Source organism: Streptomyces sp. CB02400 (assembly GCF_001905725.1).
GTDB lineage: Bacteria > Actinomycetota > Actinomycetes > Streptomycetales > Streptomycetaceae > Streptomyces > Streptomyces atrovirens.
Genome location: NZ_LIWB01000012.1, coordinates 1 through 57,671, shown reverse-complemented (window position 1 = coordinate 57,671; position 57,671 = coordinate 1). Strand labels below are relative to the sequence as shown.

The window sequence follows — 57,671 nt, the reverse complement described above, 5'->3', positions numbered from 1 at the left end:
GTGACCGGCCTCATCTTCGTCCTGCAGGAAGGTCCCGAACGCGGCTGGACCGCGCCCGCGACGCTGATCGGCCTGACCGTCGGTCTCGTCGCTGCCATCGGCTTCGTGGCCTGGGAGTTGCACCGCCGCGACGCCTCCCTGCTGGACGTGCGGCTGTTCCGGGAGCGTGGACTGTCGGGCGGCTCGATCACGCTGCTGGTGGTCTTCGGTGTCCAGGCGGGCATCGGCGTGGTCCTCTTCCCGTTCTTCCAGGCCGTACTCGGCTGGTCGGGTCTGCTGTCCACGGTCGCGATGATGCCCATGGCCCTCGCGATGATGACGGCCTCCGGCCTGGCCCCCGGGCTGGCCGCAGGGATCGGCGCCCGCTCGACCATGGTCGTGGGTATCGCCCTGGCCGGGGCCGGCATGGCGCTCATGGCACTATTCGTCTCGGTCGGCGGCGGCTACCTCTCTGTCCTGCCCGGCCTGCTCGCCATGGGCGTCGGCATGGGCCTGTCGATGACCCCGTCCACGGAGGCCATCACCGCCTCCCTGCCGCGTGAGAAGCAGGGCGTCGCCTCCGCCCTCAACGACGTCACCCGCGAGTTCGGCACCGCACTCGGCGTCGCCCTGCTCGGCGCGCTCGTGTCCGCCGGCTACCGCAGCGCCATCGACGACAGGCTGCACGGCATCCCCCGAGATGCCGCGGACACCGCCCGGGACGGCGTCGCCAACGCCGTCGAGGCGGCGGGCAGCACCGGACCGCACGCATCAGACCTGCTCCACGCCGCCCGGCAGTCCTTCGTCGACGGCTGGCAGCAGGCCATGTGGGCAGGCGCCGCCATCATGTGCGCCCTACTCGTCCACATCGCCCTCCGCGGCCCCAGGAACACCACCTCCGCGGTCGCGGACGAGACAGACCCCGCCGAAACCGTCGCCGCCGGCTGACCGCACACGAACCGGGCGCACAGCAAGCAGACCGCTCCGCGGACACCGCGTCCGCCAGCCACTCGCCGGGGACCAGGAAGCCGCTGAACGCATCGAACTGCCCCTGCCCGAGACCGGAAGTGTGCCACGGCGCCGGCATTCGCCAGCCCACACCCGGCACAAAGCAGGAACTCGCCCAGCTCACCACTACACGGCTTGTGGTCGCTCCGGACCCTCCAAGACCGGAGCCGAGCCCACACCGCTGAGCGAGGGTCCCCGTCAGCTACGGCTAGTGAAGACGTACGTGATCCCGCAGACGGGGATACCGCAGGATCACATGCGCGGGGTAGCGCCCAGGGCTCTCATCGAAGTGCTCACTGCGTAGGACTTCCCAGGCATGGCTCGGCCGTCTGGACAGGGAGTGAGGTAACCGCCCTGGCTCTGGTGCCGTACGGCACCGGATTCCGACAGGCTCAGACCGGCAGGTACGGACTGGGCCTGTCGTGCCGGCTGACGGTCAGGGCGTCGCGAGCCCGGGTGGCAGCAACGAACAGCAAGGAGCGAACCCTGCGTTGCTCACGTTCGTAGCGGGCCGGGTCCTCGGTGCGACAGCGCTCGATGGCAGTGGTGCGCGGGATGATGCCGTCAGTGGCGCCGACGATCGCAAGGCGCTGGTGTTCGAGGCCCTTGAAACGGTGCATGGTGCCGACATGAACTCCGCCGTTGCTCTTGGATCCTTCCTTGGTGAGCTCCGCGCAGGTGATGCCCCCCTTGGTCTCCAGGTGACACATGGTCTGGCTGACCATGTTCCGGTCGACGACGCAGACGGCGATGCGGCCGCTGGGTCGCGGGAAGCACCGGTGTCGTCGGTGGAGAGCTCTTCGCGCCAGGTGCTGAAGCTTTGGTGGACCCGCGCCTTCTCGACAGTGCCGCCGGCGTGCTCGACGACCTGGTCCAGCAGAGCGAGGCCCGCGGCGTTGTCATGTGTGTTCGCAAATATGGCCTGGCCGAGGACGTCCACGGCCAGGCCATATTTGCGACCCGGTATCCGCTTGGCCGGATCCGGCCGGTCGGGGAAGCGGGGACCCCGGCGGCCGCGTGAACCCTCCGGGGCCGACACCACCAGGGTCGGGTCCCCTGATCGACGAGCCCTCTCCCTCGCCTGGCAGCGCAGAAGTTCATGGATCGCCTGGTCGGGTCCGTCGCCCCAGCGTGCGGCGAAGTGGTAGTACGTCGCGCCCTTCGGCGGCAGGTCGTGCGAGAGGTGGACCCACTGGCAGATGCGCCGGCCCTGGTAGGGGGTCGCGTCCACGATCTCCCGCATCGAGTACCTGCCCTGGTGACCGCTGACCGAACGATGCCGGTTCTTCCGCGCGGTGATCACTGGCTCGATCAGAGCCCACGGGTCACCCGACACCCACCCGGATACGGCATGCGTTCACTCACCTGGTCACATCATCACGTCCGCGACTACGGACCAGTAGATTCCGCCCCGTCGGCACACCAGGAGGCGACAGCAAAACCACTCAACGAGTCACGAACCACCCTTCCAGCGGTAGCCCGCACGAGGAGTCAGCGGCCGTTTGCATTACCCGGGTAGGGCAGGAGAGCCATCTCTCGGGCGTTCTTGATGGCGGCGGCGATCTGGCGCTGCTGCTGGGCGGTGACGCGGGTGACGCGGCGGCTGCGGATCTTGCCGCGGTCGGAGATGAACCTGCGCAGCAGGTCGGTGTCCTTGTAGTCGATGTAAGTGATCTCGGCGGCGTCGAGCGGGTTGGGACGGGACTTGACGGGCTTACGGGATTCCTGGCGGCGGGCCATGGGCGTTGCTCCTTGAGTATGGAGAGTCGTCGGAGGGGTCAGGCGGGGTCGAGGAGGGTGTCGAAGGCGGCGGGCAGGTGTTTCCACGTCTCGCGCCCGGCGGCGTACTCGGCGTCCGTCAGCAGGCAGGAGTCGAGGAGCCGTTCGAGTCCTTCCCGGTCCAGGCCCGGGGAGGTGAAGACGAGGTGCTGGCAGCAGTCGCCGTGTTCGGGGTGCCAGTCCAGTGACGCGGCGGCCCGCCGCACGGGCGGAACCATCTCCCACGCGGCGTCGGGCAGAGAGGCCAGCCACGGGCCGGCGTTCTCCACGCACAGTGCGCCGCCCGCGGCGTCCCAGGAGAGCAGGGTGTCAGGGCGGTCGGCGAGCCAGAACCGGCCGCGGCTGCGTGCGGCCGCGCAACACAGGTCCTCCAGCGCCTCGTAGAGACGCCCCGGGTGGAAGGGGCGACGGCGACGCCATACGAGCGTGGCCACGCCGGCCTCGTCCGCGTTCTGGGGCAGCAGTGCGCACGCCGGATGCTGGGCGGCGGCCGCCGACTCGACGTCGAAGCCGGCGAAGGCGACCTCGGCGAGTTCCCCGGAGCCCGCCGCCACCTGACGGGCGGTGGGGTGCAGCTGCGTGAGGAGTGCACGGTCCTCGCTGTCCGCCTCCTCGTTGTCGACCAGGGCGAGGACGGGCGCGTACTCCAGCTGGCGGGCCCAGGTGTCGCCGACGGTGCGCTGGTCGGTGGGGGCGGCCTCCAGGCCGACTTCGGACAGGTCGTCGCCGTTGGCCAGGTAGGGGAGCACGAGTGCGGGGTCCACAGCGGTGATCACGTTGGTGAGGACCAGGTCGCCCTCCTCGTGCGCCGCGACGACCTCCGCCATCGCCTTCGGTTCGACCGAGTCCCACAGTTCGACGACGGCGAGCCGGGTCAGGCCGCTGCCGGCCAGCCGCTCAAGCTCGGGGACGAGGTCCTCGCGCAATGCGCAGCACGCACAGTCGTTGATCAGCGGGGTCTCCCCCCGGGACAGGTCACCGGAGGCGTCGCGGATCAGGCGGCGCACGGTCCCGCTGCCCGCGCCGGTCAGGTCGTGGTGCAGGGCGACACTGCCGGGTACGGCCCTCAGAAGCCGGTCGACGACTTCCCTGCGGGCGTCCGCATGGAGCCCGGCGACAAGAACGACGGGCAGTCGGGAGTTCTGCCCCATCACCGGGCCCCGTAGCGGCGCTCGAAGCGTTCGACCCGGCCGGCGGTGTCCAGGACGCGGGCGGTGCCTGTGTAGAAGGGGTGGCTCACCGAAGAGATCTCGACGTCGACGAGCGGGTAGGTGTGGCCGTCCTCCCACTCGATCGTCTTGTCGCTGGTCATCGTGGAGCGGGTGAGGAAAGCGTGGTTCGAGGCGGTGTCACGGAAGACGACAGGGCCGTAGGCGGGGTGGATGCCGGGCTTCATGGCCGAGGAGAACCTTTCGAAGGGTGAGACGGAGGGGGATTTCAGCGTTCTTCGCGGAAGTCGACGTGGCGGCCGACGACGGGGTCGTACTTGCGCAGCACCATCCGGTCGGGGTTGTTGCGCCGGTTCTTGCGGGTGACGTAGGTGAAGCCGGTGCCCGCGGTGGAGCGCAGCTTGATGACCGGGCGAAGTTCGTTGCGTGCCATGAGGCTAGTATATGAGAATGATTTCCATTACCAATAGCCAGTGGCTACAGAGAGGCAGGTAACACCCATGTCCGCCCACTGCCAACTGACCGGCGCCAAGCCGGGCTTCGGCAACAAGATCTCCCACTCGCACCGGCGCACCTCGCGCCGCTTCGACCCGAACATCCAGCACAAGCGCTACTGGCTCCCCAGCGAGGGCCGCCATGTCCGCCTGACGCTGAGCGCCAAGGCGATCAAGACGGTGGATGCCATCGGCATCGAGGCGGCCGTGGCGCGGATCCGGGCGCGCGGGGGGAAGGTCTGATGGCGAAGAAGAGCAAGATCGCACAGAACGAGAAGCGCAGGGAGACCGTCGAGCGGTACGCCGCCCGGCGGGCCGAACTCAAGGAGATCATCCGCCGCCCCTCGTCGACCGAGGACGAGCGTCGGAGCGCGCTGGCGGAGCTGCGTCGGCAACCACGCAATGCCAGCGCCACTCGGGTGCGCAACCGCGACAGCGTGGACGGCCGCCCCCGCGGCCACCTTCGCAAGTTCGGTCTGTCCCGGGTCCGCACCCGGGAACAGGCACACGCCGGTTTCCTGCCCGGAGTGACCAAGTCTTCCTGGTGACCGGACTCCGCTGACGCCAAGGCCGCATCCGTACCCTGCCGCCGCGGACGCCGGCCGGTGTCCACGCCGCCCGTCGGCCCGCCGTACCCGGCGGGCCGACGAGACGCGCCGAGGGTGTATGCCCTTACCCCGGACCGCCCGGCTGGTCATCAGCAGTATCGCGCCTCACGAGGACCGCACCGCCGACGATGTCTTCGGCCCGGCCGTCCCGGCGAACCGCGCCCACCACCCGCCGGCTCCCAGGCCGTCGTCAACCGACCCGAGGAACAGGACCCCCACATCCCCTCCACCACACCTGCGAAGTCGTCCCGGCACAGGTATGCGCCCGGGCTCGGAGGCACCCGCCCTCCGGCCGGCAGCTCTGTCCTGATGTGCCGGCACGGACTCGCCTCCTCGCCCACCAATGCATACCTGCAGCGCCGTTCGCAGCGCTCCTTCTGCGCCGGCGCCACCGGTGGCAGGTGAAGGAGGTGGTGTGCAGTCACTGGAGCGTGGGCCCGCCGCCGGTGGGGCCGTAGGACGCCGAGGTGACCGGAAAGGTCAGGGCTCCCTGTGGTCGCCGGTGACTCACGCCGGCCACCTGACGATGTGGAGGCCGACGGTGCGAGGTGACATCCGCTTCGACGGAGCCGATCCGCCGCGGACGGCAGACGGCGGCGATCGGCAGCCCGACGGACGGGCGTATCTTCCGGTACCTCGGGTCGGCCACCGCCACCCACCCAATAACGGCGCGGACCGCTGGACGAGGCATTGTTCCGCGGAGCGTCCACGCGCCGAAGCCGTACTGCCGTCCCTCGACGCAGGCGACGTGCACCGCGTGCCCGGCCTGACCAGCGATCGTTTCCCCGATCCTCCTTCTGGCACTGGACACCACGGGCATGCGCTTCCCCAACGCCCAGGAGCAGCACGACCCCCTCAGCAAAACCGAGGCACGCATGCGGTCGACGTGCGCGGACGTGACCGACACCGCGGTTTGGCGCCCTGGACCCAGATGCTCACCGTCGGTACGCAACCGTTTGCCCGCCTGCTGCTGCGCCATACCGTCCGACGACAACTATCGGATATGAAAACCGTTATCGTATGCTATCAATGTCTCTCCGGTGCGGTGTCGTGGTTGAAGCTCTCCGCACCGATCGAGGCGATCCCCCTTCCTGACCGAGAGGAACCACCATGGCCGTGCCCAAGCGCAAGATGTCCCGCAGCAACACCCGCCACCGACGCGCCCAGTGGAAGGCGGCGACGCCGAATCTGGTGCCGGTCACGGTGGACGGTGTGACCCACCGGGTGCCGCAGCACCTCGTGCCCGCCTACCGGCGCGGCCTGCTGCGCCCGGAGGACTGACGCCGATGTCCTCACAGCGCCTGCCCGTCACCGTGCTGTCGGGCTTCCTCGGCGCCGGCAAGACAACCCTCCTCAACCACGTCCTCACCAACCGCGAGGGCCTGCGCGTGGCGGTGATCGTCAACGACATGAGCGAGGTCAACGTCGACGCCGCCCTCGTGCGCGGGGGCGAGGCGGCGCTCTCCCGCACCGAGGAGCGCCTGGTGGAGATGACCAACGGCTGCATCTGCTGCACGCTGCGGGACGACCTGCTGGAGGAGGTCGACCGCCTCGCCCAAGAAGGCCGCTTCGACTACCTGCTCATCGAGTCGAGCGGCATCTCCGAGCCGATGCCCGTGGCCGCCACCTTCGCCTTCGCCCGCGACGACGGAGCCGTGCTGGGGGACGTGGCCCGGCTGGACACCATGATCACCGTCGTCGACGCCGCCAACTTCCTCGCCGAACTGGACACCGGGGACGACCTCGCCGAACGGGGCCTGGCCCCCTACGAGGACGACGAACGCACCGTGAGCGACCTGCTGGTCGACCAGGTGGAGTTCGCCGACGTACTCGTGCTCAACAAGCTGGACTTGGTCGACGACGCCGACGCCGACCGGCTGCGCGGGGTGCTCGCGCGGTTGAATCCGAGGGCCCGGTTGATCAACTCGGTGCACGGCCGCATCGACGCCCGCGAGATCCTGGCAACCGGACGCTTCGACCTGGAACGCGCCCAGCAGGCACCGGGCTGGGTGCAGGAGCTGAACGGCGACCACGTCCCGGAGACCGAGGAGTACGGCATCTCCTCCCTCGTCTTCCGGTCGGCGGCGCCCTTCCATCCGGCACGGCTCTGGGACTTCGTCACCCGGGACATGGACAGCGGCACGTACGGCCGGGTCCTGCGGTCCAAGGGCTTCTTCACCCTCGCCGGCCGGAACGGCGTGACCGGCTTGTGGTCCCAGGCCGGTTCCGTCGCCCGTTTCGAACCCTCCGGGGTCCGCGATGCCGACGCACCGCACGCCCAGGAGCTGGTCTTCATCGGTATCGGCCTGCAGGCCGATCGTCTTCGTGCCGCTCTGGCCGGCTGCCTCATGGTCGTGGGAGAGCCGGCACCCACGACCGACCCCTTCCCCGGCTGGGAAACCGGAGAAGTCTGCGCGCACGAAGACGAACATGGATCCTCGTCCCTGACAGCGGCCGTGTAACCGGACCCGGGGCGGTCGGACGCATTCGGCCGTCCCGGCCGTCCCCACCGCTACGGAGGCACACACATGCACGGAACGACCCTCGGCGAGTGGCGACCCACCCCGCAACGGGCCGCGGTTCTGCAGGCGTTGACCGCCTGCGACGGCTTCACCTCCGCCCAGACCCTGCACGCGGCGCTCACGGCGGACGGTGTCGTGGTCGGCCTGACCACCGTCTACCGCACGCTCCGCCTGCTGGAGGCGTCGGGCCAGGTGGACATGGTGCGCGACAGCGACGGTGAACGCCTCTACCGTCACCGGCCCGCCGACGGCCACCGGCACTACCTTCTGTGCCGGCGCTGCGGCCTCAGTCTCGCCGTGGACTCCGAGGAAGTCGAGCGGTGGGCGGTCGAGGTGGCGCGCGTCACCGGGTTCCACGACGTGGACCACACACTCGAACTGACCGGGGTGTGCGACAACTGTCACGCCGGACGCGACGGCGGCCGAACGGACGCCTGACACGCATGTGCTGCGCCCGATCCTCGCGCCGGGCGGGCGAGGAGAGCCGTCCGGGGACAGGTGGCGACAGCCGCCGACGGCTCGGCGGCAGCACCGCACCGGCCCTCACCACATCGATACGGGCCGTCAACGCGACTGTCACGTCACCCAGTTCGCTCCGGGATCCACCCACCTCGACCTGGTGGTCGATGCGGCCGTGACAATCCGGGTGCGGGGCCGCGAAATCGACACGAGAGGCATCTCGCCACGTCACGCGCACAACGTCTTGTCCAGTAAGGCCGGGCAATCACAAGGCTCTTGGCAGTTCGCCCGAGTCTGTCGATCGCGAGGTGCGCAGACAGGGGCCTATGCGGCCGTCCAGCGGGCCGGTGAGGTGGCCACGGGCTTGCCGACACCCCCGACCGCGGGCACACGATCGCACCGTTCGACAGCGGGTGCCGTGACAAGCTTTTCCACGTGACAGCATTCGAAGTCGCCACCCCCACGTTCACCCAGTTCACTCGGTCGCCCGAGCTCCCCGGCGTCCTCAGGCGGGAACTCGCCGTCTGTTGGGCCACGGTGGTCAACTCCGGCGGGGCGGTCGTTCCAGCGGGCTGTCCGCTGCCGCCCCTGACACCGGCGGACCTCGAAGCCGCCGTCGACCGTATCGCGGAGCATCTGGCGCCCGAGCGCGGCAGGCTGCTGGCGGCCACGCTCGACGGCGACCTCGCGGGCTGGCTGCTCCTCCGCCGCGAGGCGCACCCGCTCGAAGCGCACTGCGGTGTGGTGAACCACGTGCAGACGCAGGTGCACCTCAGGGGGCTGGGTATCGGGGCCGCACTGATGCGTCGCGTCCACCACGTCGCACGGGAGGAGATGGGCTTGGAGCGACTCAGACTGACGGTGCGGGCCGGTCTGGGGCTCGAGCACTTCTACCGCAAGGCCGGCTGGACCGAGGTCGGCCGGTGGCCGGGAGCGCTGCGTCTGGCGCCTGGTGACTACCGCGACGAGATCCTCATGAGCCTCGCACTGTGACGACGGCGTCGGCACACCCCGGCGACAACGCCTCCCGACGGAGCGCCGAGGCGGGGGCCGACGCAGACCCGAGAGCCCGTCAGTCCTTCAACGCCACGAGCACACGGCTGTCCCCCACCTGCCACACCGGTGTGACGCGGCTGAATCCCGCCTGGTGCAGCAGTTCGGCGTGGCGGCCCACGGAGAGGTGCCGGTTGCCGCCGCCGGACGACGGACGGCTTCGCTCCCGCTGCTCGAACAGGTCGGCCAGCTCGGGGTCCAGGGCCGCAGCCCGCCACCAGGCCTCCCAGTCCTCGCTGCCGTGATCGCCCGCCCGCTCGGCCCGACGGCGCCCCACATGAGCGGTCAGGTCCGAGCAGGACCGCACGTCCGGAGGGAAGTGGTCCCCGTTGACCAGCGCCCCGCCAGGGCGGAGCAGGGCCGCGAGGGAGCGGTAGGTCTCCAGCAGGACGCGGGCGGGGAGGTAGTGCAGGGCCGTCGTCGAGACGGCGACGTCCAGGCTGCGGGGCAGTTCCAGGGCATCGACCCAGCCGTGCTCACCGATCACCGCGTGCGCATAGCGGGCGGCGTCCGCGTGGTGGGTGCGCCCCAGCTCCAGCAGTACGGGGTCCATGTCGACCGCGACGATCTCCGCGTCCGGCAGGCGGCGGGCGAGCCTGGAGGACAGGGAACCGGGCCCGCAGCCCAGGTCCAGCAGGAGGGGCCGGGCACGGCCGGCGCAGACGTGCTCCACGACGTCCGAGATCACCGTGAAGCGTTCCTCTCGGTCCACCGCGTACCGCTGCTGCTGCCGCTCCCAGCGCTCCACCCACGTCCTGGCCGCATCCATGCTCACGCCCATCCGGTCGCGCCCCTCTTCCGTCTCTCTCCTGTCAGCACCTACCGTGCAATCTACAGGTGGAAACGATTATCAATAGCCGTTCACGCCATGGAGTCGAGAACGGTCAGCAGGCGGTCGATCTCCTCGTCCGTGTTGTAGACGTGCAGGCTCACCCGCACGGATCCGGCCTTGTCGTCCGCGCCCGCCTGGCAGAGACTGTCGGCCCGGACCATGAAGCCGTGGCTGAAGAGGATGAACCCGAGGTCGTCGGACGGGATGTCACGGTGCCGCAAGGTGACGATGCCGTGCCGTCGCTGGGCCGCGGGCAGCGTGGAGTCGGCGGCCAGACTGGCGGGGCAGCCGAGGACCTCGTAGGCGTCCAGGTGGCGCAGCCGGTCGGTCAGGCGGGTGGCCAGACGGGTGACGTGGGCTGCGATGCGGTCGACGCCGACCGCGTCCAGCCAGTCGAGGGCGGCCAGCAACGAGACGATGCCCACGGTGTTGGGGGTGCCCTGCCAGCCGGGGGGCACCAGGACGGGTCCGCGGGTGTTGCGCGCCCACACCGCGCCGGTGCCGGGCAGGGCCAGTGCCTTGTGCCCTGAGAAGACGACGAAATCCACGTCGAGCGCCGGATCGCCGACCCGGAGGGGAAGATGGCCGACGCTCTGCGCGGCGTCCAGGCAGATGGGCACGTCGGGGCCCACGGCGGCGCGCAGGCGGTGGACGTTCATGTCCCCGCCGTAGACATGATGGACATGGGTGGCGGCGACGAAGCGGGTGCGGGGGCCGACGGCGTCGGCGAGGGCACGGTGATCGTAGTCGCCGGAGGCCTCCTGACACGGCAGGGCGCGGACGCGCACCTCGATGCCGCGCTCCGCGAGCAGGCGCCGGGCTTCGAGCCAGGGTTCGAGGTTGGCCCGGTGGTCGGAGAACGGGACCAGGATCTCGTCGCCGTCGGTGAGGTGCTCAACGAGCCAGTCACGGGCGACGGTGCGCAGGCCCTCGGTCGTTCCGCTGGTGAAGTGGACGGTGGAGCGGTCCGGTTCCCGGTCGCCGAGGAACTCCTTGAGCCGCTCGCGAGCGCGTTCGATCACACCCGTGGTCCGGTTGGCCCAGGGATAGGTGCCGCGGCCCGCGTTGGCGTTCGACGTGGTCAGGTAGGCCTGTACAGCGTCCAGGACGGTCTGGGGCTTCTGCGAGGTCGCCGCACTGTCCAGGTACGCCAGCTCCGGATGCGCCGTGATGATCGGAAACTGTGCCCTCACCTTCTGCTGCCAGAGCCCGTCCCCGTCGTGTGTCCCGCCGCGCATCAGGTCACTCCCTCACCAGCGGTGCGCCCGCGTCCCGCCAGGCGACGATGCCATCCGCCAGGCTGCGGACGTCCGGATGCCCCATGCGGGTCAGCAACGCGGCGTAACGCAGCGACTTCTCCCCCACGGGACAGGCCAGCAGCACCGGTGTCCGCTTACTGAACGGCAGCCCGGTCCGCACCAGTTCCTCGAACACCTCGTCGACGATGTTGATCGAGCCCTCGATGTGCAGGGCGGCGTACGCGTGCGGGCCGCGCAGGTCGACCACCAGAGGACGGGGATCCCCCTCCGCCATCCAGCGCTGGGCGTCCTCGACTCCGATGACCCGGGCCCGGGCGCGTATCTCGCTGTCGGTGAGCGACGACACCGCGTGCCCGCGCCGTGTTCCGCCCAGCAACTCCGGACGGCGCCGGCGCACATAGCTCAGGTAGCTCTCGGCCCGATCGCACACGATGAAGACGGCGCTCTGGCGAAGACCGGCGCCCGCCAACTCGGCGTCGACGGACGCCAGGCGCCGGACGGCTCCCTGATAGGCGGCACCGCCGGTCGGCCCTGACAGCAGCCCGCAGCGGCGGATGAGGGTGACCATCCCGTCGATGGCCTCCTGGGAGGTGACCGACACGATGGAGTCGTACGTGGCCGGGTCGAACAGACCGACCTGGTGCACCTCGTCGATCGTGCGGATGCCGGGGATGAAGTCGGACTTGTCGGCGACCAGCCCGAGCACACGGACCTGCGGATCGTGCTCGCGCAGCACTTGGGCGACACCGGTCGAGGAGCCGGCCGTGCCGACACAGGCGATGAACCAGTCCGGCGCCCGTCCGTCCAGATCCTTGACGATCTCCGGTCCGGTCCCGGCCGCGTGTGCCTCGACGTTGCGCGGGTTGAAGTACTGGTCGGTGTGCAGATACGTGTTCCCGGGCTCCGAGAGGGCCTGGTGGAAGCGGGTGAGCGGATCGTCGGTGTCCGTCGGGTCGAGGCACTCGCTCTGCCCGGGGAGTTCTTCGATCTCCGCCCCGAGGAGCAGCAGCAGTTCCCTGATCTCGGGTACGCGCATCCGGTTGGTCACACTCTTGAACTTCAGCCCGTGCAGGCCGGCCAGCAGGGCCAGGGCCTTGGCCGTGTTGCCGCTGGAGAGTTCCACGACCGTGCCGTGACCGCCGGCCTCCTCCTCCAGGTGCGGGCGGGCCATGTGCCAGGCGGGCCGGTCCTTGACGGACCCGAACGGGTTGAGCATCTCCAGTTTGGCGTACAGGTCGATGTTGCTCAGTCCGTGCACGGCCGGATCGATGCGGACCAGCGGTGTGTTGCCGATGGCCTCGGTGATGCTGTCGTATCTCATGACGGCACTCCCTGCGGGTGTGTGAGCGGCCAGTAGTCCTCGTCCAGACACCAACGCCGGGCACCGCCCTCTTCCGTGACCGCCACTGTCCGCGCGACAGGCTGTCGCTGCGCGTGATGGGCGTGGAAGTCCATGACGTAACCGGCGGTGTTGACGAAGGCCAGCAGATCCCCGGCACGTGGCAGGCGGGGCAGGAAGACCAGCCGACGGGTGATCAGGTCGGCCTCCAGGCAGAGATTGCCGACGAGGTGGACGCCGACCGGTCCGTCGTCCGCCGCCTCGTCCCGAAGGTCACCGCGGGGCAGCAGCACGGGGTCGACGAGAACCCCGTGCTCCTCCAGACTCACGTCCCCGGCGTTCATGCCGAGGCGCACCAGGTGACGGGTGTGGCCGACACCCACGGGTCGTACGTCCAGCACTCGGGCCAGTGACAGTCCGCACTGGTCGACGAGGGCGCGCCCCGGTTCGACGTACAGGTCGTTCAGGTGCTCCAGCAGGAGCGTGGCGGGCGGCCGGCCCAGGACCGGGGCGGGAAGCGAGAGCAGTTGGTCGAGATAGCCCGGCCCGGCGACGGGTCGGTGGGCAGGGTACAGGGCCGCCGCGCCACGTACCGTGCCGCCCTCGTTGCGCAACCCGTAGCCGTGACCGCGCCAGGTCAGGGGCGGCCGCACGCCGAGCACCGCCTCGCTCAGCGCGGTGGTCCACCGCTCCCACTCGCCGGCCTCGGCGACGTAACCGACCCCGAACCCCCCACCGACGTCGACGACGCGCGGCGCCAGGCCCCGCGCCCGGCACTCGTCCATCGCCAGCACGCAACGCTCCAGCGCCCGGACCTTCTCCTCCAGCCCGGTGGTGTCCAGGTGGTATGCCAGACCGGTCAGTATGACGGCGTCCTGATGCCGCTCCAGCGCCGCCCACAGCTCGTCGATCTCGGCGACCGGCGTACCGAAGCGGCTGCGGCGCGACAGCACCCGCGTGCCGACACCGCCGTGCCCGGTGTCCGACTCGAACCCCGACAAGCGCGCCAGCACGTCCACCCGGCCCAGTCCGTACGTCCGGACGAGCTCCGCCAGTTGCTCCAGCTCGCCGGCCGAGTCCAGGTTGACCGTCGCTCCCACCCTGGCCGCCAGCCACAGGAACTCCCGGTCCTTGGGACCGGTGGCCATCACCCGGTTGCCCGTGAATCCGCAGCTCAATGCATGCCGTAACTCCTCCAGAGAGGCCACGTCGATCCCGACGGCGGCCGGATCACAGGCGGCCAGCCTCCTCACCAGGGCGCTGGAACGATTCGCCTTGTGTGCGAAGTACACCCGGCCGGCGAGGCGGTGGCGGCGGTAGACGGACCGGAAACGTTCGGCGTTGTCGGCGACGACCTCCGGGAGCAGCACGTTGAGCGGCGAGCCGAGTACGTCGACCAGCGAGTGCAGGAACGGCACATCCCCCAGCAGCGAGGCCAGCGGTGGATCCACCCGCGGCCTCAGATACAAGGGCGCGTCCTTCACGAAGTACCCTCCCCACGTCGGCCGGTCGTCGATTCGTCGTCACGACGACCGTTTCGGAGTAGTCGTTTCCATCTACACGTGCTGCTAAGCCCCAGGCTGTTGCTTCACGGGCCCGCGGGTCGAGGTCGTTGGACGGGGACGGTTCGGCCGCCGGCGAGGGCGGGTCGGGCCGAGTGCGGTCTTCGGCCCGTTCGAGCGGGCGGTCGGGCACCTTGCGGTCACCCATGAAGCAGATCCGGTGCGGGTCTGGGCCCAGCCGTCGGGCCGGACAGCGGCGGGCATCGAGCAGGATCGAGCAGGTTGGTCACCAGCCGGTGGTCCGCGGCCGCCGCCGGTGCATCTGAGTCGGCGGGTGGTCGGGCGGCAGGGCCCGCGGAGGAGCCGCGTCGGGAAGGGGGGCGGCCTGGTTCAGCGAGTACTTGTTCCTCGGGGGAACGTGACCGTTCGGGGCCGGTGGGGGGAAGATTTCCACCGGCCCCAGGTCGCGACACGTACCGTGCCCCGGCGCTGCGGCGTGTCCTACCCGCCCAGCGGTTGAGAGCGGCTGCGACGAGATCGGCGACGGTGCGGTTCCCGCGGGCCGTGCGACGGCTGTGAGCCGGGGACGACGGCCGCGTCACTCACGGGTTCCGTGGCGTCCGGCATGGTGCGGGCGGCGAGACTCCCGCGGCGCTCCGGAGCGTGGGCTCTCGGCCACCGGTTGCGGCGCGACGAGCGGGGAGGAGCCTCAGCCGTCCGCCCGGCGGACGAGGAGGACGTGGTCGGTGACCGTGGCGACCTGTCCGCCTGGCCCGGTTGCCTCGCGTCGCGGCGTGTCGGCTCGTTCGACGGCCCAGCCGGAGGACGGCAGGGCGAGTCCGGCGTACACCTCGTCCGAAGTGGGGAAGTGCGTGTCCTGGTCCTGGTTCCATGACCAGGGAGCGATGGATCCGTGGTCGACGACGAGAAGCCTTCCACCCGGGCGCAGAGCCCGTGCTGCGGCGCGGAGAATGGAGTCGCGGGGCAGTTCGTACGGCGTGTGGAAGTACTGGGCCGAAATCAGGTCGAACTTTCCGGCCGGGAACGTCCGAGCCAGATCGTGGCGCTGGGTCGTGACCGGCTCGCCGAGGCCCTGGGCCCTGGCATGGTCGGCGACCCGTTCCACGGCGGTGGGCGAGATGTCCACCGCCGTGACCCGCCAACCGCGGCGGGCGAGCCACAAGGTGTCGCCACCTGTCCCACACCCGAGGTCGAGCGCGGCTCCGGGCGCCAGCGTGACGGCCGTCTCCGCCAGCACCGGGTTGACGCGGGCTCCCCAGGCCACGGTGTCGTCCGCACGTCGGTGATAGAGCTTCTCCCAGAACTCTTCGGGCTTCTGCGCGGCGAGGTCGGCTGCTGTGGGGCCTTGGGGCTGCTGCGCCATGGGGCTCCCCTTCCACCACGACCGCCTTCGGCGCTCCGCGAGGCGGAATCGCTCGTCGCTGTCGTCGCAGGCACCACCCGCGCGCCAGTTCCCTTGCCGTTTCGGCAACGGACCGTCCCACCGTGCTCACACCGCCGCACGTTACGCCGTGACGGTCTCCGCCTCTCCTTCCGAGCCGAGCCGGGCACCCGGCTCGGACGGGCCGGCGTTCCACGTCCTCGTAGCCGCCCGTAACCGCGGCCGGGCCGATCACCGGGTCGCCTCCGCCGTGCCGGCCGGTACCAGGCGCCAGCCGCGGCTGCGGCGGCGCCGCTCCCAGAAGCGGGCGTAGAGGCCGTCGACGGCGAGCAGTTCCTCGTGGGTGCCGCGCTCGCTGATCCGGCCCTCGTCCAGGACGAGGATCTGGTCGGCGGCCACGACGGTGGACAGCTGGTGGGCGATCACCAGCAGGGTGGAGTCACGCATCAGGGTCCGCAGGGCCTGCTGCACGTACTTCTCGTTCTCCGGGTCGAGGGCGGCGGTGGCCTCGTCGAGCAGGACGACGGGCGCGCGCTTGAGGACGGCGCGGGCGACGGAGACACGTTGCCGTTCGCCGCCGGACAGGGAGGTTCCGCCCTCGCCGACGCGAGTGGCCAGGCCGTCCGGCAGCCGCTCGACGATCTCGTCTACGCCGGCGATCCGGGCCGCCTCGCGTACCTCCTCGCCGGTGGCGTCGGGCCGGCCGACGCGGATGTTGCCCTCCAGGGTGTCGTCGAAGAGGTACACGTCCTGCTGGACCACGGAGATCTGGGCCATCAACCGTTCCACGGGCATCTCGCGCACGTCGGTGCCGCCGACGCGGACCGATCCGGCGTCCACGTCGAAGAAGCGGGCGATGAGCCGGACCAGGGTGGTCTTGCCGGCACCGGACGCGCCGACCACCGCGGTCATGGTGCGCGGCGGGACACGCAGGGAGACGTCCCGCAACACCGGGTTCCCGTCGCCGTAGCCGAAGGCGACGTTCTCGAAGGCGATCTCGCCGGGGCGGTCGAGGACGGCGCTGCTGCCCGTGTCGGGCAGGGGCGGCTCGTCCAGCAGGGCGGCGATCCTGCCGAGGTCGTTGTCGGCCACGCGCAGCATGCCGCTCATGCCGGCCGCCTCCGACAGCGGGCCGACGAACCGGGCGGCGAGCGCGAGGAGCGCGACCAGGGCGGCGGGCTCCACGGCGTCGTGCAGGGCCAGGGTCACGCCGGTGGCCACCAGGGCGGCGAAGCACAGCTGGACGGCGAGGCCGCCTGCGAGCAGCCGGGGCATGGTCTCGGCGAGCATCCGGCCGCCCGCCTTGCTGCGTTCCTCCACCGCGGCCTCCAGCGGGGCGTAACCCTCGCGATCGCGGCCGAAGGCCCGCAGGGTCTTCTGCGCCCGCGCGAACTCCACCACCCGGTTGCCGGCGAGGGCGTCGGCGGCGTCCCGCTGCCGTTCGCTGCGGCCGACCCAGGCGGCGGACCAGCGGTGGGTGGCGTACAGCAGCGGGGCGCAGGCCACCAGGACCAGACCGAGGCGCCAGTCCAGGACGAGCATGACGAGGGCGACGGTGGCGGGGGTGACGATGCCGCTGACGAGGGGGGTGAGCTGGTGGGCGAAGACGTTGGTGACGGTGAGGGTGCCGGTGGTGGCGCTGCGCGCGACGCGGCCCACCTTCTCGGAGGTGAACCAGCCCAGCGGCAGCCGGACCAGGTGGTCGCCCAGCCGGTCGTGCAAGGTGGTGAGGGTGACGACGGCCAGCCCGAAACCCCGCATGGCCTGCTGGTAGCGGGCGACGCAGGTGACCACGACGAGGACCGTGAGCACCGCCAGGTGCCGCAGGGCTCCGGCGGTGTCGCCGTCGAAGACCGAGCGCAGCACGGGCACCAGGAAGGCCATGGCGACGCCTTCCAGGACCGCGTAGGCGACCAGCCAGGCGAAGTAGCGGCGTAGGGCACCCCGGTGGTCGGGCCCCAGGACGGTGGCCAGGTGGCGGATCATCGGGCGGTCTCCTCGGTCTCCTCGGTGCCCTCGTTCGGCTCGGCGCCGGGCGCGTCGGCGGGGCGGTGGGCCGCCCACATGCGGGCATAGCGGCCCTCAGCGGCGAGCAGTTCGGTGTGCGTGCCCTGCTCGACGACCCGGCCCGCGTCCAGGACGACGATGCGGTCGGCGCCGGTGATGGTGGACAGGCGGTGGGCGACCACCAGGACGGTGCGGCCCCGCACCAGGGTGGACAGGGCGTCCTGGATCTCCGCCTCGGACTCCGGGTCGGCGTAGGCGGTGGCCTCGTCGAGGACGAGGACGGGCGCGTCGGCGAGCAGGGCGCGGGCGATGGTGAGGCGCTGCGCCTCACCGCCGGAGAAGCGGGCGTCCTCGCCGACGACCGAGTCGTAGCCGCGCGGCAGCCTCGTGACGCGCTCGTGGATGCGGGCGGCGGTCGCGGCGGCGACGAGGTCGTCGTCGGTGGCGTCGGGACGGCCCAGGCGCAGGTTGTCGGCGACCGTGCCGTGCAGCAGCTGCACGTCCTGCAGGACGAACCCGACGTGCCGGTACAACTCCTCGGACGCGATGTCGCGGACGTCGGTGCCGCCGATGCGGACCGCGCCGGCGTCCACGTCGTGGAACCTGGGAACGAGGGCCGCGAGGGTGGACTTGCCCGCGCCGGAGCCGCCGACCAGGGCGGTGACGGTACCGGCCCGGCAGGTCAGGTCGATGCCGTGGAGCACGGGCCGGCCGGGGGCGTAACCGAAGACGACCCCGTCGAGCACGACGTCGTTGCCGTTCGGCTTCTGCGGCCGGTCGGTGACGGGGAGTTCGGGGATGTCCAGCAGCGCGGTGATGCGTCCGGCGGCGGCCACGGCCTTGCGCTGCGCGGTCAAGCCATGGTTGAGGGTGAGCAGGGTGGTGGGCAGGACGGCGGCGACGAGCACCTCGGCGAGGACGTCGGCGGGGGTGACCCAGCCCTCGTGCGTGAACCAGATGCCGCCGGCCAGTCCGACGACGGAGATCACCGGCACGGACAGGGCCATGGAGGTGTACGCGTCCAGTCTCAGCACCGGCCGGACCCAGCCCGCGTACTGGTCGCCGTAGGCGTGCACGGCCTCCCGGTACCCGGCGTGGACGCGACGGGTGCCGCCGAACACCTTGACGACGCCGATGCCGTGCACGAACTCCACGACGGCGGCGCCGACCCGGCCGAAGGCGGTGTCCACCGCGGTCATCTTCTCGGCGAAGCCGCGCATCATGAAGGCGTACGCGGTGAAGTAGACCGGCAGGGTGGCGAGTGCCAGCAGGGCGAGCCGCCAGTCGACCCACACCAGGTAGCCGAGTCCGGCGAGCGGCAGCGCGATCGCGCCGGCCAGTTCGACGTCGTGGTGGGCGGTCAGATGGTGCAGGTCGTCGATGTCCTCCTGGGCGGCCTTGCGGACCTGTCCGGAGGTGGTGGACGAGTACCAGCCCAGCGGTACCCGGCCGAGCTTGGCCACCATACGGCGCCGCAGGTCGGCCTGGAGCCGGCCGTCCGCCAGGTGGGTGATCCACAGGGCGGCGCCGGTGCAGCTCCAGCCGACGACCAGGGCCACGGTGACGACGACGGCCGCGGTGGCCACCCGGTCGCGGTCCAGGGGGCCCTCGGCGAGCAGGACCCGGCCGATCTCGGCGATGCCGACGAAGGGCACCAGGGTGGTGACGGCGCCGATCGCGCCCAGCGCGATGCCGAACCGGGTCATCCGGACGACGGGTCGGCGCAGTTCACGCAGGGCGTCGGCGGTGCGCCGCCGTTCGTCGCGGTCGGCGGTGGCCGACGGGGGTCCGGACTGCTGCTCGGGGGCGGTCGCGGGTTCGGTGGTGGTGGTCGTGGTCATCGGGGTGTCTTCTCCCTTGCTGTCCCCGGCCCGGCCGCGGCGGTGCTCGGCGGCCGTGTGGACGTGTGGCGGTCCGATGACGCCGAAGTGGTCGGTGGGCACATCGGTCACGGTGGACCGGCCCGGGCAGCCGCCGCCGTCGCGGGCCTTCCCCGGGTTGTCGGCGTGGATCGGGCGGCGCTTCCGCAGGACATGCGTGCCGCGGTGCGGCGTCGCGCGGACGGTGCCGCAGTCACCGGAACCTCCGGCGGCGCCGGAGCGGACAACCGTACGGACGATGCCGGTGTGGTCGGGCGCCTGCACGGCCTCGTCGGTGACAACGGCGCCCCGGCATGCTCGGCGAAGGCGGACCCCGCCGGGGCATGACGGACGGCGCCGACGTGGCCCCGGCCTGTTCCGGCGATCACCATGCGCGAAGGCGCCCGGCCCGGCTCAGGTAGCCGTCACGGAGGTGGTCACGGGTGCCGGGATGCTGTCGCCCGCGCCCGTTACCGGGGTGGAGGGCACCAGATGACCACTGACCGCCCGGAGCTTCTCCCTGGTCTCCTCCAGCTCCCGTTCCGGGTTGGAGCCCGCCACGATGCCGGCCCCGGCGCGCAGCCAGGTCCGGTCGCCGCGGCGCAGGACGGTGCGCAGCACCAACGCCGCGTCCAAGGTGCCGTCGGCCTCCAGCCGCACGACCGCGCCGCTGTACAGTCCGCGCTCCTGTTCCTCGGCACGGCTGATCGCCGCGAGCGCGGGCCCCTTGGGTATGCCGGAAGCGGTCACCGCGGGGAACAGCGCGGCGAGCGCGTCCCACCGGTCGTGGCCGGGCGTGAGCCGGCCCCGCAGCCGGGAGGCGAGGTGCTGCACGCTGCCCCGTTCCTCCACGGCCATGAACTCCTCGGTGCGCACCGACTCCGGCAGGCACACCGTGTTCAGCTCCTCCTGCACCAAGCGTACGGAGACGGCGTGCTCGTACACCTCCTTGGCGTCGCGGTGGAGTTCGGCGCGGCGGGCGGCGTCCGCGTCGGAGTCGCCGGTCAGCGCGCGGGTGCCGGCCAGCGGCTGGGCCGTGACGAGGCCGTCGGCGTCGATCCGGGCCACGATCTCGGGGCTGAAGCCGGCGGCCTCCCACCCGCCGTGCCGCAACAGGAAGGAACGGGCCGGCAGGTGGCTGCGCCGTCCCGCCACATAGGTGGCCGGAAGGTCGATGTCGTCCGGCACGGACACGGTGCGGGAGACGATGGCCTTGTCCAGCTCCCCCGCGCGGATGGCGCGTACGACGTCGGCGACGGCGGTGCGGTACCGGTCGGCTCGCTCCTCCAGGTCGACGGCGACGCGCGCGGCGGCGGGCTCACCGGCCGAGGCCGCGGCGGTGTGCAGCCGTCTTTCCAGAGCGTCGAGTGCGTCCGGTCCGTCGGCCCGCAGTACGGCTGCGGTGGGCGTCAGTTCGATCTCGCGCTCCGGGACGACGAACCGGGCGAGGGCCCGATCGCCGGTCGTGCCGCCCCCGTGGTAGGCGTGGGCGAGTTCGAAGGAGATCCAGCCGTGCGCCGATCCGACGCCGTCGGTCCGTGTCCGGAGGAGTTCCCCGGCGGTGGCCAACGGGTGAGCTCCCGCGGGTAGTTCCGTGGTCTCGAGGTCCGTGCCGTGCAGCCTGACGGAGGTCTCGTCCACCTCGATCACGACGGACTCGCCCTCACTCCATGTGACGGAGCCGCCCTGCTCGTAAAGGAGGTGGGGTGCGTCGGTGCTCGCGGACAGAGCGGCGGCGACGGCGACGGGATCGCCGGTGAAGGTGAGTTTGCGCTCGGGGAAGGATTCCCGGTGGGTCACGGGAGGTTCTCGCTTTCCGGTTGGCAGCGGGCGCCGACGGCTGTGACGGTGCGGCCGACGCCCCATGAGGGGGCGCGGCACCGTCTCGCGGCGGTGGTGAGGGAAGTGGGCGGCCGGGGGATGTCCGGGCGGCCGGGCTCCGCGCGGTCCCGCGGGCGACGATGACGCCGTGACCACGCCCCGAGGAGCCCGTCTCCGGGTGAGCCCGGCGCCCGGGCCGCGTACCGGCCTGTCGTGCTGACGGCGGTCGGCCGGCGGACCTTTCGCGCGGCGGGGCGGGACCGGCGGCACGTTCGGCGGCGTATCGCTGCCTCCGTCACGTGCGGTCACTCCCTTCGACGGAACGTACCCGGCGGGGGAAAGGCCGGCCCGTCACCGCACCCGCAGGAGGACGGCCCCACAAGGCGGGTCGAGCGCCACCCATACAAGCGCTATTGAAAACGATTGTCAATACGATTGGTTGGGTGTCGACCCTTCGGGAGCCCATGGGCCGTCCTCGCGCGAGGGCGGCGGTCCGCCCGTGACACGGCAACAGCGGAGGGCGCCCTGGTCGCCGCCCCGTCACCGGATCAGCTTGCCGATCTCCGGCGAGCCCGGAACACCCGCGGCGCTCACCAGGCTGCTGCTCATTCCGGCCTCCCGCGCGAGCTGCTCGAGGCTGAGGTTCTCCCAGTCGTAGGCGTCGGAGCTGGTGCGCACCAACTCGCCCCGGCGGAAGACCTTCCAGGACGTCCGCCAGCGCATCACTTCACCCTCGAGGGGTTCGGCCTCCGTCCACCACTCGTAGGTCTGCTCGCCGATCGTCTCGCGCAGCATCCTGAACGGCGGCACACGACGGGCGGTACCGACTCCCATCAGCTCCACGATGACCGGTCCGCCCTCGGGCAGTCTGCCGCGCAGGTTCCGCCACAGGTCGACGCGTTCGGCCTTGGTGAGGTGGCCGACCACACCGAAGATCACCACCGCGCTGACGGTGTCGGGCAGAGTGAGCTCCTGAGCGGGTTCCGCCACGACCGTCACCCGCTTCCGCAGGTCCTCGTCCCCGAACACCCGGCTCGTGAGCATCGCCCGCATCGGAACGGATGGCTCCGCAGCGATGATCGGGACGCCCAGCAGGGCCTGGGCGATGACTGCGGTGATCCGCCCCGTGCCCGCACCGATCTCGACGACGGGGCCGCGCGTGGTGTCGACTCCCGCCAGGGCGGCGGTGAGAGGCCCGGCACTCGTCTGCACGTGGCGCGCGGCCACCATCTCGTAGAACTCCGCGGAGGCGGTGTAGTAGTCCGCGACCATGACAGTGACGTCCTTTCAGGTCTCACAGCTCTCAGGGGGTACTGGGCCACGTATGCGCGGGGCGGCGGAAGTCGAGACCCAGGTCCCGGCCGATGGCCTCGACCAGCAGGGCGCGCCGGGGGACGAGGAAGAAGTGGCCGCCGTCGAAGGCCGTGACGGTCAGGGGGTGCCGTGTGGTGCTCGACCACGTCTCGGCGTCCCGCGCTCCGCACTCGGAGTCCCGGGAGCCGAAGAAGACGCTGACCGGACAGTCCAACGGCTCGGCGGAGGACGGCCGGTACGTCTCGATCAGCCGGTAGTCGCCGCGGACGTATCCCAGGATGGCGGCACGCAGCTCCGGGTCCGCGAGCACCTCCTGAGGCGTCCCGCCGTAACGCGCCAGTTCGTCGATCAGCGCGCTGTCGTCCTGGTGGTGGATGTCGCCCACCACCGCGTGATGGGGTGACGCCCGGCCGGCGGCCAGCAACCGGACCGGCGCCCGAAGGCCCCGGCGCCGCAGCTCCAGAGCCACCTCGTAGGCGACCGCGCTGCCCATGCTGTGGCCGAAGAGGGCACAGGGCCGGTCGAGCAGCGGCTGGAGGGCGTCGACGACCTCGCGGACCAGGACGTCCATCGAGTCGACCGGACCGTCGGCGAACCGGTCCTCCCTGCCCGGGTACTGCACGGTCACGTGCTCGATCTCGTCCGGCAGCAGGCGCTGCCAGGGGCGGAACGAGGAGGCCGCGCCGCCCGCGTGCGGGAAGCACACGAGGCGCAGACGCGCTTCGGGCCGAACCACCGGCCTGCGCAGCCAAGGTCCGAGAACCGACTGATTCACCATTTTCTCCCACCGCGATCCGCAGCTTGTACCGCGAGTTGCACAAGGCAGTCCCACTGTCACCGCCCCAGCCACTTCATCATCAATCTCCGGTTCCGTCCAGCCCTGCTCGAACTTCGCCCGAGTAAATGCATTGCTTTTCTGTAGCAACCGAAGGTGGCGATGGTTAGGATACCGATGTCGCCGTACAAAGGATTTGACAGCCATGACTGAAACCGACGCGGCCGGCGCCGCTTCCCACTCCTTTCCGATGGTCCGCGGATGCCCGTTCGCCCCACCGGAGGAGTACGCGGAACTCCGCAGGCAGGGCCCGGTGTCCCGGGTGGCCCTGCCCACCGGCCGTCAGGCCTGGATCGTGACGGGCTACCAGGAGGTCCGTGCGGTACTGGCCGACCCCCGGGTCAGCGCGGACATCCGCCATCCGAACTTCCCGGCGCTCGTCGACGGCGAGCAGGAGGTGGGCGCCAGGACGAGGCCGTTCATCAGGATGGACCCGCCCGAGCACACGCGGTTCCGGCGGATGCTGCTCGCCGAGATGACCGTCCGCAAGGCGCGCCGCATGCGCAGGGACATCCAGCGCATCGTCGACGAGCGCATCGACGAACTGCTCGCCGGCGGCCCCCCGGTCGACCTGGTCACCCACTTCGCCCACACCGTGTCCAGCACGGTCATGTGCGAGCTCATCGGAGTACGACGCACCGATCCGTGGTTCCGGCGCGTCACGGGGACCCTGGGCTCCCAGGTCTTCGGTGGCGGCGCCAGCACCGCGGAAGGCGCGGCGGAGGGCATCGGCGCCCTGTCCGCCGTGGTGGACGGGATCATCGCGGAACGCGAGACCGACCTCGGCGACGACCTGCTCAGCAGACTGACAGCCGAGCGGCTGCACACCGGCGAGGTGAGCCGTGAGGAGCTGATCACGACCATCGCGATCCTCGTCGTGGCCGGCTGGGAGACCACGACGAACCAGATCGCCCTGAGCGTGCTGGCACTGCTGGAGAACCCGGACCTGATCGCGGAGCTGCGCGCGGACCACACCAGGTTCCCGGCCGCCGTCGAAGAACTCCTTCGCGTTCTTTCGGTCGGCGACTCCATCGCCCTGCGTACCGCCACCGAGGACATTCAGTTCGGGGAGCACGTAATCCGCAAGGGCGATGGAGTCATCCCTCTATTGGCGGCAGCAAATCACGATGAGAATGCCTTCGAAGCGCCCGAGAAAATTAATCTCGAGCGGAAAGGAAAACAGCACGTCGCATTCAGCTACGGCATTCACCAATGTGTCGGCCAGAACATTGCCCGCCTGGAACTGGTGACCGCGATCAGCACCCTCCTGGACCGTATTCCCACGCTCCGCGCGGCGGCCCCCCTGCACGCGGTCCGGTTCCGGCACGAAGGCATCGCCTTCGGACCGGAACAGGTACTCGTCACCTGGTGACCGTCGGCCGTTCCGCACCGCGCAGCACGCCCAGGTGCGGAACGGCCGCTCCATGGGGCGGTGGCGGTGTCTCGAGCGTCAGTCCCGCCTCCTCCGCGATCCGGTCCAGGGTCACCGTGTGCCAGTGGTACGCGTCCCGCACCTCCCGCACCAACCGTGTCCCGTCGAACACGCGCCAGGTCGTCTCCAGACGCATCAGCTCCTCACCGGCGGGCTCACCGGCCATCCACCACTCGTAGCGCAAGCCGCCGAGAGTGGCCTGGCGCAACCGGGTCGCGGGCATCGACACCGGGGTGTACAGCCCCATGAGCTCGACGACGAGCGGCGCGCCCGGCGTGAGACGGTCGGCCAGGTCCCGCAGCAGCGCACGGCGCCGGTCCGGGTCCAGGTGTCCGAGCACCCCGCAGGCGACCGCGCCGCAGATCCGGTCGGGCAGGACGAGGTCGTTCGCGGCGTCGGGCAGCACCGTCACCCGCTCCCCGATTCCGGGGTCCTCCGCGAGCCGGCTGGTGAGGATGGCGCGCATACCCGGCGAGGGCTCGGCCGCGACGATCCGGCAGTCCGGATAGGCGGCGGCTATCTGACGGGTCACCAGGCCGCTTCCCGCGCCGATGTCCAGCAGCGGACCGGTTTTCGGGTCGATGCCCGCGAGCGAGGCGACCACCGCGGGGCCGGTCCGGTCCGTGTGCTCCCGGGCCCCGAGGTCGAAGAACTCGGCCGGCTGGGTGTACCCGGCGCCGGGGGCGTCGCCCTCGGCGCCGGACGGCTCCTGCACGGCCGGCGTCGGCTCGGCCGACGTGGGTGACGCGCCCTCCCGGACCGGCCCGCGGCCACGACGCTCCCCCGAACCACCGGTGCCGGAAACGATCAGGTCTGTCACGGCCAGCGGAGCGGGCGCGGGCGGGCGGATCAGTTCGGGAGGACCGAGGCGGGCCATCAGATCCCGCCAGACGTGGAAGACGGCCAGGTCGTGCTGCGCGGTACGCAGGACGTCCGTGCCCTCCCCTATCGCATCGCGCAACGCGCTGAGCGCATCGGTCACCGCCGACGGCCACAGGTCGGAGAAGACCCCGTCGAAGCTGTGCGGATCCTGCGCGGGATCACCGACGACGGAATGCGTCGGCAGCTTCAGCCACTCCGCGCCGGGACCGGACCGGAAGACGAGCCGGTGCCCGTCGTCGCGCGGCGAGTGCATCCGGGGGTGCCAGAGCACCGGTCCGTGGGTGTCCGCGAGCGTCAGCACGCCGCCCTCGGTGGCGATGGCCACGCGGTGCCAGAAGAGCGCGTGGTTGTCCCGGTCCCCCGGATGGATCTGGTTCTGCACGCGCAGCGTCAGAGGTGCTCCGGCCAGGGCGCCGTGCAGCGTCCGCACCGGCGCCCGTCCGTCGGACGCGGCGAGCACCTCGTCCCCGACGGCCGCGACGTCCCCGAGGTGCCACGGGCGCAGGCCGCCGAGCGCCCTGCCCAGGATGTCGATCAGGGGAGCCAGTACGTGCACCGGGGACGCCGCGTCGACGTACAACACTCTTTGCCGGGCGCGGAGTCGACGTGCCGCTTCGAGGAAGACGCGCACGGGCTCCACGTGGACGTAATGGGTGTTGACGCGGTACTGCAGCTTCCGTTTCCTGGCGACGCGCAGGGTGTCCGACAGCTCGTCCGGATGCAGGGGGTGCTCCTGGAGCACATGCACCCCCCGGTGCAGGAGCGCCTGGCTCAGCTCGGTCCCGGACCCTCCCATCACGGCCGACGGAACGACGACGCAGGCCACGTCGATGTCGTCGGGCAGCTCGTCGACACCGGTGCAGCAGGGCACACCGAGCCGTTCGGCGGTCTCCCGGGACTGGCTGCTCCCCTTGGCGAGGATGCCCGCCAGCTCGAAGTCCGGGTGCTCGCGTACGGCGTCGATGTAGAACCGGCCGAAGTTGGTGCCGGCCACCACCGTCCGCAGCGGCCGACCGGGGGAGGCGTTCACAGCTCACCGTCCTCGAAGTCGTCGCCCGCCTGCTCGCCGGTGTGGCCTTCGCCTTCGTAGACCGAGAAGTCCGCCGCCCCGGTGCGGGTCAGCTCGTCGATCGCCTCGGCGGGCTCCAGGACGTCCCCCGCGAAGTGCAGACCGGGTGGGACACGGCCGTTCCCGAGGGCGCGGACGGTGTGTGCGGCCACGGCCGCCGTCAGCCGGTAGCTGTCGTCCGTGCGCACGACGGCGGTGCGGCGCCGGTCCGGTCCCGACAGGGTGAGCACCAGGCGGTAGTAGGGCTCGGCGCCCGCCAGGTCGATCTCGCCCGCCCGGATGATGCGCCGGACCAGTTCCTCCCGCTGCTCGGGCGTGTCGACGGGCAGGGTCGGAAGCGCGGTGAACAGGGCGCGCACCTGGCTGCCCGGGAAGACGTTGTACCACTCGGCCTCGGCCAGGCCGGTGGTGCGCGCGCCGCGTTCCGTCTCCGCGGTCAGCAGCGGCTGCAGGGCGACGCGTTGCGGGTAGTGCGGCACCTCGGCGTTCTCGTTCACGCGCAACGCGCGCGGGACGCGCCGACCGTTGCGCCAGGCCGCCAGCGGATGCCCGTAGGGCTCGCCGCCCGCACCGCCGACATCCAGCGAGAGCAGGATGTCGGCGGCGACGGTCGCGGTGGCGCGTTCCAGTCCGCCGGCGTAGGCGACCAGGCGCGTCGCACGCGTCGCGTCCCGCTCGGCCAGTTCCGTCAGCCGCCGGTGGACCAGGAGGGAGAGGCCGGGCACGGTGCCGGCCGACAGCACGACGGTACGGCCGGCCGGCACCGCGCCGGTGGCGGTCAGCGCCTCGTGCACCGGGTCGTCGCCGAGGACGTCGACGTAGTCGGCATCCGCGGTGAGGGCGGCCCGGGCCACCGTGTCCTTCAGCGCGTAGCTGGGCCCGGCGCAGTTCACGACCACGCGGCAGCCCGCACAGAACCCGGCGAGCGAGGCGGCGTCCAGCGCGTCCACCGCGCGGGTCTCCACGCCGGTCCGGTCCGTCTCCACGCGGATCGCCTCGGGCCTGCGGGCGCCCAGTCGCAGCGGCCCGTCGCCCGCTCGCGCCAGGGCGGCGGCGACGTGGTGCCCCACCGTCCCGGACGCTCCCAGGATGCCGATCACGCTTCCATCCCTTCGATGATCTCGCGCAGATGCCCGAAGACGGTCGGCACGTTGTCGCCGGTCATGCAGGTGAAGTGCTCGCCCGGGATCTCGCGGCTCTCCAGGTCGCCGAGGCAGATCTTCGCCCAGTGGTCGGTGATGGTGTCCGCGCTGCCGGGGAAGGGGTACGCGCCGTTGTGCCGCAGGAAGGTGATGTCGCCCGCGTACGGTTCGGCCCGGTGCCGGCTCAGCGCGTACGTGCTCTGCTGGTAGGTGCGCAGCGCGCGCAGCAGTCCCTCGGGCTGGTAGGTGCCCTCCAGCGCGGGAGGCAGCGCCTCGCACATCCTGGTGACGCGGGCCATGCGCGGCAGCGACTCGAGGTCCGTGAACGCCTCGGCGATGTCCGCGTACTCCCCGTCGAGGTCGGCGAGTGCACCGTCGACGATCGCGTCGGGCGAGCGCTCCAGTACGGCGCCGACCGCGGCGCCCACCCGGTCGGAGTCGGCCGGGAACCCGATGTGGGCGTGGTCCATGCCCATCATCAGGGAGAAGGAGTACTCGGAGAGCAGTTCGTCGTCGATCCGGAAGGTCGGGCTGTGACTGCTGATGACGGTGAGGCCGCGTACCTCCGCACCGGCCTCCGTCAGCCCGCGCGCCACCTCGGTGGCGATGACGCCGCCCACGCAGTAGCCGACGACGTCGAAGGACGTGTGTCCGGCGTCGAGCAGGGCCCGCACGTACCGTGCGGCGAGCCGGTCGATCAGTCCGTTCGGGTCGGCGTTGAGGAACGTGTCCAGCTCCGGGATCTCCAGGCCGACCAGTCCGTTGCGGCCGGCCGTCCTGTTGCGGATCTCGGTGATGAGCGGCCGGTAGGGAAGGAGCGTGCCGGTGCCGGCGTGCACCAGGACGGTCACCGGCCGCGACGGGGGCGTCTCGACCAGCGTGACGATCGGGGAGGCCTCGCTCCCCTCGCTCTGCTGGTCCACCGAGACGTCACGCAGGTAATCGGCCAGTCCGGCGACCGTGGGCCGGCGCAGCAGGTGCCGGAGGACGACCTCCCACTCCAGGTCCCACTCGAGGCCGTCCAGGCCTTCGAGCCCGTCCCTGAGCCTGCCGACGATGCGTGCCACGAGCAGGGAGTCCCCGCCGAGGTCGAACAGGTCGTCGTCGCGGCCGACCTCGTCCAGCTCCAGCAGCTCGGCCCACAGGGCCGCGATGGCCCGTTCCAGCTCGTCCCGGGGTCGGCTCGAGGTGGGCGCGTCGGCCTGCCGGTCGGTCTGCGCGGCCCAGGTCTCGAGCTTGGCGCGGTCCAGCTTGCCGTTCGCGGTCTTCGGCAGCTGATCGAGTATCTGCCACCGGGCCGGCACCGAGTACTCGGGCAGCAGTTCCGCGCAGCGGCTGCTCAGTTCCGTCACCGCGACCGGTGCCCGTGCCGGCTTGGGCTGCACGAAGTACAGCCGCCGGCCGTAGGCGGCGGCCTCCTCCGGTCCGGCGGGGTACTCGGCGGCGATACGGCCGTCCTGCGCACCGAGCAGCGCGGTCCACTGCTGCGCGGTCAGGAAGGACTGCTCGTCCGCCGCGCGGACGTCGGTGAACGGTCCCGCGTGCTCGGGGAGGAACTCGGTGGAGATCCGCAGGGCGTGGTCGTCGTCGCCGGCGTTCTGCAGCAGGACGAGCCAGCCGCCCGCCGTGACCAGTGAAGTCAGCCGGGCGAGGGCCGCCCCGGCGTCCGGGACGTTGTCCAGCACCCCGACGCAGATCAGCACGTCCACGGAGTGGGGCGGGAAGCCCTGTTCGCGGGGGTCCTCCGCCGGGTCGAAGGAGGCGCACCGGACCCGCGGGTCGTCCGCGAAGCGCTGCTCGACCCGGGAGCGGTGCCGGGAGGACGGATCGGTGGCCAGGTAGTCGAAGGCGGCGTCCCCCAGGGCGGGCACGAGCTCGGTCACGGCACCGCCACCGCGCAGGCCGACCTCCATCACGCGCAGGGGGGTGCCCTCCGGACGGTCACGGGCCATCTCCGTGACGCCGGCCACGAGCACCCGGTGCAGCGCGTGGGCCGCGGGGTTGCTCTTGTAGGCGGCGTCGAGCGCGTCGGCCGAGGCGCCGGAGAACGGCAGGTCCACCGGGTCGGCCCGGCCGGTGAGCAGCGACGGCAGGATGCGCGCGCAGTTGCGGACCATGGCGAACAGCTCGGGGCTCCACTGCGCCTCGCGTTCGCGTGCGGCCGCGTCCTCCCACGCCTGCTCGGTGGCCCCGAGGGCGGGGACGGACAGGTCCCGGTAACCACCGGCGTCCTCCCTGAGCCTGCCCGCCGCCACCAGACCGCGCAGCCAGCGGCGGACCAGACGGTGGTGCGCCGGGTCGACCTCCAGCGTCTCGCAGATCCGGTCGGCCGTCCGGGGCTCTTCCGGTCCGGCGAACGCGGGGGCGAGCGTCTCGCACACGGCGGACAGCGCGGCGGCGTTCAGTGCCGTGCGGAAGGCCGTGAGCGCGGGCAGGTCGATGCCCTTGGCCGCGTCCCGCATGGCCCGCTCGAAGACGGACTGGAGCGAGGCCGGCACCGGCAGCGGTTCGCTGAGGTGGGCGGGCTCGACGAAGGCGGCGAGCGTACGGGGGGTCGTCCGGCCGGCGTCGCCGCGACCGCCCGCCACGACGACGGCCGCCGCGCCGACGGAGGGGAGGGACTCGACGGCCGCCTGGATCTCACCGAGTTCGATCCGGTAGCCGCGGATCTTCACCTGGGTGTCCGCCCGGCCCTGGAACTCGATGACGCCGTCCGGGTGGTAGCGCCCGAGGTCGCCGGTGCGGTAGAGCCGCTCGCCGGTGACCGGGTGCTCGATGAACGCCGCCGCGGTGCGCTCGGCGTCGCCGAAGTACCCCTGGGCCAGGCCGACTCCGCCGATGTACAGGTCGCCGGTGACCAGGTCCGGACGGGGCCGCAGTGCGGAGTCGAGGACGTGGAAGGCCTGGTTGGCCAGTGGCTTGCCGTACGGAATGCTGCGCCGGGCGCGGTCGGTGTCGGAGACCGGGTGGTGGATGGACCAGATGGACGCCTCGGTGGCGCCGCCCAGACTGTGCACCTCGGCGGCGGGGGCCCAGCGCCGGACCGCGTCCGGGAGGCTGACGGGGATCCAGTCCCCGGAGAGCATCATGAGCCGGACGGAGGGCAGTGGCGGGTCGTCGGAGCGCAGGTAGTCGTGGAGCATCTGGAGCTGCCCGGGCACCGAGTTCCAGACGGTGACGTTCTCCCGCCTGACCGTCTCGGCCCAGCTGGAGGGGTCGCCCCGACGTTCGGGGTGGGGCATCACCACGGTCGCGCCCACGGACAGCGGGCCGAACAGGTCGTAGACGGACAGGTCGAAGCCGAGTTGGGCCAGGGCGAAGACACGGTCGTGTTCCGTGACCGCGAACCGGCGGTTGATGTCGACGACGGTGTTCAGCGCGGCGGCGTGGCTGATCATCACGCCCTTCGGCGCGCCCGTCGAACCCGAGGTGTAGATGACGTAGGCCAGGGAGTCGGGCTCGGCCTGTGTCTCGGGTGCGGCGGCCTCGCTGTCGGGGAGGACGTCCACCGCGATGACCGGGATGCCGTCCGGCCGGTCGCCGTCGGCCAGCCAGGACTGGGTGAGGACGGCCCGCGCCTCGGCGTCGGCCAGGATCGCGTCGCGGCGCCGGGGCGGCTGCGTGGTGTCCAGCGGCAGGTAGGCGGCACCGGCCATGAGCACACCGAGGACGCCGGCCGCCTGCTCCCAGCCCTTGTCCATCGTGATCGCCACGATCTGCCCGGAAGTGACGCCCCTCGTCGTCAGGGCCCGGGCGACGCCGCTGGCCCGCGCGACCAGCTCGCGGTAGGTGACCTCGCGGTCCTGGTCGAGGACGGCCACGCGGTCCGGGGTGCGGCGCGCGGTGTCGAGCACGGCCTCGTGCAGCAGGGCACGGGGGACCGGAGCGCTGGTGTCGTTCACACGCGCGCGCACGGCACGGGTGTGCTCGGGAAGGTCGATCTCCGCGGGTGCCGACCAGCTGCCGGGGTCCTGGGCCAGGCGGTGCATGAGGGCGGTGAAGGCGCTGAACAGGTCGTCGGCGGTGCCCTCCGCGAGGACGCCTTCCCGCACGTCCCAGCTCAGCGCGAGACCGTCGCCGCGCTCCATCACCTGGCAGTCGATCCAGACCTGCGGCGTCTGCGTCTGGGCGTGCCGGACCACGGCCTCCGGCTGCCGCATGGTGGCGGAGCCGAGGGTGCTGGTGAACACGACCGGCATGAGGAGGGTCTGGGCCTCGCGGAGCCGGGCCATCTCGGTCAGCACCTGGCTGCCCGTGAACAGCGAGTGGGCCAGGTCCTCCAGCAGGTTGGAGCTCACGGTGCGGACGCGGTCGGCGAAGGCCTGCGGCTCCCGCAGGTCCACGGCGAGCAGTTCGACGGAGGTGAAGTCGCCCACCAGCCGGTCGACGTCCTCGTGCAGCGGAAGCCGGGTGAAGGTGGGGAGGTTGAGCATGAACTCGGGGTTGCGGCTCCACCGGCCGATCACTTCGGCGAAGGCGGTCAGGGCCGCGGCGGACATGGGGATCCCCAGCGCCGCGGCGTTGGCTTCGAACGCCTTGCGCTGCTCGGCGCTCATCACGGTCTCGTACCGGCGGAAGGAGCCGAGGGCTCCGGTGCCGTCCGTGAGCGGCAGCTCCGGGGGGCCGGGCAGGTCGGGAAGGCGCCGCAGCCAGTAATCGCGGTGCCGGTTGTACTCGCTGGTGAGCGTCTGGCGGCGGCGCGCCAGCACGTAGTCGCGGAACCGGGCGTTCAGCGGCGCCAGTGGCCGGCCGTGGTACACGTCCTCCAGCTCCGCGAGGACGATCAGGAGGCTGGCGTAGTCCACGATGAGCTGGTCGATGGACAGGTGCAGCAGCAGTGCGTCGTCACAGCGGGTCATCCGGAGCTCGAAGAGCGGCGGCCGGTCGGTGGGGGGTACCCGTGCGGCCAGTTCGTCACGGACGTCCGCCACTCGGCGCTCCACGTCCGCCGCCGAGGCCCCCCTCATGTCCTCGACGGGGATCGGTGTCGCGGGGATGCCGGGCAGCACCTCCTGGGAACCGTCCGGGTGCACGACCGCCCGCAGCATGTCGTGCCGTTCCACGATCGCCCACCATGCCTCGTTCAGCCGGTCCGGATCGGTGTCGGCGGGGTAGGCGAGTTCGGTGTAGACGTGGCAGGCGACGCCGCCGTAGCCGTAGGCACTGCCGCGGCCGACCAGGTACGCGCCCTGGATGTCGGTCAGCGGGAACGGCTGGTGGGCGGCGTCGGGTTCGGGGACGAGGCGGGTGGCCTGCGCCCGTTCGGACAGATGGGCCAGCACGTCCTCACGACGCGAACGCAGCAGCGCGCGCCGCTCCTCGGTGAGTGCGCCCTGGGGGGCGCGGAAGCGCAGCTTGCCGTCCTCCTCCCAGAGCCGGATGCCGTGCCGCTCCAGGTCCGCGACGATGTCCTGCGCTTTCATATCTCTCCACTCTCTTCGAACTCATCGGTGACCTGCGTGCTCTCGATGCGCGCTGCCAGGTCTGCCAGGGTCGATGCCGCCAGGAAGGCACGTACGGGTACGTCCGTGCCGAAGAACTCGTTGACGGCTCCGACGAGGCGCAGAGCTGTGAGGCTGTCGCCGCCCTCGCTGAAGAAGTTGGCGTTGCGGTCGTGTACTCCGGTGCCGAGAAGGTCGGACCAGATGGCCGCGATACGGCGCTCGACCTCGCCCTTCGGCGGCCCCCCGGCCTCGTTCTCCGAGGCCACCGAAGCCGCGAGCGCGGTCCGGTCGATGTCTCCGTCGTCAGCGACGGGCAACCGGCCGAGCCCGTCGACGAACGCGAAGCGGCCGGGTGTGGCGTGCGCGGGGAGGAGCCTCTCCAGGTGCTCGGGGACACCCGTCGGCCGCTCGCCCACCGGGACGATCACCGCGTGCAGCCTGCGGTCGTCCTCCGCTCCGGTGACGAGGACCACCGCGCGGGCGATTCCCGGGTGCGTCTCGAGGGCTGCCTCGACCTCGTCCGGTTCGACGCGCCGACCGCCGATCCGGATCGACTGCCCGGAGCGTCCGAGCAGGTCGAGCGTTCCGTCCGGCCGGTGGCGCGCCCGGCTTCCGGTGCGGTACCAGCGTGTCCCGTCCTGTTCGACGATCCGGCTGAGGTGCCCGCCCCCGGCCTGCTCCGTGATCCCCTCATCGCTGATCCACAGTTCACCGCCGACCCAGTCCGGGCAGTCCCGTCCGGCGGCGTCGACCACGCGGTGCCGCCGGCCGGCGAGCGGCAGGCCGGACGGCATGGGCGTCGCATCGGCGGGATCCGCTGTGGGCGGCTCGTACGCGCCGGCCCACAGAGCCGTGCCGGGCACGGTGCTGAGCGAGACGAACCGGCATCCCCGGCCTGCCAGGTCGCGCAGTCTGCGCGGCAGGTCGTGGCCCACTCGGCCGCCCGAGACCATCGCCAGGCGAAGCCGGGCGGGAACACGGGCTTCGGCCGCCGGCGATTCCGCTTCGGTGAGGAGCCGGTCCAGCAGGAACGGAGTGCTGTTCCACACCGTGACGTCGTGCCGGACCGTGAGCCGCGCCAGCGCGGCGATGTCGGCACGATCGGCGATGCCGGGCAGTACGAGCGTCGCGCCGGTACCGAGCAGACCGAAGACGTCGAACACGGAGCGTACGGTGTCCGGTTCGGACAGCGCGATCCCCCGGTCCCCCTCGCCCACCGAGTACCGCGCCCGGATGTCCGTCAGCGTGCCCTGGACCGCCGCGTGGCTGAAGGTCAGAGGGCCGTGCTCGGTGAGGCGGACGTGAGCGGGAGTGCCTGGATCACCGCGGAACGGTGCGGCCGGAGTGGCTGACGCCATGACGTCGGAGACGGTGACCGTCCGTACTCCGCCGATACCGGCGCCGGGGGCGCCGGTGACGACGAGGGCGGCCCCCGCCGACTCGCAGTGCCCCGCCGCGACGTCGACGTCCGCTGCGGGCCGCAGCGGCAGGTAGGCGGCGCCCGCGGCCAGGGTTCCGAGGGCCGCCACGATCTGGTCGACTCCGCCGGGCAGCAGGAGCGCCACCGTGTCACCGGGGCGGACGCCGTGGTGGGCCAGCCCTCCTGCCATCAGGGTGGCGCGCTCCGCGAGTCGGCCGTACGTGAGGATGTCGCCGTCCGGCATGAGGAGCGCCGTACGGTCCGGGTCGGCCTCGGCCCGTCGGAACACGTCCTCGTGCAGGAGGCCGGCGGGGACGGGCCCGGGGGCGCCGGTGATCCGTTCCCGCGCTTCCTTCTGCTCGGGCGGCAGCGCGGCGGGGAGCGGACCGGGCTGCCAGTCCTCGTCGGCCAGCCGGTCGAGCATGCGGCAGTAGGAGTCGAACATGGCGTCCAGCACTCCGGGACGGAACAGCTCTTCGATGGCGTCCCAGCTCACCAGGATGCCGCCGGAGGACTCCGTCACCTGGTTGTCGAGCATGACCTGCGGCGTCTGCGAGATGCCGAAGACCTTGGCCGGGAAGGTCCCGCTCAGGTCCTTGGCCGCCCGGTCGCCCACGCCCACCGTGCTGCTGAAGACCACGGGCATGGCGGCCTCGACCGTGCCCGTGCGCCGGGCGAGCTCCTGCATGAGCCAGATCGCGGACGCCTCCCTGTGGTCCAGGTCCTCGCCCATGACCTGCTGGAGCCGGTGCGCGGCGTCGAGCCAGCTCTCGCCGGGCCGGGGCTTGTGGCCGATCAGCGACACCGACGTGAAGTCGCCGACCAGACGGTTGATGTGGGGATGCACCGGCAGCCTGTTGAACAGGGTCAGGTTGACGGTGACCCCGTCCTGGTCGCTCCAGGCCGCCAGGACCTCCACGTAGCAGATCAGCAGCACCACCGAGGGCGTCAGCCCGTGCTGCCGGGCCCGCTCCCTCAGCGTCTCCCACCGGTCGGCCGCCAGCGGCCGGCTGCGGCGGGTGAACCAGGGGCGGGTCACCGCGGCCGGGTCGCCGGCGAGCGGCAGTTCGGGGGCGGGCGGCAGGTCGTCCAGCCTGCGCAGCCAGTACTCGCGGGCCCGCTCGACGTCGTCCTTCTCCGGGACGACGTCGAGGACGTAGTCCCGGAAGGAGATGTCGATGGCGGGCAGTTCGGTGTCCGGATCGGCGTGGAGCGCGTCCAGTTCGGCGTAGAGGGCCATGATGGAGGCGCCGTCGAGGACGATGTAGTCGAGTCCGACGGCCAGCCGGGTCCGTGTGCGGCCGCCGCTCGGATAGCGCACGGCCCGGATGTCGAAGAGGGGCCACCGGGTGAGGTCCAGGCGCCGGTGGGACGACTCGGCGCGCAGGCTGTCCAGCACGGCGGGCGCCTCGTCCTCCGTGCCGACCTCGGTGACCGGGACGGTGAAGCGGGGCACGTCGCGCAGGATCCGTTGCCGGCCTTCGTGGTCGAAGACCGCGCGGAGCATCTCGTGGCGCTGGATCAGCGTCTGCCAGGCACGTTCGATGCGGGCCAGGTCGACGTCGACGCCGTCGAACTCGCTGTAGTGGTAGGTGCCCACACCACCGAGCGGCAACCGGTCGTCGCGGCCGATCCAGAAGGCGCGCTGCACGTCGGTGGGCGGGAACGGCTCGTGCCGGTCGGCGACGTCGCCGGTGCCCAGGGTCGTGGCACGGTGTTTCTGCCGGGTGAGGGTCGCGGCGAAGTCGGCCAGCTCGGGGCGGGCGAACAGCTGGGCGACGCGCGCCCCTCCGACATCGCGTGCGCGCAGAGCGGCGATCACGCGGGTGGCCAGCAGGGAGTCCCCGCCGAGTGCGAAGAAGTCGTCGTCGCGTCCGACGTCGGAGGCGCCGAGGAGTTCGGACCAGACCTGGGCGAGGGTGGTCTCCGCCCAGCCCATGGGCGGCTCGCCGCGTCCGTGTCCGGAGGCCGCCGCTCCCGCCTCCACCAGTGCCGCGGCCTTCTTGCGGTCGGGCTTGCCGTTGGCCGTCAGCGGGAGGGTGTCGACGATCTCGATGCGGGAGGGGACCATGTAGGCGGGAAGCCGCTGTGTGAGGCTGTCCCGCAGGTCGGTCTCGGTGGGTTTTTCCGTGGGGGTGCCGGCGGCGACGAGGGCCAGCTGGGCCGGCCGGCCGGTCACCAGGGCCACGCAGCCGGAGACGTCGGGCCGGCCGGCGGCCGCGGCTTCCACCTCACCGAGTTCGATGCGGTGTCCGCGCAGCTTGATCTGGTGGTCCACGCGGCCGAGGAACTCCAGCACGCCGTCGGAGCGGTACCGGGCGCGGTCGCCGGTCCGGTACCAGCGCCTGCCCTCGTGCGGGACGAACTTCTCGGCAGTGCGGTCGGGGTCGCCGCGGTAGCCCTCGGCCAGTCCGGCGCCGCTCATCCACAGCTCTCCCGCGACCCAGTCCGGACAGTCCCTGCCCCGCGCGTCGACCACGCGGGCCCGCATGTTGGGCAGCGGGACGCCCCAGGGGATGGAGGCCCAGCCCGGGTCGACCTCGTCGACCTCGAAGACCGTCGAGTGCACCGCGGCCTCGGTCATGCCGCCCAGCGCGACGAACCGCGCGTCGGGTACCAGGGCGTGCAGGCGTCCCGGCAGGTCCATGCCCACCCAGTCACCGCCGAGCAGGACCAGCCGCAGCGTGTCGCCCAGTCCCTCGGGGTCGGCCTCGGCCGCGGTGAGGGTCATGTCGAGCAGGGCGGGGACGCAGTTGACCAGGGTGATCCGGTGCTCACGCATCAGTCGGATCCAGTGCTGCGGGTCGCGTTGGGCCGCCTCGTCGATCAGGACGACCGAGCCGCCCGCCGACAGCGGTCCGAACAGGTCGTAGACCGCCATGTCGAAGTCCAGCTCGGCCAGGGCCAGTCCGCGGTCGGACGCCCGCACCCCGAAGCGCGCGTTGATCGCGGCGAGGGTGTTCATCGCGGCGCCGTGGGAGACGTCCACCCCCTTCGGGGCACCGGTGGACCCGGAGGTGAAGATCGTGTAGGCGACCGACGAGACAGGCTGGTCCAGCACCGGAGACGCGGGCTGCAGGGCGTCGGCCGCGTCGAGGGTGAGGACGCGGGGCGAACCGCCGTCGGCCCGGGCGGACAGCTCCACCGCGCCGGGCACGTCGGTCAGCACCGCCGTCGCCGCGGCGGCCTCCAGGACGCGCGCCGCACGCTCGGCGGGCTGGTGCACACCGACGGGAACGTAGGTCGCGCCGGCTCCCAGCACGCCGAGTACCGCCGCGACCTGTCCGGCCCCCCTGGTGAGACGCACCGCGACCGAGTCACCCCGCCGGACACCGGCGTCGGTGAGCAGCGCGGTGACGCGCCCGGCCCAGGTCCGCAGTTCCTGGTACGTGAGGGGGCGGCCCGTCTCGTCGATCAGCGCCACCCGTTCGGGCTGCTCGGACGCGGCCCGGTGGAACCCCTCGTGCAGACGCTCGGCCACTGCGGGCGCGTCGGTGTCGTTGACGCGCTCACGGACACGGGCCTGGTCGACAGGAAGCTGGGTCCCCACGGGGCGGGCCCACGCGTCCTCGTCGTCCAGCAGGGTCTCCAGCAGGTTCCGGTAGGCGTCGAAGGCCGCGGCGGGCACGCCGGACGCGAACAGCTCCTCCCTGACGTCCCAGTTGAGCAGGAGGCCGCCGTCCAGCTCGGTCACCTGTGCGTCCAGCCACACCTGGGGGCCCTGGGAGATGATCCAGGAAGGCTCGCCGAAGGTCTTCCGCACGGCGCGGTCGTAGACCTCCCCGAGGCCGAGGGCGCTGGTGTACACGACGGGCGCGAGGACGGGCGTGCCCCCCGCGGCACGGGAGAGGTCCCGCAGGACCTCGACACCCGAGTACGAGCCGCGCGCGATGGTTCTGCGCAGCTCCGCCTGGATGCCCCGTGCCGAGTCGGCGAACGGGCGCTCGGTGGCGAGGTCGACGTCCAGCAGGACGGAGCTGCTGAAGTCACCGATCAGCAGTTCGGTGCCGGGCCGGCTCAGGTCCCGGTCGAACAGGGGGAGGTTGAGCAGGAACCTCGGCTCGGCGCTCCAGGCGGCGAGCACCTCGGCGAACGCGGCGGCCAGCACCGCCGTCGGGGTCACTCGTTGCTGCCTGGCCCGCTCGAGCAGGACACGCTTGCGCCGGGACGTCAGGTGGTGGTGCAGGCGAACGGTCCGGTGGTACCGCGGTGCGGCGGATTCCGGGCTGAGCGGGTCGACGACCGTGGGCAGTCGGGGCGGGGCGCTCAGTCCGTCCAGCCGCTCGCGCCACCAGTCGCGCGCCGCGGCCACTTCGGCCTTCCGGCGCACCCGGCTCTCCCGCAGATGGTCCCGGTAGCTGTGGCCGATGTCCGGCAGCGGGGTGTCCGGATCGTCGTAGAGGTGCCGGAGGTCCGCCAGGAGGACACGCATGCTGGCTGCGTCGGCGCCGACCATGTCGAGATCGATGTGGAGGCGGGTCCGGTTGTCGGGCAGCAGACTGAGCGCGACGTCGAACACCTCACCCTGCTCGACGTCCATACGGCGGTGGGTGTGGCGGTCCCGCAGCCGCTCGAGCCCCTCGGCGCAGCCGTCGGCCGGTTCCTGGGTGAAGTCGTGCACCGTGATGGCCGGTTGTACGGGCTCGGCGAGAATCTGCTGCCGACCGTCGTCGAGCACCTTGACCCGCAGCATCTCGTGACGTCGGCGCAGCTCGGTCACGGCGGCGGCGAGGCGCTCGGGGTCGAGGCCGGTTCCGTCGAGTTCGGCGTAGAAGTGCGCCCCGACGCCGCCGAGGGGCTGGTCGTCCTGGCGTCCGATCCAATAGGCGTGCTGCATGACGGCCAAGGGGAACGCACCGTCCGAGGGCTCCTCGTCCCACCTCTGTGCGTCCGCTTCGGGCAGGCCGGCCCGTGTCGGCCCCGGGGTGTCCGACTCGTCCGACAGCACTGTGGCCGGGGCGGCGCTCAGAATGGCCAGCCATTCCCGCAGCGTCGCCGCCTCGGCGAGCTGCTCGTAACCGACCCCGATGCCCTGACGGCGCCAGTCGGCCGTGAGCCGGATGAGCCCCAGGGAGTCGAGCCCGAGCTCGAACGGGTCGGCGTCGAGTGTCACTTCCGTGCGGGGGACGTCCACGGCGGCGGCCACCGCCGCGAGCACCTCCGAGTCCCCCAGTTCCGCTCGTCCCGGTGCAGGCGCTTCGCTCACGAGTTCCGGTTCCTCCCTCATCACACCGCCGTATTCTCAAATGACAATCATATTCACTTAGCCTAGCCTAGACGCTTGTTGACGTTTGCACCAGCCACAACTTCCGTACCTTGGAGGACATATGGGCACGACTTCGGTCCACGGAGCACCGGCCGGCACACCGGACTGGCCCGGCTGGCCACCCGAGGCCGCGCAGCGCTACCGCGACGCCGGCCACTGGCGGGACGAGGTCTTCGGCGACCTCCCGGCCCGGCAGGCGTCGGCACGTCCGCAGGCCGTGGCCCTGGTCGACGGCGACCGCCGCTGGACCTACTCGGCGCTCGAGGCCGATGTCGAAGTCCTGCACCGGTCCTTGCACCGTCTCGGACTGCGCCGGGGCGACCGGGTCGTCGTGCAGCTGCCCAACCGCGCGGAGTTCGTGCTGCTGTGGTTCGCCCTGCAGCGACTCGGCGCCGTGCCGGTCCATGCCCTGCCCGGACACCGTCGCCACGAGATCGCCCACCTCGCCCGGATCACCGAGGCGGTCGCCTACGCGATCCCCGACCGGCACGCCCGCTTCGACTACCGTCCGCTGGCCGCGGACCTGGGCGCCGACCATCCGTCGCTGCGGCACACGATCGTCGTCGGCGACACGGGAGGCCACACCGACTTCGTCCCCTACGAGACGTTGCTCGATCCGCAGGCGCCCGCCGTCACGCCCCCAAAGCCGCCCGTCGCTCCCGGGGACCTGGCGCTCCTCCTGCTGTCCGGAGGCACCACCGGCACGCCCAAGCTCATCCCGCGGACGCATCAGGACTACGCCTACAACGCGCGGGCCGCGGCCGAGGTGTGCCGGCTCGACGCGGACTCGGTCTACCTCGCCGTCCTGCCGATCGCCTTCAACTTCACGATGAGCTGCCCCGGTGTCCTGGGCACACTGCAGGCCGGCGGGACCGTGGTGCTCTCCCCCAGCCCCAGCCCCGGCACCGCTCTCGAGCTGATCGAGCGCGAGAAGGTCACCATCACCGCCATCAACCCGCCACTCGTGCCGTACTGGCTGCGCGAGTCCGAGGACGGCCGTCGCGACCTCTCCAGCCTCGCCGTCCTGCAGGTCGGTGCCGCACGACTGGCCGACGACCTCGCGCGCCGCATCGAGCCCGCACTCGGATGCCGGCTCCAACAGGTGTTCGGGATGGCGGAAGGCCTGCTCAACCTGACCGCCCTCGACGACCCGGACGAGATCGTCTGCTCCACCCAGGGCCGCCCGGTCTCACCGGCGGACGAGGTCCTCGTCATCGGTCAGGACGGCGCGGCCGTACCCGACGGCCACGTCGGCGAGCTGCTGACACGAGGCCCGTACACACTGCGCGGGTACTACCGCTCCCCCGAGCTGGCGCGGACGCACTTCACCGAGGACGGCTTCTACCGCACCGGCGATCTCGTCCGACGGCTCCCCACCGGACACCTCAGCGTGGTCGGCCGCGTCAAGGAGCAGGTCAACCGAGGTGGCGAGAAGATCGACGCCACCGAGGTCGAGGAGCATCTGCTCGCCCACCCCGGCATCGACTCCGCGGCACTCGTGGCCGCGCCGGATCCCGAACTCGGGGAACGTTCCGTGGCGTTCGTCGTGTGCTCGGGCCCGGCGCCCGGCATCCGGGAACTGGCTTCCTTCCTCCGTGAACGCGGACTGGCGGCCTACAAGGCACCGGACCAGGTGGAGGCGATCGAACGGATGCCCTTGACCCCTGTGGGGAAGACGGACAAGAACGCGCTGAGGGAGACGGCACGACGCGCGGACGGACGGGCTTGATGGCGACCGCCACGCTGTCCGGTCCGGCGGTGTCCGGTCCGGCGGTGCTTGGTTCGACGATGTCCCGTCCGGCGGTGCCCGGACGGGCGGGAGAGGAGGACCGGTGCGCATATCCGTCGACCGCGATCTCTGCGTAGGTGCCGGGCAGTGCGTGCTGTCCGCCGAGGACGTGTTCGACCAGGACCTGCATGACGGGCTCGTCGTGCTCCGGACACCCGATCCCCCGCTTGCGGAGCTGGACGCCGTCCGCGACGCGGTGGACCGGTGTCCCGCAGGGGCCATCACGCTGCACGAGGGATGACCTGGTCCGGGGCGAGCAACGCGGCGGGGAAGAGGTGGCAACCGACGCCACGTCGCGCCGCTCCTCCCGTGGATCCCGGCTCTCGGTCCGGACCGGACCGAGAGCCGCTCCCCGTGCCGTACGCAGCCCGTCCGCCGGCGCCCCCGTACGGTTCAGTCCCCGGACACACCCTGATCCGCCCCTCGTCGGCACCCCGATGGACGCAGGTGCGTGGCCGGAGGCCCGAGAGCGCCGTCCACCAAAGCGAGGCATCGGTCCGCCGTGGCGGCGACGGCTCCGCTGTGCGTGATGAGGAGCACGGCAAGGCCCCGTTCCTCCCGCAGTGTCGCCAGCATGTCGAGCACTTCCCGCTCAGTGGCGCCGTCGAGGGACGCGGTCACTTCGTCGCACAGCAGCACGCGCGGCCCGGCGGCGACGGCTCGCGCGAGGTTCGCCCGCTGGCGTTCCCCTCCGCTCAGCTCGCCCGGGCGGCGGCCCGCCGCGCTCCGGGGAAGGGCGACCGCGCTGAGGAGCTCCGCGACCGGGGGCGGGGTGAGACCACCGCGGGCGGCTGCGCGACAGGCTCTCTCGAGGGCCTTGCCGACGGTCTCGCGTGGGTTGAGGGCGGCACGGCTGTCCTGGTCCACATGGGCCACCGAGAGCCGGTCGGCCGCCGATCTGCGGGCGACGGACCACGGCTGGGGCGTGCCGTTCAGCCAGAGGCGGCCACCGCTCGGTTCCAGCGTGCCCGCCAACACCCGTGCCAGCGTGGTCTTGCCTGCTCCGGAGGCGCCCACGACGGCCACACACTCGCCGGCGCCCAGTGTCAGGTTCACATCCCTCAGAACGTGTTCCCCGCCCGGCCCTCCCCGGACGCCCTCAGCCCTCAGCACGCATGTCCTCTCCTCCACAGCACGTGCGTCGAGCACCTCCTCGACCGGCCGCCGAGGAACGCTCGGGCCCTCGGCGGCACTGCGGTCGGGGACGTCGGCATCGGTGAGTCCGCCGTGGGTCATGGCGATCCGACGGTGGGTGAGACGGTCGACCACGTCCATGTCATGACTCACCACCAGCATGGCGGCATGGCCGACGGCTGTGCGCAGGAGGTGGATCAGGTCCTCCGTCGTGCTCGGGTCGAGGCCGCTCGTCGGCTCGTCCAGGACGAGCAGCTCCGCGCCGGCGGCCAGAGCCGAGGCCAGGGCCACTCGTTGGGCCTGGCCTCCGGAGATCTGGTGGGGGAAGGCTCGCGCCAAGTCCGCGGGCAGTCCCATCCGTTCGAGTGCGTTCCCGCGGAAGGACGCGAGCTGCGCACGTGCCACTCCGGACCGGCGGGCCGCGCGGTCCAGCACCCATCCGACCCGATGCTCGGCGGGCAGCGCGCTGGCGCAGTCCTGCGGCAGGTACGCGGCCAGGCGCCCACGCACCCGCCGTGCGCCGGCGGGTGAGAACGGGTCGTGGCCCGCGACCCGGACCGTCCCTCCGACGCGTGCCAGCCCCTGCCTCGTATAGCCCAGCAGGGCGTGTGCCAGTGCCGTCTTGCCCGACCCCGACCGGCCGACCAGTCCGACCCGCTCCCCCGGCCGTATCGTCAGCGAGCAGTCCGAGAGCACCCTCCGCTCGGCGGACGACAGGCTCAGGCTCGCAACCTCCACCAGGTTCATGGCGCGGTGTTCCGTTCGTTTCGTGGTCGCCTGACGGGAGACGTGAGGCGGTCCGCGGTCAGGGTCATCCCGAGCGCGAGAACGACCAGCAGCAGAGCCGGAGCCAGCACCGGCCACGGCTGGGCTCCCGCGCCCACCGCGTTCTCCCGGACCAGCCGGCCCCAGTTGGCGGCCGGCGCCGGTGCGCCGAGGCCCAGGAAGCCGGCTGTCGCGCAGAGCTGCGTGGCGGCGATGAAACGGAGGCCGGCCTCGGCCCACGCTTCGGAGGCGATGTTCGGGAGGACGTCGTGGCGGATGACAGCGAACCTGCCGTCCCCCCGTGCCAGCGCGGTGCGTACGTAAGCCAGGCCGGCCAGCCGGGCGGTGGCCGCGCCGATGACACGCACGGAGAACGGCAGGCTCACCAGGGTGACGGCCACGAGTACGGCGAAGTCGCTGCCCGGTCTGCCTGCCGCGATCAACAGCGTGATCAGGAGCGGAGGCACGGCCGCCAGGCCGTCCACGACGCGCAGCACACCTTTGAGGGGTCCGCCCCGGGCCAGGCCCGCACAGGTACCGACGACCAGCCCGACGATGCTGCCCAGCGCGGTCGCCGCCAGCGCCTGGAGGACGAGAGTCCGCCCGCCGTGCACCGTCCTGGCCAGCGCATCGCGCCCCAGCACATCGGTCCCGAAGGGCCTCGACCAGCTCGCCGGTTCGAAAGGCACGCCCACCCGTTCGGTCGGTGAGGGCAGCGGCAGCCACGGTCCGGCCAGTGCGACCAGCATCGTCAGGAGCAGAGCTGCCGTCAGCAGCCGTCCGAGGATCGCGCGTGTCACGGCGCACCTCGTTCGGCCCGACGCCACGACGCGGGGCGGGACCGGACATTCAGCAGTCCGGCCAGCAGGTCGCCCACGAACAGGATCAGCAGCGCGGAACCTGCCAGGGCCAGCCCGAGCCCCTGCACCATCGCGGCGTCCCGATAGGTGACGGCACGGGCCAACTCGCTTCCTACTCCTGGGTAGTTGAACAGCGTCTCCACGACGAGACTGCCACCGAGCAGCCCGGCCGCCATCACGGCCAGCCCTTGGATCCCGGGAGCGGCGGCCGCCGGCAGCACGTAGGACCATGCCAACCGCACTCCCGACTCCCCGTCCAGCCGGGCCTGCTCGATCGCGGGGCTCTCGGCAACGCTGACCACAGCGGCGCGGACCAGACGAGTCGCCACCCCGAGGCCCCCCAGAACCAAGCCGGTCACGGGCAGCACCAGCATGTCCGGATGCTGCCAGGGGGAATCCCCCGGCGGGAATATCGACACCGCCGGAAACATCCCACCCTGGTGGGCCAGCGCCACGACCAGCCCGGTGGCCAGGAGGAACTCCGGCAGCGCGATCAGCGTCACCGTCATCGACGACAGCAGCCGGTCCCCGAGACGGCCGGCCCGGAGACCGGCGACCAGCCCGAACGTCGTGGCGAGCACGGCGATGCCGGCCACCGCGAGGCCGACCAGCACCACCGAATTGCCGAACCTCGATGCGAGCACCTCGGCCACCGGCCTGCCGGCGGCCGAGGAGCGGCCGAGGTCGCCGGTCAGCGCGTCGCCCAGCCACGTCACGTAGCGTGCCACCGCCGGCTCGTCCAGACCCAGGCGCTTCCGGATCTCCGCCCGTTCGCTCTCAGTGGCGTCCGCGCCGGCGACGACCCCTGCCGCGTCCCCGGGCAACGCCTCGGTCGAGAAGAAGAGCACCGCCGACAGCAGCAGCATCATCGCGGCGGCCGTCACGCCACGGGTCAGCCCGAACCGGATCACGCGATCAGGCCGAAGCGAGTTCGACAGCCGAAAGGTCCGGGAACTGAAGTGATCGCACACCGCTCACCTTGTCGGTGTGGGCGTCCACGGTGGGCACGAAGACCGGGATGATCTCGTTCCCCTTCTCCCACAGCAGGCCTTGCGCCTTGTGCGAGGCCGCCTCCCGGTCGCTCTCGGCCGGCGCGCTGCGCGCAGTGGCCACCAGTTTGTCGACGTCGGGGAAGGTTCCGGGGGTGTGATTGGCCTCGAAGGGTGCCGACGGGTTGTACCCGGCGGCGAACGGGAGGCGCTGGTAAGCCTCGTAGTCGGCGAAGAGCTGCCCGGCCGGCAGTTCGTTCAGGCTGGCCTTCACTCCGATGGCCCGGAGGTTCTCCACTATCAGCGTGGCCGTCTCGACCATGCCGGTCAGTTCGGGGCCGGCGGTCAGCTCGATCGACATCCCTTCGTGACCGGCCTCGCGCAGCAGCGCCTTCGCCTCGTCGGGGTCGTAGGAACGCTGTTCCAGGCCCGTGTCATAGCTGGGGAAGCCGAGCGCCGGGACGTCGTTGCCGATCTCGGCGCGGCCGAAGTACACCGTGTCCACGATGGCCTGGCGGTCGACCGCGAGACGGAACGCCCTGCGTACGCGCTCGTCCTTGAACGGCGCATGTGACAGGTTCATCTCGAACCGCAGGTTCGACACGTACGGCGGCTCACCGGCTCTCACGGTGAGACCGCGGGTCTTCGCCAGGTCCCGCGCGTTGAAGGGCGAGACCCCACTGACGAAGTCGGCCTGTCCCTCCCGAAGCGCGTTCACTCTCGCCTCGGCGTCGCCTATGGACAGCAGGTGGATCTCGTCCAGGTTCACATCGTCGCCGAAGTAGTCGGGGTTGCGGCGCAGCACCGTCTGCTGCCCGGGCTCGAACGCCTCGATCACGAACGGCCCACAGGACGGCGTTTTCGGGGTGAACTCGGTGGTGCCGTCCTTGATGACCAGCATGCTCTGGCACAGCAGAAGGCGTCCGTCCGCGATCGGCTGCGCGGTGGGCAGGCGGAGGGTGCGCCGATCGAGTTTGCGGGCGGAGGCGAGGTCGAAGCTGCGCCCGACGAGGCGGGTGAACGGCAGGCCCTCCAACTCGTCCGGTGCGCGCAGCGAGTGGAGCAGGTCGGAGGCGGTCACCGGGGATCCGTCGGTGAAGGTGACGGAGTCACGCAGCCGCAGGATGTACGACGTGAGATCGTCACTGATCTCGATCGACTCCAGGATCCCGTAGCTGACGCCGTCCGGCTGCCCCGCGTCGATGGCCCCGAGAGGGGCGTGGACGAGTCGTGCCCGGACGAAGTCGAGGGCCGTCGGGCCGACGAAGTAGTTCAACGTCTCGCTCGATCCGCCTCCGGCGAAGGCCGCGCGCAACGTCGCACCCGCGTCGTCGCCACCACCGTCCGAGGATGAGGAGCAGGCGGTCAACAACCCTGAGACGCCCGCGGCGGTCAAGGCACCGAACCCGAGGAAGGCGCGACGAGGGAGATTACTCACTTTATGTCCTTGCTTGCGGAGAGAAGAGACAGGGTGCCGGGCACAGGCTCGTCACTGCCTGGACGCAGCGCGGATGACACCCGAGCGAGCGCCGGGCAGCCGGAGCTCAGCCCCGACCGGCTCGACACGTAACCGTGGCACCTCACAGCCCATCATATGGAAACAATAATCGTTCTCAATAAGGTTTACATGAAAATGATTTCCAACTAGGCTGTCGGTCATGGCGAATGTCGACGAGGCAGGACTGATCACGTACCTGAGGACCAACCGGGCGTTCATGGCACCGGTCGTCGAGCAGGCCGTCGGCCTGCTCGGTCTGCAAGGCCGTCACCGCATCCTCGATGTGGGCACAGGCGCGGGCGGCGGCCTGGTCGCCCTCGCCCGTGCCGCCGGTGAACAGGCACGGGTCCTGGGCGTGGACCGCAACGAGAGCGCGCTCGCGCTGGCCCTCCGGCACGCGGAGGAGGAGAACGTCCTCGACCAGGTGCACACCGAGACCGCGGACCTGCTCCAGGTTGCCGCAAAGGCCTCCGGAGAGGACCGTTTCGACGCGATCTGGGCGAGCGACGTCATCTGGCCGGGGAATGTCGAGGATCCCGCAACGGCGGTCGCACGGCTGGCCGGAGCCCTGTCACCGGACGGCGTGCTCGCGCTCTTCACGAGCAACTACTACAGCTCGACGTTCCTCCCCGGCCACGCCCGCCTGGAGCGGCAGCTCCTCACCGCCTCGGAACTGGACTGGGGAATCCCCGCCGACGGCCCGGAGCACTACGCGCGGCACGTGCACTGGATGACCGCGGCCGGCCTGCGCGACGTGCAGCTCCACGTACTGCCCCGGGTCGGTTTCCCCGCGGACGCGGACCCGACAGTCCGCCCCTACCTGGAGAAGGTCGTGTGGCCTCAACTACTGGCGGGGGCTCGGGCGCGGGGCAAGGAGGCGGGAATGACGAAGGAGGACATCGCACGGGCTGAGGCCCTGCTGACCCCCGGACGTCCTGAGTACGTGGTCGACGAGCCGGGCTACTACCTGATCCATCCCACTCTGCTGGTGACCGGACGTCGTTGACTCCCTCGGCGTGTCCATCCCCCTCAGCGCGCCTTCCGCCGCTGACGTGGCGAAGCAGCCGCTCTCATCGACCTCGCACGGGAAGGCACTTACGCATGCCCAGGGCCACGGACAGCCCCGCCGAAGGCCTGCACACGCATATCGCGGAGCTGGACGCGGCCATCATCGAACTGGTCCGTCGGCGTACCGAAATCTGTACACGACTAGCCACTCAGCGCCGGGCCGCCGGAAGGCCGACGATCGAACTCGCCCGCGAGAACGACGTCCTGCAGCGATACAGCGAGGCACTCGGGCGCCCCGGCGCCTCACTGGCGATGCTTCTGACGGAACTGGGACGACGCCAGCTTCCCGCCCGCGGGCCGGACTTCCAGACCCTCAAGACCTCCACCGATGCCCCCCCCCTGCCCGACCAGGGGCACCGATGTCGGGAGACCACGACGCGGGCGCCGACGGCCAGAAACGGAGTGACCGCACACAGCACCAGCCCGGCCAGGACCTCGGTGGCGGCCGCTCGTCCGTCTGTCCCGCGTCCCTGTCAGCTCCTGTGTATGGGCACCACACCACGGATCCCGGCCTCGACCGGGTCGGCCTGCCAACCACATGGGTGAGAGGGAAGTACGGACGAACGACGATCCGCGCCGCGACGAAGAGCATGCCGTGTCCGTGCTCCGGCCTCTGCCTGCTACGGCGCCGAAGGGGCCGCCCCTCGAGAACGGCGCTCCGGACGGTACAACGAGTTGGCGTGTGACAGCAGGGGGCATGCTCTCGGGTTGAGCGACATGGTCGATAAGGCCTTGCCGAGGCAGCCGGTGTGGAAGGGTGACGGCATACTGCCGGGGATGGGCCGAGGAAGCGTGCTGCGGGAGCCGGCGCCCGGTTTCAGCCGGTTTTCGTGACCGGCTGGTGGTCACACCGATCCGCCTACGGCACGACTTGCCGCACTCGGTGCCGACGGTGCTGTTCGAAGTCGACCGTTCGACCATCACCCGGGCCGCCGGAGGGACCCATCGGCCGCCGGCCGAGCGCGGATGTTCTGTTCCTCACCACCTGCCTGCGGCTTCGCTCCCCGCAGGACGCATGCGCCTACGTGCAGGCCGAGGGCACCGAATGCGACTGGACGCCACCGAAATCCAGGTCCGCCGGCCAGCGGTCGGGCAGGGCAGGAAGCGGGTGTTCCTCCCGGGTGGAAAGCAGAACACCATGAAGGTCACCGTCATCGCCGACCGACACGGCCGCACCTTGTGGACCGACACGCTGCGGACCAGGACGGTGCACGACGGCACCGCGGGCATCAGCAACTGTTCCGGCCACTTCGTCACCGTCGAGGTCTCCCTGGACGACGACCACCTCGGACTGAGCCGGAACCAGCCGGGCCAGTCCGCCACAGATCGAAGTCGGCTCCGAACAGGCCGGACACGTCATTTCCCGCTGTCACACATCGACCCGCAAGGGGCCGCCCTGCCGGACGGAGCGGGAGGCGGGCCGAAGGGATACAGGCTTATGAAAATGATTGTCATCGTGTTACGGTCATCGCACATCCGATCTTGACCGAGTACTGCCCCGGAGTGTCCCCGTGCGCCTCCCCGCCCGTCTCCTCCCTCTCACCGCGGCCACCACAGCCTCCTTCCTGCTCACCGGCTGCTTCTCCGCGACGTCGGACGCAGACGGCTCCTCGGAGGGCGAAAGCCGCCGCATACGCGTCGCGATGATGCAGCCGCCGCGCTCGGGGCTCTCTCCGCTCTCCGACGACGCGTTCAAGCTGTCCCGCTGGTCGACCGCCGAGACCCTGGTGAAGCTGGACGCGGACGGCGACGCCGAGCCCGCCCTCGCCACCGAGTGGAAGCAGTCCGGGCGCGATTGGACCTTCACCGTCCGGGACGGTGTCACCTTCCACGACGGCACCGGCCTCACCGCCGAGGCCGTGGTCGACTCCCTCACCCGCGCCGCCACCGCATCCCCCAAGCCGCGCATCCTCGACGGCGTCGACATGATCGTGAAGGCCGACGGGGACAAGGTCACCGTCACCACCGCCGAGGAGGACCCGCTCGTCCCGCAGCGCCTCAGCTCTCCGCAGCTCGCGATCCTCGCGGCCAAGGCGTACAAGGGGAAGACCGTGAACCCGGTCGGCGCGGGCACCGGCCCCTTCGAGCTGACCAAGGTGAACGGCACGTCCTCGGCGACCCTCGACCGCTACGACGACTACTGGGGCGGCGAGGCCAAGGCTCCCGGCATCGACGTCCGCTTCGTGCCCGACGGCACCGCCAGGGCCGCCGCCCTGCGCAGCGGCGAGGCCGACATCGTCGAGGCGGTCCCCGTCTCGCAGGCCGCCGTGCTCGACCAGGACCTGATCACCGAGGTCCCCATGCCGCGCACCAACACCCTGTACCTGAACACGGAGAAGGGCGTCTTCAAGGACGCCTCGCTGCGCGCGGCGGCACGGGAGGCGATCGACGCGAAGTCCCTCGTGGAGGGCGTGTACGAGGGACGCGCCGACGTCGCCGAGGGCCTGCTGGGCCCGGCGCTCCCGTGGGCGACCGGACTGCGCGAGCCGGTCGAAGGACGGGCGAAGGCCGGCGACCCGGCCGGGAAGACCGTCACCATCGGCACTTTCACCGACCGCGCCGAACTCCCCGAGGTCGCCGCCACCCTGCAACAGCAGCTCCAGCAGGCCGGCTTCAAGGTGAAGCTGGAGATCCGCGAGTACGCGAACATCGAGTCCGACGCGCTGGCCGGCCGGTTCGACGCGTTCATCCTGTCCCGGGCGACCGTCCTCGACTCCGGCGACCCGGCCGCGTACCTCTACAGCGACTTCGCCTCCGAGGGGTCCTTCAACATCTCCCAGCTGGCCTCCCCGGCGGTCGACAAGGCGCTTCAGAAGGCGTCCTCGGCGCCCACCGGTGACGCGCGGCGCAAGGCGGTCATCGAGGCCGAGGCCGCCGTGCTCGCCACGGACGCCGCGGTGCCCATGCTGCACGAGCGCGTCATCCAGGGCGACGCCGCCGAGGTCACGGGCGCGGCCCACGACCCGCGCGAGCGGGAGCTCGTCACGATCGACACCCGGGTCAAGTGAGGTCCCGCATACGCGGGCAGGCCGGTGCGGCCATGCTGAGCCGCCTCGTCTGCCTCACCGCCGTACTGGCCGCCGTCGGCCTGCTGCCCTGGCTCTCCGGCCGCGACCCCGCGCTGACCGTGCTGCGGGCGCGATCGGCCGAGCAGGAGCCCACCCGGGAGGCCCTGGACGCGGTGCGCCGTGACCTCGGCCTGGACGCGGGTCCCCTGTCCCTGCTGGGTGACTGGCTCGCCGGGCTGGTCCGCGGCGACCTCGGCACCTCGTGGGTCTCGGGCACCGACGTGCTGCCGTCCGTGCTCTCCGGTCTCCAGGTGTCGCTGGGTCTCATGGCCGCCGCCCTCGCGGTCGCGGCACTGCTCGCCTGCACGCTGGTCGCGCCGGTACTGGTGCGCGGCCGGGGGTCGGCGGGCGCCTTCGGCGCCATGCTCGCCGCGGTGCCCGAGTTCCTGCTCGCCACGGTCGCGCTGCTGGTGTGCGGGGTGTGGTTCGGCGTGCTGCCGACCTCCGGCTGGCAGGGCCCGGAGTACATGATCCTGCCCGCCGTCGCCCTCGGCGTCCCGGCGGGCGGACTCCTCGGCCGCCTGGTGGCGGACGCGCTGCCGACCGTGCTGGACGAGCGCTGGGTGGAGCTGTGGCGGGAGGCCGGGGTGAGCCGAGCACGGATCGCGGCGGCCGCCCTGCGGCGCGTCCTGCCTCCGCTGGTCCCGCAGTTCGGCATGGTGGCCGTCGGCCTGACCGGCGGGGCGGTAGCCGTGGAGACGGTGTTCGCGGTACCCGGCATCGGCCGTACGGCGCTCGGGGCGGCGAAGTCCCAGGACCTGCCGCTGCTCCAGGGTTCCGTACTCGCCCTGCTGGTGCTGGGACTGGCCGCGGGCGCGCTGGCCGCACTCGTACGGCGCCGCCTGCTCGGCCCGGCGCTGCGCGACGCGGGCCTGACGCTGCCCGCGCCGCGCCCGGTGCGGGCGCACCCGGCGGTCCCCGCGGCACTGGGCGCCGTCCTCCTGGCCGCCATCGGCTGGGGGCTGCTGCGCGACCCGTACACCGTGGACACGACGGCCCGGCTGCTGTCCCCGTCGTGGACGCATCCGCTCGGCACCGACGGGCTCGGCCGGGACGTTCTGGCCCGGCTCGGGCACGGCGCGACCACGACGGTCGGCACGGCAGTCGCCGTGTGCCTCGCGAGCCTGCTGCTCGCGCTGGCCCTCGGATTCCTGCCGCGGGTGGCCGCCGGGGCCTCCGACATCGCCAACGCGCTGCCACCGGTGATCGTCGGCATCCTGGTCGCGGCGGCCGTGGGCCCCGGTACGGGCGGCGCCGCCCTCGCGGTCGCGCTGGTCTCCTGGCCCCCGTTGTCCGCACACGCGGCGGCCCTGGTGCAGGAGGTGCGCGCGTCGGCGTTCCTGACCGCCCAGCGTGCCATCGGCGCCACCCCGTGGTGGATCCTGACCCGCCACGTCCTGCCGTCGGTGGCCGGCCCCGTCGCCAGGCACGCGGTCCTCCGCCTCCCCGGCATCGCCCTCGCCCTCGCCTCCCTGGGCTTCCTGGGACTCGGCGCGCAACCGCCCGCCCCCGAGTGGGGCCTGCTGCTCGAGGAGTCCCGCGCGTACGTGGAGCGGGCCCCGTGGGCTGCGCTCACCCCGGCGGTCGCCCTCGCACTGCTGGCCGGCCTCGCCGTGGCGGGCGCGGCGTACACACAGGGACGCACCGGCCCGCGCACCCGCCGCACGGCAACCGGCCGCACGGCCCGGCCCGCCCCCCACCCCTCCCGGAAGGAGGACTCCCTTGACGGCAGCACCACCTGACACCGACGCCCTCCTCTCGGTACGCGGTCTCGGCATCTCCCTGCACGAGGTCCCGGTCGTCAACGGGCTGACCTTCGACGTCCACGCCCGAGAAGTTCTCGCCGTGGTCGGCGAGTCGGGCGCGGGCAAGTCCCTCACGGCACGCGCGCTGCTGGGCGCGGCCCCCCGGGGCGCCCGCGTGACGGGGAGTGTGCGGCTGCGCCGCCCACCGGGCTCGTACGACGAACTCGTGGGCGCCCCGGCCGCGGCCCGCACCGCCCTGCACGGCCGCCGCACGGCCCTCGTCCCGCAGGACGCGCTCTCCGCGCTCTCCCCCGTGCATCCCGTGGGCGACCAACTCGCCGCCGCCGTACGGTCGGTGGCACGGGTCTCGCGCACGGAGGCCCGTGCGCGGGCGGTCGCCGCGCTCGACCGGGTGGGCATCGCGGACGCCGCACGCAAGGCGCGGGCGTATCCGCACGAGTACTCCGGCGGGATGCGCCAGCGCGCCGTCATCGCCATGGCCACGATCAACGAGCCGGACCTGCTGATCGCCGACGAGCCGACGACCGCGCTGGACCCCGACCTCCAGGAGCAGGTGCTGCGGGTCCTCGGTGAGCAGCGCGAGGCGGTGGGCGCCGCCCTCGTCCTGGTCACCCACGACCTGGGGACGGTCCGCGACCACGCCGACCGCGTACTCGTGATGTACGCCGGGCGCCAGGTCGAACAGGGTCCGGCCCGACGCGTGCTGGACCGCCCCGCGGCGCCGTACACGGCGGGGCTGCTGGCGTCGCTGCCGCCGGGCGAACCCGGTGGGCGCGGCGGCCGCCGGCGTCTTCCCACCATCCCCGGCGCCCCGCCCGCCTTCGATCGTCTCCCGCCCGGCTGCGCCTTCGCGCCCCGCTGCCCGCTGGCCGACGACCGCTGCCGGCGCGAGGAGCCGCGGCCCCGGACGGCCGGCGACGGCCACGAGGTCTCCTGCCACCGCCCGGAGGACGTACCCCACCCGGCGACCGAGTTGTTCCTGGAGCGGTCCGTATGAGCACCCCCGTGATCCCCGCGCCGCGCCGCGCCGCGGACGACCCGCTGCTGGACGTCCGAGACCTGGTCGTGCGCTACGGCCCGGTCACCGCCGTGGACCGCGTCTCCTTCACCCTGGAGGCGGGCGAGACCCTCGCCCTGAACGGCCCGTCGGGCTGCGGCAAGTCCTCCACGGTCTCCGCCGTGCTCCAGCTGCGCCGCCCGGACGCCGGCGAGGTCCGCTTCGAGGGCCGGGAGCTGACCGCGCTCACCGAACGCGAACTGCGCCCGCTGCGCCCCCGGATGCAGCCGGTCTTCCAGGATCCGTACGGCTCGCTCAGCCCCCGCCACCGCATCCGGGACGCGGTGGCGGAACCCCTGCGCGTCCAGGGCCGCTGGGACGACGCGAACGGCCCCGCCCGGGTCGCCGAACTCCTGGACCGGGTCGGCCTGGACCCCGCCCACGGCGACCGCTTCCCGCACGAGCTGTCCGGCGGGCAGTGCCAGCGCGCGGGCATCGCTCGGGCGCTGGTGTCCGAGCCCCGGCTCCTCGTCCTCGACGAGCCGGTCTCCGCCCTCGACCCGTCCGTCCGGGCCGGCGTCCTCAATCTGCTCGCCGGCCTCCAGGAGGAACTGGGGCTCGCGTACCTGTTCATCTGCCACGATCAGGCGGTGGTGCGCCACTTCGCGGACCGGACGATCGACATGCGCAACGGCCGCATCGTAAGGGGGTGACCGTCCACATCCCCTGCCAGGCCGTCACTCCCCCGGCTGCGCCGCCGCCGGCACCCGGAACAGCCCCTCGGTGAGCGCGTCGGGACCGGTCCGCCACTCACAAGCACAGTGCAGCGCTTTCAGCAGAGCTGATTCCCCGTGGACTTCCCGGATCATGCCGGTCGACTTGGTGTCCCGACGGCGCCGTTCACACGGCTCCTTCTCCGCCCGGAACCATCGGCAGTAGATGGAGGAGGGGATGCCGGTTCCCGGAGCCCGGGCTCGACCTCCAGATACGGATGCTTGCCGAAGAGCGCCGTCACCTGCACGAAGCGCACATCGGGCACCCAGCCCAGCGCACCCGCTCCCCTTTCGTCCCCACCTGGCCGTCCCCGCGTCAGTGCGTCCCCACCCGGCCCCGGCGACACCCCTCCTCATGGAACGCCACCGGGGCCACTGCCGTCCGGGCTGCCCCCTCCGTGACACGGGTGACGCTCTGGGCTTGACTCGGGGGATCGCTTCACGTCCCCAGGCAACCTGGCGCTGCCGCAGGTGGATCACACCGACGACCGGGGAGCCGACGGTATCCACTGTCCTTCCGGGCGAGGACCGGCGCAGGCACTTCGACCACTTCACCGAGGACCCGGACGAGGGACGGCTCTCCGGGTCATTCGGCACCTTGCCGCCCGGCTCCTGCGACCACTCTGACCTCTTAGCACCTGCATATTATCTGCAAGTGCATGATTACCGCATCAGGACAGCCACGGTCGCCGACCTCGACGAGGCGCGGGCCGTGATGCTCGACACCGTCTACCGCGACTTCGGGAGCGGCTACGTGCCACGTTGGCACGCTGACATCATCGATCCGACGTCCTTCTACGTCTTCCCACCCCGGCACACCCTGCTGGTCGCCGTGGACGAGGACGGGACGGTGGCCGCCACGGCCGCACTCGACGCACGGGGACCGGCTCACCCGCCGAACCCGCGGTGGCTGGCCGAGCGGTACCCGTCGGGCGAGACCGCACAGCTCAGGCGGGTGTACACGCGCCCCGAGCACCGGCGGCGCGGGCTGGCCCGGCAACTGGTGGACAGCCTGCTGGACTTCGCACGGGCAGACGGCGACTACCGGTCCGTGTACCTGCACGCATACCCGCACTCGCCCGGCGCGATGGGTCTGTGGCAGGCGCTCGGCAAGGTCGTCTGCGACGAGAGGGAAGACGTGCCCGGCGGCGGCAGCGGCGCCGTACACTTCGAGATCCCTCTTGTTTAAATGAAAATCATTTTCGTAGGATGCCTGTCGATGCCGGCCGAGCGCCCCCAGGGGAACGTCCGGCCCTGGAAAGACAGAACGAGGACCATGAGTTCTTCCCGCCGTCGGCTGATAGCCGCCCTGCGGTTCGCCCCCTGCTCTCCGGCTGCCTCGCCCCGCCGCCCTCGCCCTGCTCGGCGCGCTCGTGGTGACCTCAGCGGGCGGTGTGCGTCCGCCCCGGCGGAAGCAGAACCGTCAGCCGGGCGCACGGCCCGGCTCTTCCGCCACGCGGGTTCCACCAGGCACGGAACCGCCGCACACTGACGCCGCCCTCACTCCCGTACCGGCCTCCAGGACAGAAAGCCCGTGACCGACCTGCTCTCCCGCATACGCCCCCGCCGCTCGGCCGCGAAGTCCCCGCGCGAGCGGACCTGGAAAGACCTCTCCCCACTCCTACGGTTGCTGATCCTGACCCAACTGGCCTTCAACATCGGCTTCTACGCCGTCCTGCCGTTCCTCGCCGAACATCTCGGCACCGCCATCGGCATGGCCGGCTGGCTGGTCGGCTTCGTCCTCGGCCTGAGAACCTTCAGTCAGCAGGGTCTGTTCGTGGTCGGCGGCTGGCTCGTCGACCACTACGGTGTACGCCCCATCGTCCTCGCCGGTTGTGCACTGCGCATCGCCGGCTTCGCCTGGCTCGGGTACGCGGAGCAGACCTGGGCGGTGATTGGCGCGGTGCTGCTGATCGGGTTCGCCGCCGCGTTGTTCTCCCCGGCCGTGGAGTCGGAGGTCGCCCGGCAGGCCGTGGAGTGGGAGGAGAAGGGCCACGGCCCGCGTACCCGTGTGCTGGCCCTGTTCTCTGCGGCGGGCCAAGCCGGAGCCTTCGTCGGACCGCTGCTCGGCGCCCTGCTGCTGGCCGTCGACTTCCGCACCGCCTGTCTCGCCGGGGCCGGGGTTTTCGTGCTCGTCCTTGCCGGACACGTGCGGCTGATGCCACAGCACATCCCTGGCCGGATCCACACCCGGAAGCAGGGCGGGGTCGGCGGAATGCTGCGCAACCGCCGCTTCCTCGCCCTGTGCTGCGCCTACGGCAGCTATCTCCTCGCCTACAACCAGCTCTACCTCGTCCTGCCGGACGAGGTGCAACGCGTGACAGGCTCCCAGTCGGCTCTGTCCTGGCTGTTCGCCCTCTCCTCCCTGCTCGTCGTGTGCGCCCAGCTCCCCGTCACCCGCTGGGCCGGTGACCGGCTCGGCCTGCACCGCTCCATGACCGCCGGGTTGATGATCATCGCAGCCGGCTTCGCGGTCGTGGCCGCCGCACGCCCCGCCGAGTGGACCGGCATCGCCGGGCTGCTGCCCGCCGCCGGATACGTCGTCCTCCTCACACTCGGCCAGATGCTGATCGTCCCGGCCGCCCGCGCCTGGGTGCCCGACCTCGCCGAGGACGGACGGCTCGGCCTCTACACCGGCGCCCTGTCGTCCGTCTCCGGCCTGATCGTCCTCCTCGGCAGCTCCGCCACCGGCTCCCTCCTCGACCTCGGCCTCCCGGCCGCCGTACCGTGGCTGATCCTCGCCGCAGTACCCGCCCTGGCGGTGGCACTGCTGCCCCACCGCCCGGAAAGAGCCGAGGACGTCACAGGCACGGACCCGGAGCACTGACGCTTACCACCCCGTTGTGGAAGAACTCCGCCTGCCCTTTCGGTCGAGCTTTCGCTGTCCCTGCGCGGGCTTACGGCCGCCGAGCGAGCTGGTCGCTCGCTCCCGCCTGGGGCTGCTCGGTCCGTCTCCGCGGTGGATCAGGCGGCCGGTGCGCTCGGCCCTGGCACGAGGGATACGTGTGGACCGACAGACGTGCGGAAGCGGGGCCGCCTTCGGCGAGGTCACGTCCGCTGGAGTGGTG

General features: G+C 71.7%; 43 protein-coding genes and 1 pseudogene (1 of these 44 running past the window's edge). 20 read left to right on the top strand and 24 right to left on the bottom strand.

The window, feature by feature from the left end; translation table 11 throughout:
• Nucleotides 1–927 carry the 3' portion of an MFS transporter gene (locus AMK33_RS26100; protein ID WP_073935413.1) on the top strand. 666 nt of this gene lie to the left of the window's left edge, so only the last 927 of its 1,593 coding nucleotides appear in the window; its start codon lies beyond the left edge, outside the window; its stop codon occupies nt 925–927.
• A 452-nt stretch (nt 928–1,379) separates the two neighbouring features.
• Here AMK33_RS26100 and AMK33_RS42970 read toward each other — a convergent pair whose 3' ends face one another.
• Nucleotides 1,380–1,712, bottom strand: a complete 333-nt coding sequence (locus AMK33_RS42970) for a 3'-5' exonuclease (protein ID WP_167748592.1) — start codon at nt 1,710–1,712, stop codon at nt 1,380–1,382.
• Between the two features lie 131 nt (nt 1,713–1,843).
• On the opposite strand from AMK33_RS42970, the gene AMK33_RS44040 reads away from it, so the two are divergent.
• On the top strand, nt 1,844–2,008 hold the full coding sequence (locus AMK33_RS44040) for a hypothetical protein (protein ID WP_235618204.1): 165 nt from the start codon (nt 1,844–1,846) through the stop codon (nt 2,006–2,008).
• Between the two features lie 165 nt (nt 2,009–2,173).
• On the opposite strand, the pseudogene AMK33_RS44035 reads toward AMK33_RS44040, so the two are convergent.
• From AMK33_RS44035 to rpmG, 5 genes and pseudogenes are all read right to left on the bottom strand, one after another.
• Nucleotides 2,174–2,290: pseudogene (locus AMK33_RS44035) on the bottom strand (IS5/IS1182 family transposase); the annotation flags it as partial.
• Nucleotides 2,291–2,478: 188 nt separating this feature from the next.
• The gene (rpsR, locus tag AMK33_RS26085) at nt 2,479–2,727 is read right to left on the bottom strand and encodes a 30S ribosomal protein S18 (RefSeq protein WP_073935412.1); all 249 of its coding nucleotides are present in this window, start codon (nt 2,725–2,727) and stop codon (nt 2,479–2,481) included.
• Nucleotides 2,728–2,765: 38 nt separating this feature from the next.
• Complete coding sequence (locus AMK33_RS26080; RefSeq protein ID WP_073935411.1) at nt 2,766–3,917, bottom strand: CobW family GTP-binding protein; 1,152 nt, start codon at nt 3,915–3,917, stop codon at nt 2,766–2,768.
• The gene (locus tag AMK33_RS26075) at nt 3,917–4,162 is read right to left on the bottom strand and encodes a type B 50S ribosomal protein L31 (protein WP_073935410.1); all 246 of its coding nucleotides are present in this window, start codon (nt 4,160–4,162) and stop codon (nt 3,917–3,919) included. The genes AMK33_RS26080 and AMK33_RS26075 overlap by 1 nt, the downstream gene beginning before the upstream one ends.
• Nucleotides 4,163–4,203: 41 nt before the next feature.
• Nucleotides 4,204–4,368 (bottom strand): 50S ribosomal protein L33, encoded by a 165-nt coding sequence (rpmG, locus tag AMK33_RS26070; RefSeq protein WP_073935409.1) that lies wholly within the window; start codon nt 4,366–4,368, stop codon nt 4,204–4,206.
• Between the two features lie 67 nt (nt 4,369–4,435).
• Between rpmG and rpmB the strand changes: the two genes are divergently transcribed.
• From rpmB to AMK33_RS26040, 6 genes are all read left to right on the top strand, one after another.
• The gene (gene rpmB, locus AMK33_RS26065) at nt 4,436–4,672 is read left to right on the top strand and encodes a 50S ribosomal protein L28 (protein WP_073935408.1); all 237 of its coding nucleotides are present in this window, start codon (nt 4,436–4,438) and stop codon (nt 4,670–4,672) included.
• Nucleotides 4,672–4,977: a 30S ribosomal protein S14 gene (rpsN, locus tag AMK33_RS26060; protein WP_073935407.1), complete on the top strand. Its 306-nt coding sequence runs from the start codon at nt 4,672–4,674 to the stop codon at nt 4,975–4,977. The genes rpmB and rpsN overlap by 1 nt, the downstream gene beginning before the upstream one ends.
• Before the next feature lie 1,170 nt (nt 4,978–6,147).
• Nucleotides 6,148–6,318 (top strand): 50S ribosomal protein L32, encoded by a 171-nt coding sequence (gene rpmF / locus AMK33_RS26055; RefSeq protein ID WP_073935406.1) that lies wholly within the window; start codon nt 6,148–6,150, stop codon nt 6,316–6,318.
• 5 nt (nt 6,319–6,323) lie between these two features.
• Nucleotides 6,324–7,499, top strand: coding sequence for a GTP-binding protein (locus AMK33_RS26050; protein ID WP_073935405.1), 1,176 nt, complete (start codon nt 6,324–6,326; stop codon nt 7,497–7,499).
• Nucleotides 7,500–7,565: 66 nt separating this feature from the next.
• The gene (locus AMK33_RS26045; RefSeq protein ID WP_073935404.1) at nt 7,566–7,997 is read left to right on the top strand and encodes a Fur family transcriptional regulator; all 432 of its coding nucleotides are present in this window, start codon (nt 7,566–7,568) and stop codon (nt 7,995–7,997) included.
• Between the two features lie 456 nt (nt 7,998–8,453).
• Nucleotides 8,454–9,011, top strand: coding sequence for a GNAT family N-acetyltransferase (locus tag AMK33_RS26040; RefSeq protein ID WP_073935403.1), 558 nt, complete (start codon nt 8,454–8,456; stop codon nt 9,009–9,011).
• Between the two features lie 79 nt (nt 9,012–9,090).
• On the opposite strand, the gene AMK33_RS26035 is transcribed toward AMK33_RS26040, so the two are convergent.
• The 10 genes from AMK33_RS26035 to AMK33_RS25990 all read right to left on the bottom strand — a co-directional run bounded on the left by AMK33_RS26035 (nt 9,091) and on the right by AMK33_RS25990 (nt 23,142).
• Nucleotides 9,091–9,852, bottom strand: a complete 762-nt coding sequence (locus AMK33_RS26035; protein WP_073935402.1) for a class I SAM-dependent methyltransferase — start codon at nt 9,850–9,852, stop codon at nt 9,091–9,093.
• Nucleotides 9,853–9,932: 80 nt separating this feature from the next.
• Nucleotides 9,933–11,141, bottom strand: coding sequence for an aminotransferase class V-fold PLP-dependent enzyme (locus tag AMK33_RS26030; RefSeq protein ID WP_073935401.1), 1,209 nt, complete (start codon nt 11,139–11,141; stop codon nt 9,933–9,935).
• A gap of 4 nt (nt 11,142–11,145) precedes the next feature.
• Nucleotides 11,146–12,483, bottom strand: a complete 1,338-nt coding sequence (locus AMK33_RS26025) for a pyridoxal-phosphate dependent enzyme (RefSeq protein ID WP_073935400.1) — start codon at nt 12,481–12,483, stop codon at nt 11,146–11,148.
• Nucleotides 12,480–13,985: an alanine racemase gene (locus AMK33_RS26020; protein WP_235618203.1), complete on the bottom strand. Its 1,506-nt coding sequence runs from the start codon at nt 13,983–13,985 to the stop codon at nt 12,480–12,482. Before AMK33_RS26020 ends, AMK33_RS26025 begins: the two co-directional genes overlap by 4 nt.
• A gap of 727 nt (nt 13,986–14,712) precedes the next feature.
• Entirely contained in the window at nt 14,713–15,387 is a 675-nt protein-coding gene (locus tag AMK33_RS26015; protein ID WP_073935398.1) for a class I SAM-dependent methyltransferase, read from the bottom strand.
• A gap of 249 nt (nt 15,388–15,636) precedes the next feature.
• A complete protein-coding gene (locus AMK33_RS26010; protein WP_073935397.1) occupies nt 15,637–17,391 on the bottom strand; it encodes an ABC transporter ATP-binding protein in 1,755 nt (584 codons plus the stop codon).
• Nucleotides 17,388–19,253 (bottom strand): ABC transporter ATP-binding protein, encoded by a 1,866-nt coding sequence (locus AMK33_RS26005; protein WP_079194981.1) that lies wholly within the window; start codon nt 19,251–19,253, stop codon nt 17,388–17,390. The genes AMK33_RS26010 and AMK33_RS26005 overlap by 4 nt, the downstream gene beginning before the upstream one ends.
• Nucleotides 19,254–19,685: 432 nt before the next feature.
• Nucleotides 19,686–21,071, bottom strand: a complete 1,386-nt coding sequence (locus tag AMK33_RS26000) for a salicylate synthase (protein WP_073935396.1) — start codon at nt 21,069–21,071, stop codon at nt 19,686–19,688.
• Nucleotides 21,072–21,632: 561 nt separating this feature from the next.
• Nucleotides 21,633–22,364, bottom strand: coding sequence for a class I SAM-dependent methyltransferase (locus tag AMK33_RS25995; protein WP_073935395.1), 732 nt, complete (start codon nt 22,362–22,364; stop codon nt 21,633–21,635).
• A gap of 31 nt (nt 22,365–22,395) precedes the next feature.
• Complete coding sequence (locus tag AMK33_RS25990; RefSeq protein WP_235618201.1) at nt 22,396–23,142, bottom strand: thioesterase II family protein; 747 nt, start codon at nt 23,140–23,142, stop codon at nt 22,396–22,398.
• A gap of 244 nt (nt 23,143–23,386) precedes the next feature.
• Between AMK33_RS25990 and AMK33_RS25985 the strand changes: the two genes are divergently transcribed.
• Nucleotides 23,387–24,613 (top strand): cytochrome P450, encoded by a 1,227-nt coding sequence (locus AMK33_RS25985; protein WP_073935393.1) that lies wholly within the window; start codon nt 23,387–23,389, stop codon nt 24,611–24,613.
• On the opposite strand, the gene AMK33_RS25980 is transcribed toward AMK33_RS25985, so the two are convergent.
• Genes AMK33_RS25980 through AMK33_RS25965 form a run of 4 tightly spaced genes read right to left on the bottom strand, consistent with a single transcriptional unit; the run spans nt 24,603 to nt 39,836 of the window.
• Nucleotides 24,603–26,585 carry a Gfo/Idh/MocA family oxidoreductase gene (locus tag AMK33_RS25980; protein ID WP_073935392.1) on the bottom strand — a complete coding sequence of 661 codons (1,983 nt, stop codon included), beginning with the start codon at nt 26,583–26,585 and terminating at the stop codon, nt 24,603–24,605. The genes AMK33_RS25985 and AMK33_RS25980 overlap by 11 nt on opposite strands.
• Nucleotides 26,582–27,724 (bottom strand): saccharopine dehydrogenase NADP-binding domain-containing protein, encoded by a 1,143-nt coding sequence (locus tag AMK33_RS25975; RefSeq protein WP_073935391.1) that lies wholly within the window; start codon nt 27,722–27,724, stop codon nt 26,582–26,584. The genes AMK33_RS25980 and AMK33_RS25975 overlap by 4 nt, the downstream gene beginning before the upstream one ends.
• Nucleotides 27,721–33,189 carry a non-ribosomal peptide synthetase gene (locus AMK33_RS25970; protein ID WP_073935390.1) on the bottom strand — a complete coding sequence of 1,823 codons (5,469 nt, stop codon included), beginning with the start codon at nt 33,187–33,189 and terminating at the stop codon, nt 27,721–27,723. The genes AMK33_RS25975 and AMK33_RS25970 overlap by 4 nt, the downstream gene beginning before the upstream one ends.
• Nucleotides 33,186–39,836, bottom strand: a complete 6,651-nt coding sequence (locus AMK33_RS25965) for a non-ribosomal peptide synthetase (RefSeq protein WP_235618200.1) — start codon at nt 39,834–39,836, stop codon at nt 33,186–33,188. The genes AMK33_RS25970 and AMK33_RS25965 overlap by 4 nt, the downstream gene beginning before the upstream one ends.
• Nucleotides 39,837–39,957: 121 nt before the next feature.
• On the opposite strand from AMK33_RS25965, the gene AMK33_RS25960 reads away from it, so the two are divergent.
• The gene (locus AMK33_RS25960; protein ID WP_073935389.1) at nt 39,958–41,625 is read left to right on the top strand and encodes a (2,3-dihydroxybenzoyl)adenylate synthase; all 1,668 of its coding nucleotides are present in this window, start codon (nt 39,958–39,960) and stop codon (nt 41,623–41,625) included.
• A 103-nt stretch (nt 41,626–41,728) separates the two neighbouring features.
• Nucleotides 41,729–41,926, top strand: a complete 198-nt coding sequence (locus AMK33_RS25955) for a ferredoxin (RefSeq protein WP_073935388.1) — start codon at nt 41,729–41,731, stop codon at nt 41,924–41,926.
• 152 nt (nt 41,927–42,078) lie between these two features.
• Here the strand turns inward: AMK33_RS25955 and AMK33_RS25950 are convergent, their stop codons facing one another.
• The 4 genes from AMK33_RS25950 to AMK33_RS25935 are packed head-to-tail and all read right to left on the bottom strand — an operon-like array spanning nt 42,079 to nt 46,871.
• A complete protein-coding gene (locus AMK33_RS25950; protein WP_073935387.1) occupies nt 42,079–43,566 on the bottom strand; it encodes an ABC transporter ATP-binding protein in 1,488 nt (495 codons plus the stop codon).
• Entirely contained in the window at nt 43,563–44,384 is an 822-nt protein-coding gene (locus AMK33_RS25945; protein ID WP_073935386.1) for an ABC transporter permease, read from the bottom strand. The genes AMK33_RS25950 and AMK33_RS25945 overlap by 4 nt, the downstream gene beginning before the upstream one ends.
• Nucleotides 44,381–45,415: an ABC transporter permease gene (locus AMK33_RS25940; protein WP_235618199.1), complete on the bottom strand. Its 1,035-nt coding sequence runs from the start codon at nt 45,413–45,415 to the stop codon at nt 44,381–44,383. The genes AMK33_RS25945 and AMK33_RS25940 overlap by 4 nt, the downstream gene beginning before the upstream one ends.
• On the bottom strand, nt 45,360–46,871 hold the full coding sequence (locus tag AMK33_RS25935) for an ABC transporter substrate-binding protein (RefSeq protein ID WP_073935385.1): 1,512 nt from the start codon (nt 46,869–46,871) through the stop codon (nt 45,360–45,362). Before AMK33_RS25935 ends, AMK33_RS25940 begins: the two co-directional genes overlap by 56 nt.
• Before the next feature lie 220 nt (nt 46,872–47,091).
• On the opposite strand from AMK33_RS25935, the gene AMK33_RS25930 reads away from it, so the two are divergent.
• From AMK33_RS25930 to AMK33_RS25890, 9 genes are all read left to right on the top strand, one after another.
• Nucleotides 47,092–47,937 (top strand): SAM-dependent methyltransferase, encoded by an 846-nt coding sequence (locus AMK33_RS25930; RefSeq protein WP_073935384.1) that lies wholly within the window; start codon nt 47,092–47,094, stop codon nt 47,935–47,937.
• Between the two features lie 95 nt (nt 47,938–48,032).
• Nucleotides 48,033–48,545: a chorismate mutase gene (locus AMK33_RS25925; RefSeq protein ID WP_073935383.1), complete on the top strand. Its 513-nt coding sequence runs from the start codon at nt 48,033–48,035 to the stop codon at nt 48,543–48,545.
• A gap of 499 nt (nt 48,546–49,044) precedes the next feature.
• A complete protein-coding gene (locus AMK33_RS25920; RefSeq protein WP_073935382.1) occupies nt 49,045–49,485 on the top strand; it encodes a hypothetical protein in 441 nt (146 codons plus the stop codon).
• Between the two features lie 25 nt (nt 49,486–49,510).
• On the top strand, nt 49,511–51,007 hold the full coding sequence (locus AMK33_RS25915) for an ABC transporter substrate-binding protein (protein WP_073935381.1): 1,497 nt from the start codon (nt 49,511–49,513) through the stop codon (nt 51,005–51,007).
• A gap of 32 nt (nt 51,008–51,039) precedes the next feature.
• Nucleotides 51,040–52,809, top strand: coding sequence for an ABC transporter permease subunit (locus tag AMK33_RS25910; RefSeq protein WP_073935380.1), 1,770 nt, complete (start codon nt 51,040–51,042; stop codon nt 52,807–52,809).
• Nucleotides 52,790–53,830 (top strand): ABC transporter ATP-binding protein, encoded by a 1,041-nt coding sequence (locus AMK33_RS25905; RefSeq protein WP_073935379.1) that lies wholly within the window; start codon nt 52,790–52,792, stop codon nt 53,828–53,830. The genes AMK33_RS25910 and AMK33_RS25905 overlap by 20 nt, the downstream gene beginning before the upstream one ends.
• The gene (locus tag AMK33_RS25900; protein WP_073935378.1) at nt 53,827–54,543 is read left to right on the top strand and encodes an ATP-binding cassette domain-containing protein; all 717 of its coding nucleotides are present in this window, start codon (nt 53,827–53,829) and stop codon (nt 54,541–54,543) included. The genes AMK33_RS25905 and AMK33_RS25900 overlap by 4 nt, the downstream gene beginning before the upstream one ends.
• A 715-nt stretch (nt 54,544–55,258) precedes the next feature.
• The gene (locus AMK33_RS25895) at nt 55,259–55,792 is read left to right on the top strand and encodes a GNAT family N-acetyltransferase (RefSeq protein WP_073935377.1); all 534 of its coding nucleotides are present in this window, start codon (nt 55,259–55,261) and stop codon (nt 55,790–55,792) included.
• 366 nt (nt 55,793–56,158) lie between these two features.
• Nucleotides 56,159–57,430, top strand: a complete 1,272-nt coding sequence (locus AMK33_RS25890; protein WP_235618216.1) for an MDR family MFS transporter — start codon at nt 56,159–56,161, stop codon at nt 57,428–57,430.
• Nucleotides 57,431–57,671 lie beyond the last annotated feature (241 nt).

Bases quoted from the DNA above. Each gene is read 5' to 3' on its own strand.
- AMK33_RS26030 (WP_073935401.1), bottom strand. From the start codon at position 11,141: ATGCGCGGCGGGACACACGACGGGGACGGGCTCTGGCAGCAGAAGGTG.
- rpmG (WP_073935409.1), bottom strand. From the start codon at position 4,368: ATGGCACGCAACGAACTTCGCCCGGTCATCAAGCTGCGCTCCACCGCG.
- rpsR (WP_073935412.1), bottom strand. From the start codon at position 2,727: ATGGCCCGCCGCCAGGAATCCCGTAAGCCCGTCAAGTCCCGTCCCAAC.
- AMK33_RS26035 (WP_073935402.1), bottom strand. From the start codon at position 9,852: ATGGGCGTGAGCATGGATGCGGCCAGGACGTGGGTGGAGCGCTGGGAG.
- AMK33_RS25970 (WP_073935390.1), bottom strand. From the start codon at position 33,189: ATGAAAGCGCAGGACATCGTCGCGGACCTGGAGCGGCACGGCATCCGG.
- AMK33_RS25900 (WP_073935378.1), top strand. From the start codon at position 53,827: ATGAGCACCCCCGTGATCCCCGCGCCGCGCCGCGCCGCGGACGACCCG.
- rpsN (WP_073935407.1), top strand. From the start codon at position 4,672: ATGGCGAAGAAGAGCAAGATCGCACAGAACGAGAAGCGCAGGGAGACC.
- AMK33_RS26015 (WP_073935398.1), bottom strand. From the start codon at position 15,387: ATGGCGCAGCAGCCCCAAGGCCCCACAGCAGCCGACCTCGCCGCGCAG.
- AMK33_RS25910 (WP_073935380.1), top strand. From the start codon at position 51,040: ATGCTGAGCCGCCTCGTCTGCCTCACCGCCGTACTGGCCGCCGTCGGC.
- AMK33_RS25995 (WP_073935395.1), bottom strand. From the start codon at position 22,364: ATGGTCGCGGACTACTACACCGCCTCCGCGGAGTTCTACGAGATGGTG.
- rpmF (WP_073935406.1), top strand. From the start codon at position 6,148: ATGGCCGTGCCCAAGCGCAAGATGTCCCGCAGCAACACCCGCCACCGA.
- AMK33_RS25920 (WP_073935382.1), top strand. From the start codon at position 49,045: ATGCGACTGGACGCCACCGAAATCCAGGTCCGCCGGCCAGCGGTCGGG.
- AMK33_RS42970 (WP_167748592.1), bottom strand. From the start codon at position 1,712: ATGGTCAGCCAGACCATGTGTCACCTGGAGACCAAGGGGGGCATCACC.
- AMK33_RS25925 (WP_073935383.1), top strand. From the start codon at position 48,033: ATGCCCAGGGCCACGGACAGCCCCGCCGAAGGCCTGCACACGCATATC.
- rpmB (WP_073935408.1), top strand. From the start codon at position 4,436: ATGTCCGCCCACTGCCAACTGACCGGCGCCAAGCCGGGCTTCGGCAAC.
- AMK33_RS26025 (WP_073935400.1), bottom strand. From the start codon at position 12,483: ATGAGATACGACAGCATCACCGAGGCCATCGGCAACACACCGCTGGTC.
- AMK33_RS25930 (WP_073935384.1), top strand. From the start codon at position 47,092: ATGGCGAATGTCGACGAGGCAGGACTGATCACGTACCTGAGGACCAAC.
- AMK33_RS26010 (WP_073935397.1), bottom strand. From the start codon at position 17,391: ATGATCCGCCACCTGGCCACCGTCCTGGGGCCCGACCACCGGGGTGCC.
- AMK33_RS25950 (WP_073935387.1), bottom strand. From the start codon at position 43,566: ATGAACCTGGTGGAGGTTGCGAGCCTGAGCCTGTCGTCCGCCGAGCGG.
- AMK33_RS26005 (WP_079194981.1), bottom strand. From the start codon at position 19,253: ATGACCACGACCACCACCACCGAACCCGCGACCGCCCCCGAGCAGCAG.
- AMK33_RS26080 (WP_073935411.1), bottom strand. From the start codon at position 3,917: ATGGGGCAGAACTCCCGACTGCCCGTCGTTCTTGTCGCCGGGCTCCAT.
- AMK33_RS26075 (WP_073935410.1), bottom strand. From the start codon at position 4,162: ATGAAGCCCGGCATCCACCCCGCCTACGGCCCTGTCGTCTTCCGTGAC.
- AMK33_RS25985 (WP_073935393.1), top strand. From the start codon at position 23,387: ATGACTGAAACCGACGCGGCCGGCGCCGCTTCCCACTCCTTTCCGATG.
- AMK33_RS26045 (WP_073935404.1), top strand. From the start codon at position 7,566: ATGCACGGAACGACCCTCGGCGAGTGGCGACCCACCCCGCAACGGGCC.
- AMK33_RS26050 (WP_073935405.1), top strand. From the start codon at position 6,324: ATGTCCTCACAGCGCCTGCCCGTCACCGTGCTGTCGGGCTTCCTCGGC.
- AMK33_RS25960 (WP_073935389.1), top strand. From the start codon at position 39,958: ATGGGCACGACTTCGGTCCACGGAGCACCGGCCGGCACACCGGACTGG.